This window comes from Neisseria sp. (assembly GCF_030527965.1).
Classification (GTDB): Bacteria; Pseudomonadota; Gammaproteobacteria; order Burkholderiales; family Neisseriaceae; genus Neisseria.
The window spans coordinates 1-55,177 of record NZ_JAUMZU010000014.1; the positions used below are offsets into that span (position 1 = coordinate 1).

A 55,177-nucleotide genomic window follows, 5' to 3' on the forward strand; every position below is an offset into this window, starting at 1 on the left:
ATTTTAAAACAATTAGTAAAGCATGATTTGTCCTAGTTATCTAGGACAGCCCCTTCATTTTTAGTCCCCTATAAAATTCTTTATTTTACACGATTGCAATTAATGCCTGTCTGAATTTTCAGACAGGCTTTTAAGTAAGTGGTCTGTTATTTTATGATTTTTCTCAAAAGACGGGGCGCTTGTGCAAGAAGCTATTTAAAGCAAGGTTAAAAATAAAAAACCGCCGCAGAATAAAATCTGCGGCGGTTTTGGCATTACTGGTTAAATGAATCTCAAACCAGTTTGCCGTGGCATTGCTTGTATTTCAGGCCGCTGCCGCAGGGGCAGGGTTCGTTGCGGTGAACCACCAAGCCGCGTTCGGCCAAGGCCTCGGGGCTGTAATCGGTGGTGTCGTTCGGGTTGAATGCTTCGGCGGTTAATTCGGAAGTGGATTCGCCCAAAACGCTTTGCATGGCCGGCGCTTCTGCATGAATCTGGTGCATGCCGGAGGCTTCGGGCGCATGAGGCTCGGTTTCGGAAATAATATCTTCGTTTTGCTCGATCTGAACCGAAATCAACAGGGAAGCAACGCTGTATTTGATGGCCTGCCACAAATTTTGAAACATATCGAATGCTTCGCGTTTGTATTCTTGTTTGGGGTTTTTCTGGGCATAGCCGCGCAGATGAATGCCTTGGCGCAGATAATCCATCGCCGCCAGATGGTCGCGCCATTGGGCGTCAATCACTTGCAGCAATACATTGCGTTCAAAACCTTGCATCGGCTGCTCGCCGACCATTTCGGTTTTTTCGGCATATTCTTTTTCAATCTGGCTAATCAAACGGTCTTTAACATCGTCGTTTTCCAGCGTATTGTCGGCTTTCAGCCAGCCTTGAATATCGGCATGGGTGCGGAATTCGGTGGCAAGGCGGGTTTCCAGCTCGGGGATGTCCCATTGCTCTTCCATGCTTTGCGGCGGCATATATTGGTCGACCAAGCCGCCGATCACTTCTTCGCGGATGTCTTTCGAGGTTTGTGCCAATTCGCGATTGGTCAGAATTTCGTTGCGCTGTTTGTAAATGACTTTGCGCTGCTCGTTGGCGACGTCGTCGTATTCGAGAATCTGTTTCCGCATATCGAAGTTGCGGCCTTCCACTTTGCGCTGGGCGCCTTCTATCTGGCGGGTCAATAGGCCGTGTTCGATGGCAACGCCGCGCTCAGGCGCGAGGCGGTTCAGAATGGCGGCGGCGCGATCTAGGGCAAACAAGCGCAGCAGCGGATCTTCAAAGGAGAGGTAAAAACGGCTGGAGCCCGGGTCTCCTTGACGACCGGAGCGGCCGCGCAGCTGGTTGTCGATGCGGCGGCTTTCATGGCGCTCGGTGCCGATGATGTGCAGGCCGCCGGCTTCTAAAACGCGTTGGTTATCGGCTTCCCAGCTTTCTTCGAGTGCTTTGATTCTTGCTTCTTTTTCTTCTTCGGAAAGGGTTTCGTCGGCACGGATGGCATCGCTCTGATGCTTGACGTTGCCGCCCAATACGATATCGGTACCGCGGCCCGCCATGTTGGTGGCAACGGTAATCATGCCGGGCTTGCCCGCTTGTGCCACAATCAGTGCCTCGCGCTGGTGCTCTTTGGCATTCAGCACGTTGTGCGATAGGCCGACTTGGTTAAGCAGGTGAGATACCAGCTCGGAGTTTTCAATGGTAGTGGTGCCGACTAATACCGGCTGGCCTCTTTCGTGGCAGGCTTGAATATCTTTGATAACGGCTTCGTATTTTTCTTCGGCACTGCGGAAAATCTGGTCGTTGTAGTCTTTACGCTGAATGGGCCGGTTGGTCGGGATAATGACGGTTTCCAAGCCGTAAATGCTTTGGAATTCATAGGCTTCTGTATCGGCCGTGCCGGTCATGCCGGAGAGTTTGTCGTAAAGGCGGAAATAGTTTTGGAAGGTGATGGAAGCCAGCGTTTGGTTTTCGCGCTTGATTTCCACGCCTTCTTTGGCTTCTACCGCTTGGTGCAAGCCGTCGGACCAGCGGCGGCCATCCATCAGGCGGCCGGTGTGTTCGTCGACAATCACGATTTCGCCGTCTTTAATAACGTAATGCTGGTCGAGGTGGAACAGACTGTGGGCGCGCAGCGCGGCCATCAAGTGGTGCATCAGGGCAATGCTGGAAGGGGAATACAGCGATGTGCCTTCTTTGAGCAAGCCCATTTCTGAGAGAATGTGCTCTGCTTTTTCATGGCCGCTTTCGCTCAGTAAAACGGAATGACCTTTTTCATCAACCCAATAGTCGCCTTCGCCTTCTTCGGTTTCTTGGCGGGTTAAGAGGGTGGGAATTTGGTTCATCACATGGTAAAGCTGCACGTTATCATCGGCTTGGCCGGAAATAATCAGCGGGGTGCGCGCTTCGTCGATTAAGATGGAATCGACTTCGTCGACCACGGCGAAATTTAATTCGCGCTGCACTTTATCATATTGGTCGACCACCATATTGTCGCGCAGATAGTCAAAACCGAATTCGTTGTTGGTGCCGTAAGTGATGTCGGCACCATAGGCGTCTTGGCGGAAAAATTGCTCCATGTTGCTGACAATCACGCCGACTTTGAGGCCGAGGAAGTTGTAGAGCGGCTCCATTGTGGCGGCATCGCGGCTGGCCAGATAATCGTTCACGGTAACGACATGCACGCCTTTGCCGGATAAGGCGTTGAGATAAACGGGCAGCGTGCCGACCAATGTTTTGCCTTCGCCGGTACGCATTTCGGCGATTTTGCCGTAATGCAGCACCATGCCGCCGATAAGCTGTACGTCGAAGTGGCGCATGCCGAGAATGCGGCGGCTGGCTTCGCGGCATACGGCGAAGGCTTCTACTAAAATATCGTCGAGCGTGGCGCCTTCAGACAGGCGTTGTTTGAATTCGGCCGTTTTGGCTTGCAGTTCTTCATTGGAGAGTACCTGTATTTGCGGCTCAAGCGCATTGATTTTGGCAACGGATTTTCGGTATTGTTTTAACAGGCGGTCGTTGCGGCTGCCAAATACTTTTTTGGCTAGGTTGGTAAGCATGATTTAATTCTGAGCCTTTCTGGATAATGAAAGAAAGCCGTTGGTGCGCAGCAGCTGTTTTGACTGTGTTTTCGGGTAGGTGCAGACGCTGTTCCGGCTCTTTGGCAGTAACGCGGTATTTTAACACACGCTATATCATTAAAGTTATAATGCAGAGTGAAATGGCGTTTATTTAGACAATTTCAAGTATTTTAACCAATATGGATTTAGAACGTATCAGCCGGCGCGACAGTCAATTGGGCGGCTTGTTGTTGCAAGCGAAGCAATGGCGGCTGCTCGACGGCGAGATTAAGAAAATTCTGCCAGCCAATCTGCGGCTACATTGCCAGGTTGCTTGTGTGGATGCGGAAGGCTGCCTGATTATTCTGGCGGCCAATAATATGGCGCAAAGCCGCTTGAAAATGATAGCGCCCGGTTTGCTGGCGCAATTTCATGCAATTAATAGTCAGATTTCGAGTGTTCGAGTTAAACCGGCGCCCAAGCCTGCGGCGGCGGCAAAAACCAATACGTTGCGCTTGAGCAACGCAGCGTTGGAAGCCTTGGAAGATTCTGCGCGGCGGGTTGAGCATCATTTTGATTTGTCGCAAGCTTTGCGGCATTTGGTAGATAAATACCGGTAGTCTGTTTGATGGATCATGTGATTTTAAAATAAGATTGCGACATCGCCGTTGGCTTTGTGTGGCGCATGATTTCGGCCCGAGGGCGTTTGGTTTTGCCGGCGATTGTGAGAGATATAGATAAAGATTAAGCTGTACCTGTATTTTGACTATATAAAGGAAATTCAATGAAAACTTATCTAGCGTTGCTTTCCGCAACTATTCTGGCTTTGAGCGCTTGCTCGCAAGAGACTGCCCAACCGGCCGGCCATGATTCGGCTGCTTCGGCTCCGGCTGAAGGTGGTGCTTCTGCTGCTTCGTCGCCTGCTCCGGTTGCGGAAAAAGTGGATCCGGCGAGTGTTCCTGCCGAGTGTAGCGTGGTGGTGGAAACCGGCGATCAAATGAAATACAGCACGAATGAAATCAAGGTGAAAAAATCTTGTGAAGCGTTTAAGGTTACCTTGAAACACACCGGTTCCATGCCTTCGACCAGCATGGGGCATAATCTGGTTATCTCGAAAGCCGACGATGCTTCCGGCATCGCCAGCGAGGGTACCGGTGCCGGCCCGGACGGCGGTTATCTGAATCCGGAAAATCCTGCAATTGTGGCTCATACCGATTTGGTTGGCGGCGGTCAGGAAAGCAGCGTGGCTTTTAAAACCAGCCGGTTGGATCCGAACGCAAGCTATAAATTCTTCTGCACGTTCCCTGCGCATTTTGCTTCTATGCAGGGTGATGTAAAACTGGTGGATTAATTTCGCCATTAGTTTGATTAAATAAAAATGCCTGTCTGAATAATGTTTTCAGACAGGCATTTTATATGCCGGAGCGGCTATGTTATGATTTTTGCTTGATAAACCGTCGTGTCGGCAATCATATGTTTGATGAAAGCCACTTCGACTTAATGCCTGTCTGAAAAAAATAATATGAAACTCATCCAAATAAACCGTTACCCCGTAAAATCAATGGGTGGCAATACGCTTGATGAATCGCTGGTTAAGCCGCAGGGCTTGCCGCAAGACAGAGAATGGCTGGTTGCTTCGCCTTCCGGTGCGATGATGACTGCGCGAAAATTCCCGCAAATGCTGCTCTGGCAAACCGAAGCGACGCCCGATGCGTTAAAGCTGACCGCGCCTGACGGCAGTTGCCGTACGGTTCACATCAGCGAGATGACCCAAGAATCCGATGCAACCGTATGGCGCGATTCTTTTCCGGCCTGTTACGGCAGCAGTGCTACCGACGCTTGGCTAAGCGAGCAACTCGGCATCGAAGCGCGCTTGTATTGGCTTGGCAAACAAAGTAGGCGGGTGTTGGCGCATACGCAAACGCCGTTGTCGTTTGCCGATGGCGCGCCGTTTCTATTGGCAAACACGGCCTCTCTGGCTGATTTGAATGCTAATCTTGACGAGCCTGTGGAAATCGAACGTTTTCGCGCCAATCTGATTGTGGCGGGCACAGAGGCTTATGAAGAAGAAAAGTGGAAGCGTATCCGCATCGGTGAAGTGGAGTTTGAAAATTTCAAACCGTGCGTACGTTGCGTTATGACGACGGTAGATTTGAAAACCGGTAAAAAACATCCGCAGCAAGAGCCGTTGTCTACGCTGGCGGTATTCAGAAAAGCGATTTTCGGCGTGAATTTGGTTGCTTTGAACGAAGGTTCGGTCAAGTTGGGCGATAAGGTGAGCGTTTTATCGTGGCAATAGGCCTGTTGTGCTCGCTTTGAAATCGTGCTTGGGAAATTTGCTACAATAATCTAACCGCTTTACTTTGATGCTTGTCTGAAAATATGTCTGATGTTTCGCAGCCAACTTTTGCCCGCCGTTTGATTGGTTGGCAGAAAAAACACGGTCGCCACCATTTGCCTTGGCAAACGCGCAACCCTTATTGCGTTTGGCTTTCTGAAATCATGCTTCAGCAAACGCAAGTGGTTACCGTGTTGGAATATTATCCGCGTTTTATTGCCGCGTTTCCCGACGTTGCGCGCTTGGCCGCGGCGAAGCAGGACGAAGTGTTAGGGCTTTGGGCCGGTCTGGGTTATTACAGTCGTGCCCGCAATCTGCATAAAGCTGCCAAACAGGTTGTGGAAACTTTCGATGGCCGCTTCCCTGAAACGCGGCAAGAGTTGGAAACACTCTGTGGTGTAGGCAGAAGCACGGCGGCGGCCATCGCCGCATTTGCGTTTCATCGGCGCGAAACGATTTTGGACGGCAACGTCAAACGCGTGCTGTGCCGTGTATTCGCACGAGCAGGCAATCCTGCCGAAAAATCATTTGAACAAACCTTGTGGGCGCTGGCCGAAAGCCTGTTGCCTGCAAATGCCGAAGAGATGCCTGCCTACACTCAAGGGCTGATGGATTTGGGCGCGCTGGTTTGTAAGCGCAGCAAGCCTTTGTGCGGCGAATGCCCGATGGAAAACGTCTGTTTGGCTAAAGCGGAAGGCCGTATTGATGAGTTGCCGCAGAAGAAAGCGGCGGTCAAAGTCAAAACGCAAACGCTTTATTGGTTGGTGCTACGTAACCGGCAAGGTGCAATTGTGTTGCAAAAGCGCCCGCAAAAAGGCATTTGGGCCGGGCTTTATTGCGTGCCGTGCTTTGAAAGTTTGCAGGAAATGTATGATTTTGCCGCGAAGTGCGGCCTATCTGCGGAAGGCTTGCAGGAACAAGCAGCGTTGAATTGGCGCCTGACCCACCGTTTGCTGGAAATCATTCCGTTTGAAGGGCAATGCCTGTCTGAAAAAAATGAATGCCTTTCAGACAGGCATTGGGTTGACGCGGAAAATCTTCGGCAATACGGCTTGCCCAAGCCGCTACAAGAATTTTTAAATCAGGCGCAAGCTTGTTTGTTTTAAGGAAAAAGAATGCCGGTTAACCATTACGAAAATTTTCCCGTCGGTTCGCTGGCCATGCCCCGCCGCTTGCGCAAACCGATTCACGCTATCTATGCGTTTGCACGAACTGCCGATGATATTGCCGATGAAGGCGATGTGCCCGACGAACAACGGCTGAGGGATTTGGCTGCGCTGAAGGAAGAGCTGGATGTTATCGCCGCAGGGCAAATGCCTAAGAGCGTCATCATGCAGCGCTTGCAACAGCAAGCCATCGAGCCTTTCCGCCTGCCGCTCCAGCCTTTTTACGATTTGCTTTCCGCTTTCGGGCAGGATGTCGAAAAAAAACGCTATCGCAATTTTGCCGAACTGGTGGATTATTGCCGCCGGTCTGCCAACCCGGTAGGGCACTTGATGCTTTATCTTTATGGCGAAACCGACCGCCGTAGCTTTGCGCAGAGCGACGGTATCTGCACGGCTTTGCAACTGATTAATTTCTGGCAGGATGTTGCGGTGGATTGGCAGAAAGGGCGCGTTTACATTCCGCAGGAAGATTTGGAGAAGTTCGGCGTGAGCGAGGCGCAGATTGCGCAAGGCAAAGCGGATTTTGCTTTTCAGCGCTTGCTGGCCTATGAAACAGAGCGCGCCCACAAAATGCTGGTGGCCGGTTCGCCGCTGGGGAAAACGTTGAAAGGCCGTATTGGTTTTGAATTGCGCATGATTATTTTAGGCGGCCAACAAATTCTTAAAAAATTAGACGCAAACCATTACGACGTATTTCACCATCGCCCGACATTAGATTGGCGGGACTGGTGGATAATTATCAAAAGGGCGGTATTAAAGAAATAATAGATTATGCGGTCTGATATTATTTAATATAAATAATTTGGCATCCGTTTGTCTGAAAAAAGACACGTTTGATTTTGAGACGGCGCAAATTTTAGCGTTTTCTTCACAAAACTTGTTAGTTTGTATGCATGATAAAGTGATTTTAGTTAAAATTATACTATCTGATTTTAATAAGCCAAACGACTAAATAAATATAAACGAAAATAATACAGGAAAACGATTCATGAAAGACCAACAGGAATTACCCGACAGCTTGGTGCTGGCCGTCATTATCGTGCTGATTCTGGGAACCATCAGTTATTTTATCTACGGGCAATGGCAGGTTATCGAAGAAATGCAGCATTCCGCCAATGAAGTCAGCGCCAAACAGGTGGCCGAGAAAATGGAGAAAGAGCGTGCGGAATTGAGGGCGGTATCCGATGGAAAGAAAACATTGGAAGATCTTGATAAAGAGCATGCGGCCAGTGAAGAAGCCGGTAAGAAAAGCGGTTCGGTTTCTCTTAAAAGCTTATGGTCGAAAGATGCGAAAGCCGCATCTAAATAATTGGCCTTCTATATCGAAAACATAATCTATGCCTGTCTGAATTGTTTCAGACAGGCATTTTTTCCTTTAAAATAACGCCGATTTTTTTGATTTATTGAAAAGTAGAATAATGAATTTATACCAAACCGTCGCCCGGGAAGCGGAAGCGGCATTTCAGGCGGCAGGCATCGGTAGTAGTCCGGTGGTGTTGCAGCACGCTAAAAACGCTGAATTCGGCGATTTTCAGATTAACGGCGTTATGGGTGCGGCTAAACAAGCCAAACAAAATCCGCGCGAGCTGGCGCAGAAAGTGGCCGATGCACTGGCGGGCAATGCTATTGTCGAGCAGGCGGAGGTAGCCGGCCCCGGTTTTATCAATTTGCGTTTGAGCGCCAGTTTTTTGGAACAGTGCCTTGTTGAGGCTTTATCCGACAGCCGTTTGGGCGTGGCCGAAACGGCCGCTAAAAAAAACGTAGTGATTGATTATTCTTCGCCCAATCTGGCGAAGGAAATGCATGTGGGTCATTTGCGCTCTAGTATTATCGGCGACAGCATTGCCCGTATTCTCGGTTTTCTGGGCCATCATGTGATTCGGCAAAATCATGTCGGCGATTGGGGTACGCAGTTTGGCATGCTGGTGGCTTATATGGTTGAGCAACAGAAAGATGATGCGGCATTCGAGCTGTCGGATTTAGAGCAGTTTTACCGTAGTGCGAAAATCCGTTTTGACGAAGATGCGGCCTTTGCCGACACCGCCCGCGATTATGTGGTGAAACTGCAAGGCGGTGATGAAAACGTATTGGCCTTATGGCGGCAGTTTGTCGATATTTCTTTGAAGCATGCGCAAAACGTTTACGACCGGCTGGGTTTGCTGCTCACTCCGGAGGATATAGCAGGCGAGTCGATTTATAACGCCGATTTGCACAATGTGGTCAACGAGCTGGCCGCTAAAGGCTTGGCGGTGGACGATGACGGCGCCAAAGTGGTATTTCTGGATGAATTTAAAAACCAAGACGGCGAAGCGGCGGCTTTTATCGTGCAGAAACAAGGCGGCGGCTTTTTATATGCCACGACTGATTTGGCTTGCGTGCGTTATCGGGTCAACCAGCTGCATGCCGATCGTTTGTTATATGTGGTTGATACGCGGCAGAAGCTGCATTTCGAGCAATTGTTTACCGCTTCGCGCAAAGCCGGTTGGTTGCCTGAGCAGGTAAAGGCCGAGTTTATTGGTTTTGGCACGATGATGGGTAAAGACGGCAAGCCGTTTAAAACCCGTAGCGGCGATACGGTCAAGCTGGTGGATTTGTTGGATGAAGCCGAGGAGCGGGCCACTGCGCTGGTGCGGAATAAAAACGAAGGTTTAAATGAAGAAGAGGCTGCGCGCATCGGCCGTTGTGTTGGCATCGGTGCGGTGAAATATGCCGATTTGAGTAAAAACCGCACCAGCGATTATGTATTCGATTGGGATAATATGCTCAGCTTTGAAGGCAATACCGCGCCTTATTTGCAATATGCTTATACGCGGGTGCAAAGCGTGTTCCGCAAAGCCGGGGCATGGGATAAAGCAGGTCGGCCTGTATTGGCCGAACCGCTGGAAAAACAGCTTGCGGTGGAATTGCTGAAATTTGAAGACGTATTGAACAATGCGGCGGAGGCTTCCTCTCCTCATTATCTGGCCGCTTATCTTTTCCAAGTGGCAACGCTGTTCAGCCGGTTTTACGAAGCCTGCCCGATTTTGAAAGCGGAGGGCGTAGTGCGCAACACGCGCTTGAAGCTGGCCGAGATGACCGGTAAAACGTTACAACAAGGTTTGGCGCTATTGGGGATTGAAACGCTTGAAGTGATGTAAGTGGCCAGCCGATTTGATAAAAGCCTGTCTGAATTTTTCAGACAGGCTTTTTAGTTTAATGCCGCATCAGTTGGAGGGATTGGAAGACCTGTTGGCTGCGCGCTTGCAATTCCGCATAATCGAGCCATCCGGCAGAAACGAACAGACTAAGCAAGAGTAAGCAAAGCAAAAATAGGGCGATCGAATAGCAAATATAACCGAGCAAGACTTTCAGACCGTTGGCTCGCCCGAGGTGCATCAATCCGGCGGCTTGCGCCCAAAAACACCAAATTTGCCAGAATACGGCGAGCTCGGACAACTTGGGGAAATAAATCGCGATAAAAGCCGGTATCAGTAATGCCTCGCTAACGAGGATAAAGCCCAGCAAAGATTGTTTGGGCATACCGTAATAGTGCAAGACCATTCTCATCACTCGCTCGAGCAGCAGCCATTTAAAAATCACGAAAACGAGCGAGAAAGCCATAGCGGCATAACTGCGCCCGAACAAAGGCGCATAAGCCGCAGCGTTTTGCAGGCCGAGTAAGAGCAGTATGCCGATAACGGCGGGCGGCGAGTAGCGGTATGTTACGGCCGGTTTGAAACGCAAAAGCAAGGTGTCGCGTGCGTCGGCAACAAGTTTGAGCAGCATAAGGCGAGTGGTTCAATAATCAGGAGACGCGAATATACCGTAAAGCCACGATAAATCATAGCGTCTGAGCTTAATCGGGCAAATGCCTGTCTGAAATTTTTCAGACAGGCATGGTTTTTATGGCTTTGCCGCTATCAAACCTAACAGATTTAATTTAATGATGATTGTTGAGAAACGACATGCACACGGCGGCGGCAGTGGTCGAAAGTAAAGTGTATTGCAGCGGTTTTTCCAATATGGAATGCGTTACGTTGGCGTAATAGTAAAAAGGAACCAGTGCCGAGAGCAGCAGACCGAGGCGGCGGGCGTAATCGGTTCCCATCCGGATTCCGGCCCGTTCATCATCCCACCAGTCGCCCAAACGGGCGATGCTGCTGAGCGCAAGCATAAAGCAGATGCTCATATAAATGCCCACCGGCTTGGATTCGGGCGGTACCGAGCGCATGGTAAGCCAAGTTAAGGCCAAAGCAAACAGAGCCGCCGAGCTGACGGCGGTTTGCAATAGATGGCCTATCGGCAGCGTTCCGGCGGGGATTTCGAGGGTCGATTTCAAACGCCAGAATAGCGGCGACGAGGTAAGCATGATGGCTGTTTGCCTGCGTTTGTCGTCGGGGCAATGGTAAAGGAAGAAATTAATCAACGGCTGTTGACCAAGGCGGTATTCCGCCTGTCGGATACCATTTTGCATCAAAACAATGCCTCTTGAGTCAATCAGGTAATACGCATCGGGTAAGTCTTCTTCCTCTGGAAGCGAACCGGCCTGATACATTTGCATCATGCAGGCAGGCACTTTGAATTTGCGCGCAATTTTGGCATTCAGGGTGCGGATGGTTTGCAGAGTTTGTTCCGGCGTCATGGCATTAATAGCAGGAGTTTAAACGGTTTGATCGTGCAACTGAGCCGCATGCAAGGTGTTTTCAAGCAGCGTGGCGATGGTCATCGGGCCGACACCTCCCGGAACGGGCGTAATCATGGAGGCGCGTTCGCGCGCCTTGTCAAACTCCACATCGCCGCACAGGCTGCCGTCAGCCAAGCGGTTGATGCCCACATCAATCACTACTGCGCCGGGTTTAATCCATTCGCCTTTAACAAAGTCGGGTTTGCCCACACCAACCACAACAATATCGGCCGCCGCTACTTCTTCCGCCAGATTTTGCGTGGCGCTGTGGCAAATGGTTACCGTTGCGCGCGCCAGTAATAATTCGAGCGCCTGCGGGCGCCCGACGATATTGGATGCGCCTACCACCACGGCTTTTTTGCCAACGACGTCCACGCCGTATGTTTCCAGCAAAGTCATCACACCTTTGGGCGTGCAAGGGCGCATCAGTGGCATTTTCACAACCAAACGGCCGACGTTGTAAGGATGAAAACCATCCACGTCTTTATGAGGCAGAATGCGCTCTAGCACGGCTTGGCTGTTGATTTGAGGCGGCAGCGGGAGCTGAACCAGAATGCCGTCAACTTTCTGATCGGCATTTAATCGGTCGACCAAAGCCAGCAATTCCGCTTCAGAGGTGTTTTCCGGCAATTCGTATGACAATGATTCGAACCCCACTTTTTCGCAGGCCAGCTTTTTATTGCGTACATATACTGCACTGGCCGGATCGTTGCCGACCAAAACCACGGCCAAACAAGGTGTTTTCAAACCCTGAGCGTGGCGATGAGCGGTTTGTTCGGCCAACAAGGCGAGGCGTTGTTGGGAAACTTCTTTACCATTAATCAATTGTGCAGTCATGATGCGGAAATATCCTGTTTTGAGTGGGGCTGAAATAGAGAACGGCGTTATTGTCGCATTTTTCGCCGTGTTTTTCATCTTATATTTCCTGTAAAGATCAAAAGAAAAAGGAAAGCATTTCGGTATATATATGTGAAAACCAATGTATTTGAATGATTTAATTTTTATTAAAAACAAAAACTTGATTGAATGTAAAAGCCTGTCTGAAATGTTTTCAGACAGGCTTTAAACTTGCTCTAAACAATACGCTGAAGCCAATTAGCTTTGCCTTCTTGCTCTGGGCTTGGGTAAGCATAAAGATAGGATGAACGCAGCAAACGCACCGCATAATCCGGCCAACAGGCCTTGTTTGAAACTGAGTTCGTAAATCAGCCAGCCGTTTAATATGGCGGTTACCAATCCCGTTGCAGTTGTAATGACCGTGCCGATTGTGCTGCGTTTCAGACCGAGAATAAACAAAACCGCCCAAGTCAGCACTGAAGGCAAAAAGCCGAAGCGCCAGCCCATTAAGATTAGCCCCAGCAGGATTTGAGGGTGGTCGGCCGCTCTTACGTCGGGGTTGAAGGATAGGGCGATGATAATCGGGATGATGCCGATCATGCCGCCGATAAGGGTAAACATACCGAGAAGCCACCAGTAGCGGCTTTCTGTTTTTCTGTATTCCATTCCAATTAATTCCATAATTTTTCCGATTTGTGCTTGGTTATCATTGTTTGGGTTAGGCTTTGAGCCCTTTTCTCTGAAGGTTGATTATAACAAGTTTTTAATAAAATTTACATAATGGCAAGGAAAAAATTTGACGGGAAACAGATCGGGAATCGTCTTTTTCATCATGTTAAATAATTTGTTTTTTAAGCGGTTTTTTTTATTGATAAGAGGTAGTGAAATGTAAGTTTTTAGTGTTTGGAGTAGAATGAATAGGATAAAAATAGGTGTTGGATTTAACATACTGACATGAAAATTATGGGCTCATAATAAAAGAAGAGCGGAGGAACGGTTTTATTTTTTGATGTGAGGTTTATGAGATTGCAGAGAGAGGGCTTCGGCATTTGGGCTTTCTTTATAGAGAGAGAAATCAGCTTGGACAGCCTGACAAAAATGCCTGTCTGAATGTTTCAGACAGGCATTTTAAATTTAACGCTTTATGCTTGTTTTATGGGTTTGTCGGATACCAAGATGCCGTCTTCATCACAATAAACGTAATCGCCGGGGTGGAAGGTTACGCCGCCGAATGAGACGGGCACATCAGTTTCGCCTTCGCCGTTTTTGGCGCTTTTGCGCGGGTTGGTGCCTAATGCTTTGACGCCGAAATCCATCAGGCCGATGGCGTCGCTATCGCGGATGGCGCCGAAAATTACTGCGCCGGCCCAGCCGTTGGCGGCGCCTGCACCGGCAATCATGTCGCCCATCAGGGCGCTGGCGAGAGAGCCGTTGCCGTCGACGACGAGTACTTCGCCGTCGGATGAGCTGTTCATCAGTTGTTTGACCAAGCCGTTGTCACGTTCGCATTTAACGGTGCGAACTCGGCCGCAGAAGCGGGTGCGTCTGCCGAATAGGCGGAACTGGGTTTCGCATGAAGGGGTGTCGGGCGCGACGTCGATAAGATCGGCGGTGCTGAATTCTTGGTCCATAATGTTTCTCCTTGTGATTATCGGTTTGTCTGAATGCCTGTCTGAAAAGCGTTTTCAGACAGGCATTCTGCTTTGTAAACACAGCAGACTGATAAGTTTCAGACAGGCTCTGGGTATGAAAATCGGGCTTATTCTTTTGCTAAAAGCCACTGAACGTAACGGCTGACCCCTTCGTTAACGTCGAAAAACGAAGCGTCGTAACCGACTTCGCGCAAACTGGTAATGTCGGCTTCGGTAAAGCTTTGGTATTTGCCTTTCAAATCGTCGGGGAAGGGAATGTAGCGGATAAGCTCTTCTTTAACCAATTCTTGCAGCGATAAGGCCTCTTGGCCTTCAGCGATGCGGCAGGCGTTGACGGTTGCGGCCGCCAAATCGTTGAATTGTTGGCTGCGGCCGGTTCCGAGGTTGAAAATGCCGGAAAGTTCGGGGTGGTCGAAGAAAAACAGGTTGACCTTAACAACGTCTTCCACGCTCACGAAATCGCGGCTTTGTTCGCCGTCGCCATAGCCGTCGTAGCCGCCGAATAAATTAACGTAGCCGTTTTGGCGGTATTGGTTGAAGTGATGGAAAGCAACCGAAGCCATGCGGCCTTTGTGTTGCTCGCGTGAGCCGTAGACGTTGAAATAGCGGAAACCGGCCACTTGGGCGTTTAAGCCGGCAGCCATGCGGCGGCGTACGACTTGGTCGAACAGGAATTTGGAATAGCCGTAAACATTGAGCGGTTTTTCTAATTCGCGCTCTTCCTTGAAAATTTCACCTTTGCCGTAAACGGCGGCGCTTGAGGCGTAAAGATAGGGAATACGTTCGTCTTGGCACCAATCCAGCAAATCAAGGCTGTATTGGTAATTGTTGTCCATCATGTAAAGACCGTTGTGCTCCGTGGTGTCGGAGCAGGCGCCGTCGTGGAATACGGCTTCTATGTCGCGAAAAGGCAGGACGTGTTCGCGCACTTGGCGGATAAATTCATGTTTATCAAGATAATGGGAGATTTCACAGTCGGCCAGATTGGTGAATTTTTCGCCGCGGGTCAGGTTGTCTACGGCAATGATGTCGGTAATGCCGCGTTCGTTAAGTGCTTTGACGATGTTGCTGCCGATGAAGCCGGCGGCGCCGGTAACGATGATGGTCATACGGGTTTCCTTGTGGGGCGGGGTGATGATCCGCTCGGTAGTCATGCGAGCTATTATATAGCAAACGGGCGGTATCCTTCTAGGATGCCGCCCGTGTGTGATGGGAATGCTTGCCTGAAAAGGTGTTCAGACAGGCATGATGGCGTTTAGCGGAATAGGCGGTCGAACCAGCCGCGTTTGCGTTCGATTTCCTGATTGCCGGTGTGATAAGGGCCGGCGGTGAAAATGGTTTTTCCGTTGTGGAATTCGCGCAGCCACATATCGCCGAATGATTCGCCTGCGCCGCGCGCATAAAAATGGATGTCGGGAAAAGCTTCGGCGATATGGGTCAGCAGGGCGATAAGTTGGTCGGAAGTCATGCCGGTGAAGCCGTAGGAAAACGGCTCGTCGACGGAAGCACCGAAATCGTGCATGGTATTGGGGTCGAAGCCGTGTCTTGCCAGCCATTCGGCTACAATTGGTTCGAATTTTTCCGGCGAAAAGTCGCCTTCTTGATATTGACTGTCGTCCCAAGTAAATTCCAGACGGGTACGATAATATTTCGTCATGTTGCTTAAACTTTCTACATCAAATTTCAAAACATTCGTTATTTATATGGCATTATAACGCGTCGGCCAACTCATCAAAAGAGCAAACTGCCGTGCCCAGTTTGCCGACCACGATGCCGGCGGCAATATTGGCCATCTGCATGGCTTCGGGTAAATCGAGCCCGGCGGCCAGCCCCAAGCCCATGCCGGCGATAACGGTGTCGCCGGCGCCGGAAACGTCGTAGACCTCGCGTGCTTGCGTGGGCTGGTGGTGCGGTTCGCCTTCACGAAAGAGCGTCATGCCTTCTTCGCTGCGGGTTAGCAGCAAGGCCTGCAAGCCGAGGTGGCGTCGCAATTGTTCGGCTTTTTCGGTAAGCTCGGTTTCGTTTTTCCACGATCCGGTCACTTCTTTCAATTCGGCACGGTTCGGCGTGAGCAGGGTAGCGCCGGCGTATTTTTCGTAGTCGTCGCCTTTCGGGTCGATTAATACGGGCTTGCCGGCTTCGCGCGCCCAGTCGATAAAATCGGTAACGTGCAAAAGCCCGCCTTTGCCGTAGTCCGACAAAATAACCAAGTCGTATTGCGGCAGGAGTGCGCGATATTGTGTTTTCACTTGGGCGAGCACTTCGTGGTGCGGGTTATCTTCGAAATCGAGCCTGATGAGTTGTTGATTGCGGGCAACCACGCGCAATTTGACGGTGGTGGCGATGGATGCGTCGCGCTGGAAATCCGTTGTTACGCCCCATTTTTGCATCAAGGCCTCCAAGCTGTCGGCCGCTTCGTCATCGCCGGTTACCGACAAAAGGGCGGCTTGGCCGCCGAGCGAGGCGATATTGCGGGCGACGTTGGCTGCGCCGCCGGCACGTTGGTCGGTTTTGTCGATTTTGGCGACTGGAACCGGCGCTTCGGGGGAAATGCGCGATACGTCGCCGAACCAATAGCGGTCGAGCATCACGTCGCCCACAACCAATACGCGTGCGGCAGACAGGCGGCTTCTGAGGGTTTCTGCATAGAGAGTCATGGTTTTCCTTCCGTTTTCAGACAGGCATTATGTTAATGCGTTGATTTGGCGTAATACGGCTGCCGGATCGTCTGCCTTGGTAATCGGCCGACCCATAACCAGATAGCTGGAACCGGCATCCAGCGCTTGTTTGGGCGTCATGATGCGGCGTTGGTCGTCGTTGTTGCCGGCAATGTCGAGGCGGATGCCGGGGGTAACCAATACAAATTCGGAGCCGAGTGCGGCACGTAGCGCGGCGGCCTCGTGGGCGGAGCAGACAACGCCGTCTAATCCTGAGCTTTGCGCCAGCTTTGCCCAACGCAGCACCAGTGTTTCTATTGGTGCATCGAACCCGATTTCGGCCAAATCAGCCTGCGCCATGCTGGTCAGCACGGTAACGCCGATAAGCAACGGGCGGTGTGCCGAGCCGGCGACGGCTTCGGCTGCGGCCTCCATCATGCGTCTGCCGCCCGAAACGTGCATGTCGACCATCCATACGCCCATTTCGGCAGCCACTTTGCAGGCTTGTGCTACTGTGTTGGGAATGTCGTGGTATTTTAAGTCGAGAAACAGTTTGAAGCCTTGGCTGATTAATGATTCGGCCAAACTTCTGCCAGTGGCGGTAAACAATTCTTTGCCGATTTTGAGCTGGCACAGGCTGGGATCAAGCCGGCGGACGAAGGCCAGCGTTTCTTGACTATTGGGAAAATCAAGCGCCACGATGACGGGCCGGTCTGGCGAGGGGGCGGAAAAGTCGGTAACAAGCGGGTTCATAAGGTTTCCAGAGTAATCAAAATGTTCAGACAGGCATTTGGTCGAATTTTTCGGGGTGCGCGGCAATGTAATCGGCGGCAGTGGCTCTGTCGTTTTCGGCGCAATCGTAATAGGCGGCATCCAACTCTTCAAAGTCGGGAAATTGCCGGCGCAGGTCGTCCGGATTCGCGCCTTCGCTGCTCAGGCGCTCGATTTCGCTGCCGTGCTTTTGATAAAGCGCTTTGGCCTGTTCGAGAATTTTCGGAGTAGGCTTGATTTTCCAACGGCGCAGGCTGTCGGCCAGCGGATTGAGCAATACATATTCGCCGTAGCCCGAAGCGATGAGTTGGACAAAGCCGCCTTCTTCCACTTGGCTGTCGAGGTAAACGTAGGCCATCAACGTGTGTTGCTCGTCGGTCAGTAGGTCGGCGGCGCTATCGCCGAGGGTTTCCAAACAGGCAAAGTAGGTGTCGGCCAGCGTGTAGAGGAATTGTTGCGGCGTATCGTAGGATTGCGGGTTTAAATCGGGTTTCATCATTGGGCGTTAAAAAAGTTTTCAGACAGGCTTGAAGCCTGTCTGAAAGGTCAGACTTCGATTTTGTTGGGCGTGAAGGTTTCCCATTTGTTGCAAGCGGGGCAGTGCCAGAAATAAGCCTGAGACTTAAAATGGCAGTTGCGGCAGCGGTACATCCAGTTTTTTTGCAGCTGGCGCCCGATAACGCCGCGTATCATGTCGGCATCGGTTTTCAAGGCCGGGTTCAGACTGCTGATTTGCAGGCCGAGCAAACGGTATACGCCGTTTAAATCGGGCTTGCGGCGTACGATTTCAACAGCGGTTTCGTTGGCGGTTTTTTCGCCTTTGAGCAGCAGCAATTTGTCGTAAATCACGTTAATCAGGTCGATTTGCGGAAATGCCTCGGTGTAGCCGATTAATACGTTCAATCCTTCTTCCGGTTTGCCGAGCGCGTCGTAAGCGTCGTAGAGGCGTTCGCCGACCATGCTCAGATAGGCGTGGTTTTGTTTCTCAATGGCGGTGTAGGCGTCGATGGCGGCGCGGTAGTTGCCTTGCTTGAATTCAATGTCGCCTAAAATCATGTTGGCGCGGGTACATTTGGAATTGGCTTCCAGAGCGGTTTGGGTGTATTGGCGGGCACTTTCAAAATCGGATTTGAACAAGGCTGCTTGTGCCATTTCGCAATAAAACTGCGCGATTTCAAACTGGTAGGTTAATTCGTCGTGGCTGAGCAGTTTGGCCATATTGATGGCTTTTTCCCAGTCGCGGTCTTGTTGATAGATGTTCAGCAGTACTTCGCGTGCTTCTTTCGCCATATTGCCTGTCTGCAATTCGAGAAAAATCTGCTCGGCGCGGTCGACCAGCCCTGCGCTTTGGTAATCTTGCCCCAGTTCAAACAAAACTCGCGCACGTTTTCCACCTACGGTATCCGGCGATTGGATTAAGGCTTTGTGCATGGCGACGGCTTTGTCGTTTTCACCGCGAATGCGGTAGAGTTTGCCTAGCGTCAGGCTTAAGTCGTAAGAGTCGGCAGGGCGCAGCTCCACTACTTCGGCCAGATTGCGTGCGGCTTTGCTGGTGTTGCGGTCAACCAGTGCGTCCAAGCTTTTGTAAAAACCGGCCGGCACGCTTTTGGCATGGCGCAGTACGGTTTTCATGTCTATACGGGCGGCAAACCAGCCCATGGCGAAAAAGACCGGCAGCAAAACAATCGGTATCAGCCAAATCCAAGTTTCTGTTTCCATTTATTTAACCGCTGCTTTCTCCGCTTTGGCCGGTACGGTTGCCGGTGAGGGCTGGTGGGTGGGCGTGTTTAAATCTTGGGCACTCATGCGGGCTGTTTTTTCCACTTCGCGACGCAGCCGGTTGTTTTCGCTGCGCAGGCGCAACAGGCGGCCGAACATGGCGAAAACGCCGAAGATGGCGCCGATAAGAAACGCACCGAACAATACGGCAATCAGCGGCAAATTAATCTGTTCGGTCGGCAGGTAGAAGAACGGTACGGTTTGCAGATTGCTGATGGCTAGAATCAGAAAAACAAGAAGAATCAGAATTTTAATAAGCAGATAAACAAATTTCATCAAGTACTCCGAGTATAAGGTTGGTGCTTTTTGCCGTTAGTTTAAACGATTTAAGGGTTTCATACGACCTTTAACGCCTTTTCTTGCCATACACAAGCGCATACTTATGTCGTACAATAACCGCCATAAAACCAAATGATAAGGAAGCAAACCATGAGCGAAAACCGCGAGCCTGTTATTATCACGCCACATGATCTGCCGCTGCACTGTTCGGGCCCGAAACATGAAACTTGGAACGGCCATCCGCGCGTGTTCCTGCCGATTCAATCCAACGGTACGGTGGAATGCCCTTATTGCGGCACAGTGTATCGGCTTGAGGGTGAAATCAAAGGCCATCACTAAATTTTTCCAATCTAATCGAAAACAGATAATGCCTGTCTGAAAACGTTTTCAGACAGGCATTCGGGTATGTTGGTTGCCGGCATACCGTAAGGCTTTCTGACCCACCGCCATGTCTAAAAAAATCCTGATTATTTCGCCCAGCTGGATAGGCGACTGTGTGATGACGCAGCCGCTTTACCGCCGCTTGCACACGCTTTATCCCGGTTGCGTGATTGATGTGTTTGCACCCAAATGGTCGATGGCCGTATTCGAACGCATGCCTGAAGTGAACCGCGTGATTGAGAATCCTTTCGGGCACGGAGCATTGCGCTTGAAAGAGCGCTGGCGCAGTGGCAGAGCATTGGGAAAGCAAGGCTATGATCAAGTTATCGTATTGCCAGGCTCGCTCAAGTCGGCCCTGATTGCCGCGGCCAGCGGCATCAGACAACGTACCGGTTATGTAGGCGAATCGCGCTATTTTCTGCTCAACGATATCCGAAAACTCGATAAAGACCGCCTGCCTTTGATGGTTGATCGCTATACCGCGCTGGCGTATCCCTCGCAACAAGCGTTTAACGGTCATTCCGACAATCCGCGTTTTCATATTGATGCGGCCAGCCAGCAAACCGCCTTGGCCAAGCATCATCTGGATACCGGCAAGCCGATTATCGCGTTTTGCCCCGGCGCCGAATACGGCCCTGCCAAACGCTGGCCCCCCGCTCATTTTGCCGAGTTGGCTTGCCGTTATGCCGAGGCAGGCTGGCAAATCTGGATTTTCGGCTCGCAGAAAGATTTCGAAATTGCCGAAGAAATCAATACGCTTGCCGGAGGGTTCTGCACTAATCTTTGCGGCAAAACCAGCTTGTCGGAAGCCATTGATCTGCTTGCCTGCGCCGATACGGTTGTGTGCAACGACAGCGGATTGATGCACCTTGCCGCCGCACTTGGGCGCAAATTGATGGCCATATACGGTTCATCGAGCCCCGACCATACGCCGCCTTTGAGCGAACAAGCGAAAATCATCAGCCTGCATCTTGAATGTTCTCCCTGTTTCAAACGCGAATGTCCGCTCGGGCATACTGATTGTTTGAATAAACTGACGCCTCAAATGGTGTGGGATAAAGCGCATGAATCCTGAAGGCGGCGGGCTGATTGAAATCAGTTGATTATTTATTTGGGTTTAAACATCAATCGGATTCCCGTTGGCAAGTGAGGGAATGAATGTTGAGAAACCCGCTTGCATAGAATGCCTGTCTGAAAACATATTCAGACAGGCATTGTTTATTCCTTTGTTGTCTGAATCGAATAAAGTTGTAAGCCGATTTCATTTTCAATGAACGACGGTGCATTGCTTGTCCGTGCCGTTGGCAGCGGAAAAAAAGGCGCTATCGTCGCATACGCTGCTGCTCGACTCACAAACAATGATTTGATGAGCCTCGTTGATTTTCACAACCCGCGATTCCTGCGTTTTATCCAGTGCAACAGCTTTAAGGGTAAACTTTTCAGTATTGGCGCCTCGGGCGTTGCCTTGAGGCTTGATGCAAAAATGGTGGGTGGCGCTAACGGGCAGTTCGGGCCATGTGGTGGAAGTTTGTTTGAACGAGCGATGTTGGGTGTAAAACTGCGCCATAAAGCGGGCGTTGCCGATTAAAATGCCTTGTGCTTCTTTCAGCCTGGCATTGTTGATGTAGCTTGTGTAGGCAGGATAGGCAAGCAGCGCGAGTATGCAGAATACGGCAAGTGTGACAAGCATTTCGGCCAGCGTGAAGCCGGAAGAGAGCAATTTGCTTTGCATAACGGTAATCCGATTATGTGAATATAATAATCTTGTTTATAGTTTTGTAAAGCAGTATGCGGAATCAAAGGTTGCTTGTCAAAATATTTATTGCACTTGGCAGTTATCTTGGGCTTCAGACGTGCAAATGACCAAGATATTGCTGTCGTCGACTCGCAGAACGCGCTCTTCACCGGAATTGGTCGCCGATTTGGGCAATGCGAGTAAGGTAAAACTATCGGCACTCGGAGAGCCATCGGCAAATTTAATCTCGAAATAGTTATTATCGTTTTTCAGATTGTTAAAGCCGATAAACGAATGGTTTTGAATATAGAAGCGTTCAAGCTGCTGCGCATTGTAGAGCAAATCGGCGCGCGCATTTTCTATTCTTGTATCATGAACGTATTTGATGTAAGACGGATAGGCGATGGTGGCGAGAATGCCTAAGATTAAAACAACAATCAGCATTTCTGCCAATGTAAAGCCGTTTTGTTGGTCGGTGATTTTCATAATGTTTTAATTTGTAATGTAATTGTGTTTTTCATTTAAGAAAAAGCATGTTGGAAATGCCTTTTCTTTGCCCGTTTGCATGATATTGGAAAATATGGAGAATTATATCGTTATTCTTGGTCTAACAGGTGTGAAATCAGACTGCCGGATGAAAATATTTGTTTTGGTTTTGGTTTTGGGCTGTTTTTTATAGGTTAAGCAATTGTTTTGTTATGGAAATTGATTAAAGCAGGTTGTGTTGTGTAAAGCCGGAGAAAGATTCTGTTGAGAAAACAGGGTATTGTTGAGAAAAAAGGCTTTTCATGCTTGGCGGGTAAGGTGGCATACAGTAAACTTCGCTGCGATTTTAAACATACAACAGAGTATTTTTAATTATGAAAAAAACCATCAAATGGGTTGTTATTCCGGTTGCGCTGGCTGTAGCGGCTTATGCCGGATGGACTTACCTGAAACCTCAGGATAAGCCTATTTTTATTACGGAAGCAGTTAAACGCGGCACTCTCAGCCAAACGGTGTCGGCAACGGGTGAATTGACATCTTCCTCCTTGGTAGAAGTCGGTTCTCAGGCGACAGGGCAGATTAAAAAGCTGTATGTCAAACTGGGGCAGCAAGTTAAAAAAGGCGATTTGATTGCCGAAATCGATTCCACTTCGCAAAAAAACGAGCTGAACACGCTGAAAGCAAAACTAGATACATTCAAAGCGCAATTGGCGTCGGCCAAAATCGCTTTGAATTCGGCAGAGAAAAAGTATAAACGCGAAAAAGCGCTCTGGGCGGAAAATGCTACTTCTAAAGAAGATTTGGAAAGTGCGCAAGATGCGTTGGCCGAGGCGAAAGCCAAAATGACAGAGCTGAGCTCGTCTATTCGGCAGACTCAGATTTCCATCAATACGGCCGAAGCCGATTTGGGCTATACGCGTATTGTCGCGCCCATGAACGGCACGGTGGTGGCTTTGCCTGTTGAAGAAGGGCAAACCATCAATGCGGCACAAAGCTCGCCGACGATTATCCAGCTGGCCGATTTGAGCACGATGCTGAATAAGATGCAAATTGCGGAAGGCGATATCACTAAAGTAAAAAAAGGTCAGAAAATTCAATTTACGATTCTTTCCGAGCCGGATACGCCGATTGACACAACGCTTGAAAGCATTGATCCGGCGCAAACTACGTTATCAAACAGCAATAGCACAACCACCAGCACGGATAACAGTGAAAGTGCGATTTACTACTACGCGCGCGCATTGGTGCCCAATCCGGACGGCAAGCTTTCCATCGGTATGACGACGCAGAACACGGTTTTCATTACCAGCGCTCAGAATGTGCTGACCGTGCCGGCGTTGACCGTGAAAAAACGTAACGGCAAGTCATACGTGCAAGTGGTGGGTGCCGATGGCAATGCTCAAGAAAAAGAAATTCAGACAGGCTTGAAAGACAGCGTTGCGATTGAAGTGAAATCCGGCCTGAAAGAAGGCGATAAAGTGGTGGTGTCTGAAGTCAGTGCCGCAGAGCAGGAGAATCCTGATAATAACCGCCGCGGCGGCCCGCCGATGTAAGGCGGGGGCGGAGAGTTCCAATGAGTTTGATTGAATGTAAAAACATTAACCGCTATTTCGGTTCCGGCGCCAATCAGGTGCATGTGTTGAGGGATGTGAATCTGAAAATCGAAAAAGGCGATTTCGTGGCGATTATCGGCCAATCCGGCTCGGGTAAATCAACTTTGATGAACATCTTGGGATGTTTGGATACACCAAGCTCCGGCTCTTATATGGTCGACGGCACGGAAACGGCCAAAATGAGTGCGGACGATTTAGCCGGCCTGCGGCGCAAGCGATTCGGCTTTATTTTTCAACGCTATAATTTGCTGAGCGCTTTGAATGCGCGGGATAACGTGGCACTGCCTTCGGTTTATGCCGGAACGCCGCACAAAGTGCGCAATCAGCGCGCCGATGCGTTACTGCAACGTTTGGGCTTGGATGGCAAAGAAGACAATAAACCGAGCGAACTGTCGGGCGGGCAGCAGCAGCGGGTGAGTATCGCGCGCGCGCTGATGAACGGCGGCGAGATTATTCTGGCCGACGAACCAACCGGGGCGCTGGATTCGAAGAGCGGCGAGAATGTGATGGAAATCATCCGCCAGCTTCATCAAGAAGGCCATACGGTTATCATGGTAACGCATGATCCCAATATCGCTATGCAGGCTAACCGCGTGATTGAAATCAAAGACGGCTGCATTATTTCAGACGAAAGCAAAAACAGCGACATTCCGCCGAGCCAGATTGAGAGCGTTCCCGAGAACAGCTCGTGGCTGTTTCGGAAAGATCAGTTTATCGAATCTTTTAAGATGTCGATACAGGCTATCGTGGCGCATAAAATGCGTTCTTTGCTGACCATGCTCGGCATTATTATCGGGATTGCTTCGGTGGTTTCGGTGGTGGCTTTGGGCCGAGGGTCGCAAGAAAAGATTTTGGAAGACATCAGCGCTTTGGGTACCAATACAATCAGTATTTTCCCGGGCAAGGGCTTCGGCGACCGTTTCAGCGGAAAAATCAAAACGCTGACGGTTAACGATGCCGAGGTTATCGGCAAGCAGAGTTACGTGTCGAGCGTGACGCCGAGGATTTCTGCCAACAGCACGCTGACTTATCGCAACACTGATTTGACCGCAGAGCTTTACGGCGTGGGCGAACAGTATTTTGACGTTCGCGGCTTTGAGCTCGATAAAGGGCGGCTGTTTGATAAGGATGACGTTAAAGACAATGCTCAGGTTGTGGTGATTGACCAAAACATCAAGAAAAAATTGTTCGGCGACGGTGAAGATCCGCTGGGTAAAACGATTTTGTTTAAAAAACGGCCTCTGATCATTATCGGCATCGTGAAAGAGCAGAAAAATTCATTTGGCGATTCCGACAGTTTGATGATGTGGTCGCCCTATACGACGGTAATGAATCAGATTACGGGTGAGAAATACATCAGCTCCCTTATCGTTAAAATCAGCGACAGCGCCAGCTCGCAGGCTGCGGAGAAGGGCCTGACGGAATTACTGATTTCGCGCCACGGTACGGAAGACTTTTTTATGAACAACAGCGACAGCATCAAGCAAACGATCGAAAGTACGGTAGGCACGATGACGCTTTTGATTTCCAGCATCGCTTTGATTTCGCTGGTGGTCGGCGGTATCGGCGTGATGAATATCATGCTGGTGTCGGTAACCGAGCGTACAAAAGAAATCGGCGTGCGCATGGCCATCGGCGCGCGGCAGGGCAATATTTTGCAACAGTTTTTGATTGAGGCGATTTTAATCTGCTTAATCGGCGGTTTGGCCGGCATTGTTCTTTCCGGTTTTATCAGCTTGGTGTTCAATCATTTTGTTGCCGATTTTGCGATGTCTTTCTCCACTATGTCGATTATCGGCGCGGTAGCTTGTTCAACCGCTATCGGTGTGATATTCGGTTACATTCCGGCCAACCGTGCTTCCAAACTTAACCCAATTGATGCGTTGGCACATGACTAACGTCTTTTTCAGACAGGCATCGGCTGCAATATGAAGCCTGTCTGAAAGCATCCAGCTCATCTGTCATGGATAAATCAATGAAACACAATAAATCTTTTCAGACAGGCATCAGCCTGATTGCCGTGCTTATCCTCAGCGCTTGCGCTTCCAACAATCTCGCGCGTTCCGGCCTGACGGTGGAATCCTCCGGCAGCGTTGTTTCTTCTGAGGAAACGGCTGCCCGTTACCAGATTAACCCCGAATGGTGGACCGTATACCAGAATGAAGGTCTGAACACGCTGATGACGCAGGCATTAGCTAACAACACCGATTTGAAAAAAGCGGCGGTTAACGTTAACAAAGCACTTTATCAGGCCAAACTTTCCGGTGCGGCCGAGTTGCCCACTTTAAACGGTTCGCTGGAAGGTAGCACGCGTAAAAACCTGAAAACCGGCGGCAGCCGGACGGATTCTTTCGGCAGTCAGGCCGGATTGAGTTATGAGATTGATTTGTGGCGGAAATTGCAGGCGCAAACCGATGCCAAAGTCAGCGAATACCAAGCAACCCGTTATGATTTGGCTTCCGCCAAGCTTTCGCTTATCAACAGTGTGGCCGATGCCTACTTCAATATCGCCTACCTTAACGAGGCCATCCGGTTGACTGAAGCCACCTTGAAACGCTATGAGGAAATCGACCGGATTGCGCGGGTGCAATACCGCGAGGGCAAAGTTTCTTCGGCCAATCCGCGCCAGAGCGAGCAAACGTTGCTTTCCACCCGCAACAATTTAATCAATCTCAAGCGCACCCGTGATACGCAAGAGCAAACTTTACGCAACCTGCTTAATCTGAGGCCGAACGAAGCCATCGGTGCCGCACCGGATGCTTATCGTTTGAGCAATCCGATTGAAGTCGATTTGAATGTGCCGATTGCCACGCTGGCCAACCGCCCCGATTTGCGTGCGGCAGAGGCGCGCTTGCAGGCCGCAGTCAGCAATGTGGAAGCGCAGAAGCGCAGCTGGTATCCGAGCGTTACCTTGGGCGCCACTTTAAGCACGTCTTCCGACAAAGCGAAAACCATGTTTAACGTGCCGTTTCTGGCCGGAAACGTGGCCGTAAACTTGCCTTTCCTCGATTGGAAAACTCTGAAATGGCAAAATAAAACCACTCAAGCCGAATTTGACGGCGCCCGTTTGGATTTCGAAACCGCCCTAACCACCGCGCTAAACGAAGTGAACACGTATTATCTGGAATACGGTCAGGCCAAACAATCTTTGGTTAATACCAGCCAGAAATACGAATTGGATAAGAAAAACAGCCGCTATTACCAAGTTCGCTATCAGCATGGCCGAAACGAGCTGAAAGATTGGCTGGAGGCGCTCAATACCGAATACACCTCGGCGCAAGATGTGCTGAACCAGCGTTACGAAGTATTGAAATACGAAAACCTGATATTCAAAGCCATGGCCGGGCGTTACAGCACTAAATAAGCCGTATAAAAACGTCGATGCCTGTCTGAAAAAAGGTTTCAGACAGGCATTTCTTTATTTTTGAGTATCTTTGAAGGATTTCAGCGTTTGTCAAAACTCCAGCGCGGTTTGCATAAAAGCAGATGCCACAGGGTCAGCATCCAATAAACACAGGCTTTATCCCATGCTTTGTTGGGCTTGCGGCCAAAGGCAAAAGCCGCGGCCAGCGTTTGCACCAGAGCATTGACCAAGGTGCGCAACAGCGTGCCGGCAAACAATAAGGCAACCGCTGCGATGCCGTAGTGTTTTCGGAAATATTTGTAACGGGATTCCTGAAATTGAACGCGCGCGCCGACCGGGCGCTTGTTGGCGCTTTCGCCCTGCATGTGCATCAAATGGGCTTGCGGCTGGTAAACGATGCGTCCGCCGGCTTGAACGATGCGGCGGCAGAAATCGGTTTCTTCAAAGAAAAAGAAAAAACGCTGGTCGAAAAACTGCCCGTTTTGCCCGAAGCCTAAAGCGCGCAGTTTTTCGATGTCCACCGCCATGCAGGGGCCGACGATGCTCTTGACCAGCGAAGGCGCCTGTTGGTCGTAATGCAGAAAACGCCGCGCGATGCTGCGGTTGGTTAGCTCGGTGAACAGAGTTGGTTCGGGCACCACGGCGGCTTGCAGCGAGCCGTCGGGGCGGTGCAATTCGGGGCAGGCGAGGGCGGCGTCGTATTGTTTAAGCGCATCTATCAGCAAAGCGGGCACATCGTTTTTAAATTCGATATCCGTGTTTAATATCAGCGCATAGCGGCTTTGTGCTGCATTCAGCCCGGCATTCACGGCAGCGGCGAAGCCGGCGTTGTAACCCATTTCAATCAGCTCGGCTTGCGGCAGGCGGCTGCGGATTTGCGCGCAGGAATCATCGGCCGAACCGTTGTCGACTACGCAGATGCGGTAGGGCAGGCTGGTTTGCTCCAGCGTGCGTGCGGCGGCAAACAATAAATCAGCGGAATTCCAGTTGATAAAAATCAGGTCGACCTGTTCCATGTTTTATCCTTATGCGATAGCGCTTTCAAGGTGGCGCATTATACCGAAGAACGACAGGGCTTCGGTTGGCGGATGATGCGGATTAGAGACAAAAACCATCGGCCGCTTGGTTCGAGGCAAGGTTGAAACGGTTTTTCAGACAGGCATCATGCCATGATAAGATACACTTGCATATTCAAAATGCCTGTCTGAAACCTAACTTTACCGCAAAAGATGATGAAAACTTTAGCCCTTATTCCCCACTACAATCATCCCGACACGGTCGCGCAAGTGGTTGCCGCCATGCGTAGATTCGGCTTGGATGTGTTGGTGGTTGACGACGGCTCGCGTGCCGACTGCAAACCGATACTGGAAACATTGGCGCAAGAAACCGGCGTGCATGTATTGTACCGGCCGGTTAACGGCGGCAAAGGGGCAGCGGTAAAGGCCGGGCTGAAATATGCGGAAGAGCATGGCTACACTCATTTTTTGCAGGTCGACGCCGATGCGCAGCATCATCTGGAAGACACGGAGAAACTGTTGGAAATGGCGGCGCAACACCCCGAAGCGGTTATCTGCGGTTGGCCGCAATACGGCAGCGACGCGCCCAAGGCCAGATTGTATGGCCGGAAAATCACCGATTTTTGGAATTGGGTGCATACGTTTTCACACGATATTAAAGACGGCATGTGCGGCTTTCGCCTCTATCCGCTGGCGCCCGTGTTGGCCGTTATTCGGGAAGAACATGTTGGTGATCGTATGGATTTCGATACCGAAATTTTGATTCGTCTTTATTGGCGCGGCGTGAAGCTGCAATGGGTGAAAACCCCGATAAAATACGAAAGCGGCGGCGTATCGCATTTCAGAGCGTTTGACGATAATCTGCTCATCAGTAAAATGCACGCCAGACTTTTTTGTGAGATGGTTTACCGTCGTTTAACACAGAAAAAATAGAGGCCTGTCTGAAAACCATGACTCCTGCTCAGAACCCTACCCATTGGGCTGCACAAAACGAACGCGGCAGCCGCCTGTTTCTCGCCCTCACCACGCTGATGGTGCGTTATCTGCCCGCTTTTCTGATGAATCCGTGCATCAGGATAGTTGTGCTGTATTTCTACCTGACGGCTTCCGAGCAGCGGAAAAACATATTGCAATACCAACAAAGACTGAAAGCGACGTTTCCTGATGTTCAGCTACCGAGCCGCTTAGGCGTGTTTCGGCAATTTGTGGCGTTCGGCGAAGCCGTGTGCGACCGCTTTGCCGTCTGGCAGCGCAAAATTCGCTACGAGCATTTGGTCGTAGACGACCCGGACGGCGTTTCCGCATTGGTCGGCGACCGCAGCCTGCGCGGGCAGATTTTCGTTTGTTCGCATGTAGGCAATGTGGAAGTGTGCCGTGCTTTGGTGTCGCACCACAAAGGCTTCAAGCTCAACGTGTTGGTGCACAGCCGCCACGCTCAAGCGTTTAACGAAGCCTTGGGCAAGGCAGGTGCGGATAAAATCCAGTTGATTCAAGTAACTGATTTAGATGCTTCGTTTATGATGGAGTTAAACAAACGTATCGATGCCGGGGAATGGCTGGCGATTGCGGCCGACAGAGTGCCGGTGCGCGGTGAAAAAACCGTTCCCGTATCGTTTTTGGGTGCTCAGGCAGAGATGCCGCAAGGCGCGTGGTTGTTGGCCGGGCTGCTGAAAACCCGCGTGCATACGCTGTTTTGCATCAAGCAAAACGGGCGCTATCATTTGAAATTACGTCATTTTTTAGACAGCACCGATTGGAAACGGGGCGAACGCAATGCCGCCGTGTCTGAAGCTGCCCAGCGGTTTGCCGACAGATTGGCGCAGGAATGCCGGCAAAATCCCTTGCAATGGTTTAACTTTTACAATTTTTGGAAAGAAAAATAACATAATGGCGAAACATGCTTACTGCTACCACAGCCTTGAAATAGAAGTGCCATTTTTTGATGTCGATGCCATGCACATTGTGTGGCACGGTCATTATGTGAAATATCTTGAAGTGGCGCGTTGCGCGTTTTTGAGCACAATCGGTTATGATTACAACGAGATGGGGCGGCAGGGCTTCAGCTGGCCGATTGTGCAGATGAACTTGAAATATGTGCGCCCGGCGCTTTTCGGACAGAAAATCCGAGTTGATTTGGCCGTGGTGGAAATCGAAAGCTGCCTGCGCATCGATTACACGATTGTTGATGTTTCAAGCGGAGAAAAGCTGACCAGAGCAAGCACCACTCAGGTGGCGGTATCGCTGGAAAACGGCGAAATGCAGTTTCAAACCCCCGATAGTTGGCTTGCCGCCGTGAAAACGCATCCGACCTTTAAGCCTGTCTGAAAAGAGCATAACGGCTGTTTGTTGTTTAACCGAAATGAAGATTCGATTTGGAGTTGAAGTGATGAGAAAATTGATTTTTTCAACCGTATTAACCCTTGCCAGCCCGCTGATTTGGGCCTTTTCCTCCGCCGAGTTAGCGCAGACTCTGCAAAAGCCGGAAAACGTGCAAGGTGCGTTTACCCAGCAGCGCTATCTCAAATCGCTGACCAAACCGATGACGACGCACGGCCAATTCGTTTTGATGCCGAAGCGCGGCTTGTTATGGCACATGCAAAAGCCGTTTGAAAACCGTTTGCGTGTTCGTGCCGACGGTATCATGCAGTGGAATGGCAATGCTTGGTCGGCCGTCAACGCAAGCAAACTGAGCGGGCAAAGCCAGCAAATCCGCCTCTTTTTGGATTTGCTCGGCGGTAATACGCAAGGTTTGGAAAAACAATTCGCATTGCAACTTTCCGGCAATCAGCAAGCATGGACGCTGCGCCTGAATCCGAAAACTCTTGTGATGAAACAGATTTTCAATCAAATTGAAATCAGTGGCGATAACGTGGTGCGGCGCATCGAATTAAACGAAAAGCAGGGCGACCGAACCGTTATGCAGTTTAACCAGATCCAAACGGGCAAAGCGCTGGATGCTTTTGCGAAACAGGCTTTATAGCACGCCTATTCTGCAATACCGCCAGAATGGTGTGGCATAATCGAATGACACGGCGTTTCATAATAGCAGAAATGCCTGTCTGAAATTCCGGCATTTTCTTGCATTAATGCGAAAAATGCCGCATTTTGTTAAAATTTGCTATGTGATATTTATCCGTGCAAAAAAGGGGAAAGTTTGAAAAACGTTTTACTGGTGTATTACTCGCAAACCGGCCAGCTGCAAACGCTGGCGGAGCAATTTGCCGCACCTTTGCAGGAGGCCGGGGTAAACGTGGAAATGCTGGTTTTGCGCCCGCAGTCGCCTTATCCGTTTCCTTGGCCGTTTTGGCGTTTTTTCAATACTTTTCCTGAAACGGCACACTTGCAGCCGATGCCGATTGAGCCGCCTCGGTTTTCGCAGACGCATTATGATGCCGTGGTGCTGGCTTATACCGTATGGTTCTTATCGCCCGCCCAACCGGTAACGGCTTTTTTGCAACATCCTGCCGCCAAGGCGGTTTTGCGCGATACGCCGGTAATTACTTTAATCGGTTGCCGCAATATGTGGCTGATGGCACAAGAAGCGGTTAAAGGCCTGTTGGCCGAAGCAGGTGCCCGTTTGGTAGGTAATATCGTTAAAATCGACGCGTGCAGCAGTGCGGCCAGTTTTATTACCACGCCGGCTTGGCTGCTGAGCGGCAAGAAACAGTTTTTCCGGTGCTTGCCGGCGGCGGGTATAGAAGCTGGCGAGTTGGCCGACGGTGCGCGTTTCGGCAAGCGTTTGGCTGAGGTTTTGCAACAAAATCATCCGCTAGACGAAACGCTGTTTCACGGCATGCGGGCGGTAAAAGTGAATGAACAGCTGATTTTCAGTGAAAAAGCGGCGAAGCGCAGCTTCTTGCTATGGGGTGCCATGCTGATGGCGGCAGGGCGAATCTCGCCGTTGTTAAGACGCTTCGGGTTGGCGTTTTATGTGGTGTTTCTGATTGGCATGATATTGACCGTCGTGCCCGTCAGCGCTTTGGTAAAGCGTTTGCTTGCACCGTGGCTGCGCAGCAGTATTGAGCGGGAAAAGGCTTATTTCAGCAGGCCTTCGGGTGAATAGGGCAGATGCCTGCCTGAAAAATAAATTGATATGATGAGAAGAAAAACGGGGCAACCGACTCGATGAAACCAGATACATTATTGTCCGATGTTTACATCAATCGCGTGGCGGCTTTTTTGCCGAATGAGCCGGTATCGAATGACGACATGGAAGCTGTGCTCGGTATGGTGGGAGACGTGCCTTCGCGGGTGCGTAAAATGATTTTGCGTTCCAACGGCATTCAAAACCGCTATTATGCCATCGATCCGCAAACCCGCAGGGCAACCCATAACAGCACCGAGCTGGCCGCAGAGGCGGTCAGGGCTTTATTCGGGCAGGGTGTGGCGCCGCAAGAAATCGGTTGTCTGACTTACGGTACTTCATATCCCGACCAAATTATGCCGGGGCAGGGCGTGATGTTGCACGGTTTACTGGAAAACGCGCCTGCTTGGGAAGTGGTTACGACCGCCGGCGTTTGCGCGGCCGGCATGGCGGCGATGAAATATGCTTATCAGGCCGTGCGCACCGGAGAGCATCAACATGCGGTTTCTTCTGCATCAGAAGCGGCCTCGGCGATTATGCGCGGCGAAGTATTTCACAGCGAAGTGGCGCAGAAGGTGCTGGATGATGCCAGACCGGAAATCGGCTTTGAAAAAGATTTTCTGCGCTGGATGCTTTCCGACGGCGCGGGTGCGGCTTATTTGAGCCACCGGCCGAACGACAAAGGCATTAGTTTCCGTATCTGTTTTATCGATTTGGTTTCTTATGCCCACGAAATGCCTGTCTGCATGTATGCGGGCGCGGAAATCAAAGCGGGCGTGTTTACCAGCTTTAAGGCGCTGGGCGCGGATTATTGCGAGGCCAACAGCGTTATGGCTGTGAAACAAGATGTGAAGCTGCTCAATGAAAACATCGTGCGCTGCACGGTGGAGAAGCCTTTGGCGCGCATTATGGAAAAATACGGCTTGAACGCGGCCGAAATCGATTGGTTTTTACCGCATTATTCATCTGCGTTTTTCCGCGACAAGGTGGCCGAAGGCCTGAACAATGCGGGTTTGCCGATTGCGCCGGAAAAATGGTTTACCAATCTGCCGAGTAAGGGCAATACCGGTTCAGCTTCGATTTATATTATTTTGGAAGAATTCATGCGTACCTTCCCGCTCGAAAACGGGCAGAAGGTATTGTGTTTTATCCCCGAGAGCGGGCGCTTTTCCGCTTGTTTCATGTTGTTGGAAGTTGTTAAGGTTTAGGCTATGCAAATAGAAGATATCCCGCAAGACAACAGTAAAACCTATCATGGCCATCAAAAAGTGATTTACGGTACGCGCGATGGTCATTACGAAGCCGCCACCAGCACCGGTTGGCAAGACGAAGCATACGCCACCGAACAGGCGGTTATCGAGCTGGACGAGCAAACCGAGGCGGCGCGGCAGGCTGTGTTGCGAGGAGCGTATTCGCCGCTGTATTACCATATGTACCGTCTGCGTCACGATGAAACCAGTTTGGCTCAGGCGGCCGGTTTGTGGCGCTGGCAAGTGCGCCGTCATTTCCGCCCCGAAGTGTTTGACCGCTTGCCGGCCAAAACGCTGGATAAATATCTGCAGGCGCTGCAAATCGGTATTGAAGAATTACAACGGCCTTTTGCGGCAGCGGATGAATGCCTGTCTGAAAAAAGCGAAGCCGAAAAACCGTAACCGGATTTTAGAAAATATGACTGATTTTACCCACCAACATACCGCGCATTGCGAAAGCGGCGTGATGTCTACGCTGCTGCAATACCACGGTTGCGATTTTAACGAAGCCATGGTGTTCGGGCTGGCGCACGGGCTGACTTTCGTTTATCTGCCCATCGTGAAAATTTCAGGCATGCCGCTGATTTCGTTCAGAATCGCGCCGAGAGGCATTATTCGCAACATTTGCAAGGCGCTTGGCATTCGTTTAAAACTTCAGAAGTTTTCTTCGCCGGAAGCGGGTCAGGCGGCTTTGGATGCTGCTTTGGCGCGGCAGGAATTGGTCGGCCTGCAAACTTCCGTGTTTTGGCTGCCGTATTTCCCGCCGGAAATGCGTTTTCATTTCAATGCCCATAATCTGTTGGTTTATGGGAAAGAGGGTGATGATTATTTAGTTAGCGACCCGGTGTTTGAGTGCGTGCAACGTTGTGCGGCGGAAGATTTGCAACGTGCCCGCTTTGCCAAAGGTGCGTTGGCGGCCAAAGGTTTAATGTATCGTATCGAAGGGAAAGTGCCGGCTTTGAACGCCGCCGAATTGCCTAAATTGATTGAAACTGCTGTGAAAAAAAATGCAAGACAAATGCTCGCGCCGGTGTTTTTTGTGGGTGTGCGCGGCATACGCACGTTGGCAAAAAAAATTGAAGCCCTGCCGACTAGCGGGAAAAGTGCAAAATATCAAAAACTGTATCTTGGCCATATTGTGCGGATGCAGGAGGAAATCGGCACCGGCGGCGCCGGGTTCCGCTATCTTTATGCCTATTTTCTTGAGCAGGCCGCTGCCATCTGCGGCAATGCGACGCTGGAAGCGGCTTCTCGGCAGATGACCGACATCGGTGATCATTGGCGCCAGTTTGCCAGTATGTGCGTCAGACAATGCAAAAAGCCCACAGAGCAGGGCTGTCAGGAGATTGCCCGCTTTTTACGCGGCATTGCCGATGAGGAAGAAACTTTGTGGCGCGGATTGTTGAAAATCTGATGTGTTCCGATTCGGGTTGGGTTGCCCGCTGGAGATTATGGTAGGCCGCATTGATTTTACTATCATGAAGTTCTGCTTGATAAAAAGCCTGTCTGAACGTTTTCAGACAGGCTTTTTGTTTATTCGCGTGTTGTTGCTATGTTTAAATTCGTTGAAACACCAAATCCCATACGCCGTGCCCCAGCCGCTTGCCGCGTGCCTCGAATTTGGTTTCAGGGCGGTAATCCGGTGTGGGTGCATAATCCGGCGCTGTATTTTGCAGCTCGGTAAAACCATTCAGCACGTCGAGCATTTGCACCGCATATTCTTCCCAGTCGGTGGCCAGATGAATGTAGCCGCCTTGTTTCAACTTGGGCAACAGCTTGGCAATAAACGGAGTTTGCACCAAACGGCGTTTGTTATGGCGTTTTTTGTGCCACGGATCGGGGAAGAAAATATGGATGCCGTCTAAAGCGTTATCGGCAAGCATATTCTCCACTACTTCCACCGCGTCGTGCCTCATTACTCTGATATTGCTGATTTTTTCTTCTTCGATTAATTTTAAAATATTGCCGACGCCCGGGCCGTGCACATCGATTGCCAGAAAATCTTTTTCTGGCAGCCGTTTGGCAATTTCCACCGTTGCCACGCCCATGCCGAAGCCGATTTCCAGAATCTTCGGTTGGCTGCGGTTAAAGCATTGGTTCAAGTCGATGATGCTTTCTTGATAATCGATGCCGAATTGCGGCCATAAGGTATCGATAGCCCGCTGCTGCGCCGCCGTCATATGGCCTTGCCGTAAGACAAAGCTGCGGATGGTGCGTTGATGGGTTTCGGGAACCGTGGTTTGGTCGTGCTCCGTTTGCTGGCTCATAAGATTAAAATCGGAAATTGGAAAAGGCCGCATTATATCAAGATAAGCGTATGCCTGTCTGAAAAGCCCGCCCGGCGTTTGACAGATGCTATGATGCCGGATAAGGTAATTGAAAACTGTTGAGGAAGCCTTTGTCATGCCTTCGTTCAAACCTGTGATTGTGACAACCACTGTATCTTCGCCGGAAGAGGCGGAGCGAATTTCTATGCTGTTGTTGGAACAACGGCTTGCTGCGTGTGTGCAGGCTGAAAGTATTCAAAGCAAATATGTCTGGGAAGGAAAAATCTGTGTCGACGAGGAAATCCGGTTAACCATCAAGACCGCGCGCTGCCATTTCGGCGCGATTGAAAAAATCATTTTGCAAAATCATGGTTATGAATGCCCGCAGATTCTGATGATTCCGGTGCACCGCGGTTACAAACCTTATTTGAGATGGCTGAAGCAAGCGGTGGGTTGCTAGCCATGCCTGTCTGAAAACAAAAAAACGGGAAAGTTCTTGAGGGAAGGTGTACAATTCCGCCTCTTAATTTTCTTAACTGAAGAAGGCAGACCATGTTCCGCACCATGCTCGGCGGCAAAATCCACCGCGCCGTCGTTACCGGAGCCGATTTGAATTACGTCGGCAGCATTACCGTTGACCAAGACTTACTTGATGCCGCTGGCATCTGCGTCAATGAAAAAGTTCAAATTGTAAATAATAATAACGGCGAGCGCTTTGAAACGTATACCATTTCCGGCGAACGCGGCAGCGGGGCGATATGCCTTAACGGCGCGGCGGCGCGGCGGGTGCAAAAAGGCGACGTGGTGATTATCATGTCATACGTTATGCTTTCCGAGCCTGAGATTGCCAGCCATGAGCCCAAAGTGGTGTTGGTAGACGAAGCAAACCGAATCCGTGATATTATCCGTTACGAACCGGCAAATACGGTTTTATAAGCCTAAAAATTCCAATGCCTGCCTGATTTTCAGACAGGCATTTGATTGTCAAAACCACCTTATATCGCCGATTTAAGCCCTTTATAGGGCCATTCGGAAACGATTATCTGATTCACAGTTACAATCCAATCTGAAAATTTACCCTGTATTCCTTATTTTTCAGACAGGCATTTAGCTTGTGCCGTCGAATTTCAGAAGCAATGAAACACCCGTCAATCCTCTGCCTCTTTTTCATTCTGCTTGCCAGCTGCCAAAGCCTGCCGCCGTTGGAAAATCGCAGCAGAAGCCGTTACATCGAAGCGCCGCATGCCGCCCGCGTCTACAACACACTGCATAAAAAAAACCGACCGGAGCAAACCCGCAAAGCCGACCTATCCGGCATCTATCTGCTTAACGACCCGCATGATGCCTTTGTTGCCCGCGCTACCCTTATCCAATCGGCTGAGCAAGCGCTTGATATTCAATACTATATCTGGCATAACGACGTTTCCGGCCGATTGCTGATGCAGATGGTAAAAGATGCGGCCAACCGCGGCGTGCGGGTACGCATCTTGCTTGACGACAACAATACCCGCGGCATGGACGATATTCTTGTCGCACTCGACCGCCATCCCAATATCGAAATCCGCCTATTCAACCCGTTTACCAGCCGAAGCATGCGCAGTCTCGGCTATCTTTACGACTTTCCCCGTCTCAACCGCCGCATGCATAACAAAACGCTGACCGCCGATAATAAAGCCACCATTCTCGGCGGCCGCAATATCGGCGATGAATACTTCAATATTGCCAACGATGTCGGTTTCGCCGATTTGGATATTCTGGCTACCGGCAGCGTGGTCAACGATGTTTCCAGTGATTTCGACCGTTATTGGGCCAGCGAATCCAGCTATCCGCTTGCCAGCATTGTAAAACACGCCTATCCCGAAAACGGCCGTGCTGCGCTCGACCGCGTCAGCGAAAAAGACCGCGAATTGCGCGAGGCTTATCGAAACACCCTGAAAACCTCGCGCCTCTACCAGGCGATTTCCAGCAAAAATATTCCGTGGATTTACGCGCCCACCCAATACATCAGCGACGACCCGGCCAAAGGCTTGGACAGAAGCAAAAACAAGCCGTTGATTATCGAAAAAATCGATGAAGCTCTTGGCACGCCGGAAAAAGAGCTTTACATCGTTTCGCCTTATTTCGTGCCCACCAAAGAAGGCGTGGAAGCTTTGACGGAATTGCGGCAGAATCAAATCGGCATTACCGTATTGACCAATTCTTTGCAAGCAACCGACGTTGCCGCGGTGCATTCGGGCTATGCCCGTTACCGTAAAAAGCTGCTTCAGGCAGGCATTAAGTTATACGAACTCAAAGCCACCCATTCCGTGCCCAAAATTACCGACAAAGGCTTGGTCGGCAGCTCTTCCAGCTTGCACGCCAAAATTTTTATTGTCGATCGCGAGCGCGTTTTTATCGGTTCGTTTAATTTCGACCCTCGTTCGGCCCGCCTCAACACCGAAATGGGCGTCGTTATCGAAGATGCCAAACTGGCCGAGCGGATGCAGAAAACGCTGGATGACAGCGCTCCGCGTCAGGCCTATCAGGTTACGCTTGGGTCCGACAACCGCTTGCGATGGCAAGACCCGGAAAACAATCTTGTCAGCAAGCACGAACCCACTGCCAAATTCTGGAAACGTTTGATTTCCAATTTGTTTTCAATCATGCCGATTGAGCGTTTGCTGTAAGGTTTTCAGACAGGCATTCAATCAATCGAATGCCTGTCTGAAAACCGCATGAAAAAACCGCCGAAATGTTATCCGGCGGTTTTTAGCTTCATTGTTAAATGGCAACTTCTTCTTTCAACGCGTTCTTTTTAAATTTCAAAACAACTTTTTCATTTTTCGGATGCCAGTCTATCCGCACAAAGCCGCCGTCGGCCAATTGACCGAACAACAATTCGTCGGCCAGTGCGCTGCGGATTTTATCCTGAATCAGACGGTGCATCGGCCGTGCGCCCATTTGCGGATCGAAGCCTTTTTCCGCCAGATATTGGCGCAAGGCCGGCGTGAATTCAGCTTCCACTTTCTTATCCAGTAGCTGTTTTTCCAATTGCAATAAAAATTTATCCACGACCCGGATAATAACCGGTTCGCTGAGCGGAGCAAACGGAATCACCGCATCCAAACGGTTGCGGAACTCGGGCGTAAACGTTTTGCTGATGGCTGCCATTTCATCGCCGCGCTCGCGTTTGTTGGTGAAGCCTAAGGTCGGCTTGCTTAAGTTTTCCGCCCCCGCATTGGTGGTCATAATGATAACCACATTGCGGAAATCGGCACTTTTACCGTTATTGTCGGTCAGCTTGCCATAATCCATCACTTGCAACAGCACATTGAAAATATCGGGATGCACTTTTTCGATTTCGTCCAGCAGCAACACGCAATAAGGGTGTTTGTTAACCGCTTCGGTCAATAAGCCGCCTTGCTCGAATCCGACATAGCCGGGTGGCGAGCCGATTAGTCGGGAAACGGCGTGGCTTTCCATATATTCGGACATATCAAAGCGTTGCAATGGTACGCCGAGAGAAAAAGCAAGCTGCTTGGCCACTTCGGTTTTGCCCACGCCGGTTGGCCCGGAAAATAAGAAGCTGCCGATGGGTTTGTCGGGATGCCCCAAGCCGGAGCGCGACATTTTCACGGCGACCACCAAGGCGTCGATCGCATTATCTTGACCGAATACCATGTTTTTGAGATCACGCCCTAAAGATTTCAGCACCTGCCGGTCGTCGTGCGAAACGGTTTTTTCAGGAATCCGGGCCACTTTGGCGATAACCGCTTCAATCTGGGCTTTGCCAATTACCTTTTTTTGCTTCGATTTCGGCAGAATTCGTTGCGCCGCACCGGCTTCGTCGACCACATCAATGGCTTTATCCGGTAGAAAACGTTCGTTGATATAACGCGCCGATAGCTCAGCAGCCGCCTCCAGCGCTCCTTGGGTGTAGCGCACTTGGTGAAAATCTTCAAACATCGGTTTGAGCCCGCGCAGAATCTGAACCGTTTCGTCTATGCTCGGTTCGACGATGTCGATTTTTTGGAAACGTCGGCTGAGAGCGTGGTCTTTGTCGAAAATAGTGCGGTATTCATCGTAAGTTGTTGCACCGATGCAGCGTAAGCGGCCTTTGGCCAGCGCAGGTTTCAGTAAATTGGAAGCGTCCATCGTACTGCCCGACGTACTGCCCGCACCGATAATGGTATGGATTTCATCTACAAACAAAATGGCATTCGGAATCAAAGCCAATGCCCGCAATACCGCTTTAACGCGCGATTCGAAATCGCCGCGGTATTTTGTGCCGGCGAGCAAAGCGCCCATATCCAATGCAAACACAACCGCACCTTGCAGCGTTTCCGGAACGTGCCCGTTCACAATCTGATAGGCCAAGCCTTCTGCCAATGCGGTTTTTCCAACGCCGGCCTCGCCCACCAGAATCGGATTGTTTTTACGGCGGCGGCATAACACTTGCACCAGCCGCTCCATTTCCTGTTTGCGGCCGATTAGCGGATCAACGCGCCCTGCCAGCACTTCGGCATTCAGGTTGACGGTATAGCTGCCCAACGCATCCTTATTTTTTTCTTCCAATCCGACATCTTCACCCGCCGAATGTTCGTTATTGGTGTTCTGATTGTCATCCGAGCGCTCTTCGCCGTGAGCCAGATAGCTGAGAATCTCATAGCGCCCCACCGATTGCAGATTCAGAAAATAAACTGCCGGGCATTCTTTTTCACTCATCAAGGCAACGAGCATATCAACCGGGCTGACCTCTTGTTTGTCGGCCGATTGGGCATGCACAATCGCCCGTTGCAATACGCGCAGAAAACCGATGGTAGGCTGGGTTTCTACGCTGTCCAACATGTTTTTCGGCAAAATCGGTGTGTTTTCGACAATCGAATTCATCAGCTGGCTGCCCAACAGCTGGTTGTCTACGCCTAAGAATTTGAGCAAATCGTGCACGTCGTCCGATTGCTCGATGAGAATCAGCAGCAAATGTTCCAAGCTGATCAATTCATAGCCACGGGCTCGTGCGTCTGCATAAATGTATTGCAAAATACGTTCTAGTTCAGCCGAAATCATTTACATCTCCTCTACGCTGCATTTGAGCGGAAAACCTTCCTGTTTGGCTCGCTCCATTACTTGATGTTGTTTGGTATACGCTATATCGCGCGTGTAAACCCCGCACAACCCTTTGCCTTCATGATGTACCAGCAACATGACCGCCATTGCACGCTCGTGCGGCAGGGCGAACACCTCGCGCAATACCGCCACCACGAAATCCATTGAGGTGTAATCATCGTTTAAAAGATAGACACCGTATTTCTTAGGTGGTTTGGTTTGTGCGTGATGGTTTAGCGTGGCACTGTCAGTATCGTGGCTGATTTTTGAGCTCATATATTGGTAGTTTCTGTTGTATTTTTTCCTATTTTAATAAATTTTTAGCTTTTTCCCAAACATTACTTGACGCTTTTACCCCAATAAAGGTAAAAAGAACACCAAGCAGAGCTTGGCATCATAAAAATAATTGCTTTGGAGAGATCAATGGCTTTTAGTTTTACAGCGTTGCCTGATTTTGCTTTTATTTGTTAATTTTTTGTTATAGGAAGTAGTATTAATGGCAACCGGTACTGTAAAATGGTTTAACGACGCTAAAGGTTTTGGTTTTATCACGCCTGACGAGGGCGGCGAAGATTTGTTCGCTCATTTCTCTGCCATCAACATGGATGGTTTCAAAACGTTGAAAGAAGGTCAAAAAGTTTCTTTCGACGTAACCTCTGGCCCGAAAGGCAAACAAGCGGCTAATATCCAAGCTGCTTAATTGATATTGGGTCGGATTCTTCCTACTCAAGTGCTGTGGCAGGTTTTTTCGTAAAACCTGCCATTAATTTATTAAAATTCCTAATAAGATTGGCCAAGCCATGAACACTTACGAAAACGCACTTAAACAATTAGACGAGCTGATTGACCATATGCGCAGCGGTAACGCCGATTGCGCCGAAGCGGAAGAGCAGGATCAGAAGGCGTTGCGTTTTAAAACGCTCAAACGCGTTCTTTCGCCGAATGATCAGGCGACCATTGATAAAATTGCCGCTTATTATGAAAAACACATTCGCCGGTAAGCCCGATATTCCCGCCGGCATCTATCGCCATTACAAAGGTAATCTTTACGAGGTGCAAGCACTGGCGCGCCATTCGGAAACGGAAGAATGGCTGGTTGTTTACCGCGCATTGTATGGTGAGTACGGATTATGGGTTCGGCCTGCCGAGATGTTTGTGGAAAAGGTAGTACATCAAGGCCAGGCCGTGCCGCGCTTTGTGCTGGTTCAGGCAATCTGATTTTTCAGACAGGCATGGGTATTGTGCCCTATGCTACAATGCTCGTCTGAATGATTTTTATGATTTGTTAAAGAGCATCATGAGTATTGCCAATAATAGAAAAGCGTTTCACGATTATTTTATCGAAGATCAGATTGAAGCCGGTTTGGTGCTTGACGGTTGGGAAGTCAAGGCGATTCGGGCCGGTCGTGTGCAGCTGAAAGAGAGTTATATTCACTGGAAAAAAGATGCGTTCTATCTGGTTGGTTGCCATATTACCGCATTGCCTACGGCATCAACGCATGTTAAACCCGATCCGGTGCGCCAGCGTAAATTGCTCTTGAAACAATCTGAAATCAATAAATTAATCGGCAAAACCGAGCGGGCAGGCTATACCATCGTGCCGCTCAATCTACATTATCATCGCGGCTACGTTAAAATCGATATCGGCTTGGCCAGAGGTAAAAAGCAACATGATAAGCGCCAAAGTATGAAAGAAGCCGATTGGAAACGTGAAAAACAGCGTTTGTTGAAAAACGAGCGCTAGCCATCAACGCTACGATACCTTTAGCCTGTGGTGTGCCGTTATCGTGTTAGCTATTGGTAAAAACAGGCAATTTGCCGCTTTCTCTCTTTTCAGACAGGCATCATGCCTCGATAATACCGCCGCAATTCCGAATCATTTCTGCTACTAAGGAGTGCCGCATGTCCCGCCCGTCTCTCGTTCTGCCTTTGTTTCTGATTATCGCCGGCGCGGTTTGGTTTCTGAAATCAACCGATATTCTTCCCGCTACCGCTACTTTGGTTGCCGCTGCGTTAGTAATTGCCGGTATTGCCGTTTTGGTTATGGACGGCATCAATAAGCAATCTATTGTGGCCGGGCCGCTGTTGGTCTATATCGGTGCCGCCGTTTATTTGAGAAGCCAATATTTTATCGGCCAATCGCCGCTGGTTGCGTTGGGTATGGTCATTCTGGGCTGCCTGCTTTTGCTCTCTCGCAGCAATATGATTCCTTACAAGCAAGAAAAAAGCCAATAAGCATTATTTGTTAATCTATTGAATAAGCCTGTCTGAAAGCGATTCAGACAGGCTTATTTCATGGTAAAATTCTCGCCCCGATTTCCCCCTCTATTTCCCATCATGAACCAAGACAAAATTCTTATTCTTGATTTCGGTTCGCAAGTGACTCAGCTTATCGCCCGTCGTGTGCGTGAGGCTCATGTGTATTGCGAGCTGCATTCTTATGACATGCCGTTGGCCGATATCAAAGCGTTTAATCCTAAAGCCATTATCCTTTCAGGCGGCCCCAATTCGGTGTATGCGTCGGATTATCAGGCTGATGTCGGTATTTTTGATTTGGGCGTTCCGATTCTGGGCATTTGCTACGGTATGCAGTTTATGGCGCACCATCTCGGCGGCGCCGTTTCTCCCGGTGATCAGCGTGAATTCGGTTATGCGCAGGTGAAAACCATCGATTGCGAGCTGACTCGTGATATTCACGACGGACAGGCCAATACGCTGGACGTTTGGATGAGCCATGGCGATAAGGTTTCCAAACTGCCGGAAGGTTTTGTGGTGATCGGCGATACGCCGAGCTGCCCGGTAGCCATGATGGAGCATGCCGAAAAGCAATTTTACGGTATACAGTTTCATCCGGAAGTAACCCACACGAAACAAGGGCGTGCGTTGTTAAATCGTTTTGTGCTTGATATTGCCGGCGCCAAACCCAGCTGGACCATGCCTAACTACATCGACGAAGCGGTAAGCAAAATTCGTGAGCAAGTCGGTAGCGACGAAGTGATTCTGGGTTTGTCGGGCGGGGTGGATTCTTCCGTTGCGGCGGCGCTCATCCATCGTGCGATTGGCGACCAGCTGACTTGCGTGTTTGTCGACCACGGCCTGTTGCGGTTGAATGAAGGCGAGATGGTGATGGATATGTTTGCCCGTAACTTGGGTGTGAATGTTATTCATGTTAACGCTGCAGCCGATTTTATGGATAAGCTGGCAGGGGTAACTGACCCTGAGCAAAAGCGCAAAATTATCGGCGCCGAATTTGTAGAAGTGTTTCAGCGGGAAGCGGGTAAACGGAGCAATGCAAAATGGCTGGCGCAAGGCACGATTTATCCCGATGTAATCGAAAGTGCCGGTGCCAAAACTAAAAAAGCCCATGCCATCAAGAGCCACCATAATGTCGGCGGCTTGCCTGAAACGTTGAATCTGAAATTGCTCGAGCCGTTGCGCGATTTGTTTAAAGACGAAGTGCGCGAATTAGGTGTGGCACTCGGTTTGCCGCGCGAAATGGTTTACCGCCATCCGTTCCCCGGTCCGGGCTTGGGCGTGCGTATTTTGGGCGAAGTGAAAGCAGAATATGCCGATTTGCTGCGTCGTGCCGATGATATTTTCATTCAGGAATTACGCAATGCCACCGATGAAAACGGCGTTTCGTGGTATGACCTGACCAGCCAGGCTTTTGCGGTATTTTTGCCGGTGAAGTCGGTGGGTGTTATGGGTGATGGCCGCACTTATGAGTATGTTGCCGCGCTGCGTGCCGTGGTTACCAGCGATTTTATGACCGCGCACTGGGCGGAGCTGCCTTATTCGCTGTTGGGCAAAGTATCCAACCGCATTATCAACGAAGTGCGGGGCATCAACCGCGTGGTTTATGATGTGAGCGGCAAACCGCCTGCAACGATTGAGTGGGAATAAGCCGGCGCTCGCATAAATCTAAAATGCCTGTCTGAATTTATTCAGACAGGCATTTGTTATTACTGCTTAGTTGTTTGTTTTATTGTCGCGCAAATCAACTAAACGGGTGCCGGCGAGGAAGTCGTAAAGAAATTGGCGTTCGGTATTGAGGTAGGCAAAGCCCCACGGCAATATCCACCAGAGGATGGCGGCGATGAAGGTGGTTCGGGGCGGCAGGCCGAGACGGTGGAGCGCGGCATAGGCCAAAAGCGGAATGAAGATGATGAATACGCAGACCCAGATGAAGCGCAAGCGCAACCGGGAGAGATGGGGGCGCCTGCCTTCAGGGTCGGTCAGGCCGATGCGCCAAGTGCGCATCGGCAGGGTTTGGCCTTGTTTGAGCCAATTGAGTTTGAAATAAAACCACCAGCCGCCCAGCAGAATCAGGCTGACGGCTATTTGGGAAAGCAGGATGGACACGGGATTAAGCAGCAACGAGGCAATGCCGGCTGGTAAACAGAGCACGGCGGTTACGGCGGCGGCAAGCAGACCTTCATAGAGCAGGGCGGCGAAGCGACGTTTGAGCGGGGCGGCGGGTAGGGGCGGCATGGTTTTACGGATTAAGACGGTTGGGAAAAATGCTGTTCGGCAGTACGGAGCACGAGCGGCAGCATATCGGTTTGGTAAGGGTCGATGACGGTATCGGCGCAGAGTTTGCGCAGCCAAGTGAGCTGGCGTTTGGCCAACTGGCGGGTGGCGGCAATACCGCGTTCGACAAAGGTATCGTAATCGCTTCGGCCGGCTAGATAATCCCATGCCTGTCTGTAACCGACGCAACGCATGGCCGGCGTGTCGGGGTTTAGCGTAGGGTAGGCAGTTTGCAGGGCTTGCACCTCATTAAGAAAGCCCTGCTCAAGCATGGTATGAAAGCGCTTGGCAATCTGGTGATGTAGCTGCTTGCGGTCGGCCGGAAACAGGGCAACGGTATGCAAATCCAGCGGCATTGAGTAAGCGGCTTGGTCGGCAAAATGTTCGCTCAGGGGTTTGCCGGTAATCAGCCATACTTCCAGCGCGCGTTCGATACGTTGCGCGTCGGCCGGTTGCAGGCGCAGGGCGGTGGCGGGGTCGGCTTGTTGCAGGCGGCGGTATAGGTGTGCCAAACCGTATTGCTGCTTTTCGGCTTGCAATTGGGCGCGGATGTTTTCATCGGCTTCGGGTAAGTCATTCAGGCCGTTGGTTAGCGCTTGGTAATACATCATGGTGCCGCCGACAATCAGCGGCAGTTTGCCGCGTGCTTGGATTTCGGCGCACAGGCGGGTGCAATCGGTTACAAAATTGGCGGCGCTATAGCTTTGCAGCGGCGAAATGATGTCGATTAAATGGTGCGGCGCGGCTGCGCGTTCGGTGGCGGAAGGTTTGGCGGTGCCGATATCCATGCCGCGGTAGACCAGCGCGGAATCGATGCTGATGATTTCAAGCGGCAGGTATGCGGCCAACTGCAGGGCGAGGCCGGTTTTGCCGCTGGCGGTGGGGCCGAGCAGGGCGATGGCTTTGGGCTTCATAAGGTTTTCAGACAGGCATTGTGCATTATTGGCCTCGTAAGAACAGGGCGTCCAGCTCTTTCAGGGTCAGTTTGACCCAAGTGGGGCGGCCGTGGTTGCATTGGTTGCTGCGCGGGGTGTTTTCCATGTCGCGCAATAAGGCGTTCATTTCGGGCAGAGTCAGCCGGCGGCCGGCGCGGATGGAACCGTGGCAGGCCATGGTGGAAAGAATCTGATTTTCGCGGGCTTCGATGGCTTGCGAGGAGCCTACCTGGGCAAATTCGCGCAACATGTCGCGGGCGAGTTCGGCAACGTCGGATTTGCCCAGCATTTGCGGCACGCTGCGCACGGCTATGGTGTTGCCACCCATCGCGGAAAGCACCAGTCCGAAATCGGCCAGTGCGTCGCCGTGGTCGGCGAGCGCGGCCATTTCTTCGTGGCTGGCGGTAAAGGTTACCGGAATCAGCAGCGATTGCCCGGGCAGTTTGCCGTTTTGTTCGCGCAGGGCTTTCATTTTTTCGTAGTTCACACGTTCGGCAGCGGCATGCATGTCGATGAGCAACAGGCTGTCTTCGGCTTGGGCAAGGATATAGATGCCGAGCAACTGGGCAATGGCAAAGCCGAGAGGCGGTAGCTCGGTTGCGGAGGTTTGCCCGGAAAGCCTGTCTGAATCGTTTTCAGGTAGGCTTTCTGCGCTCGGCGAAGATACGCCGAGATGGCTTTCCAGCTCGCTCAGTTCGGCATCTGCATCAGGTGTTTTGCGGTAAAGTTCGGCATAGGTTTCCATAGCAGCGCGGCTTTCGCGCAGGCTTAAATGCCGTTGTTGCGGGGCACGTGCGGGGGTGTATGAAACCGGTGCGGTTTTGGTGCCGGCCGGTTCGGGTGCGGGCCGAGGGCGCTCTTGCTGCGGTATTTCCAGCATGTCGTGCAGAATATGGCCTGCATTGGCAACGCTTTCGGTTTGGTCGGCACGGGTGGCGGCCAAGGTTTTGTTGAGCGTGTGGAAGATGAGCTGATGTATGGCCTGACTGTCTCGGAAGCGGACTTCGGTTTTGGTGGGGTGGACGTTGACGTCGACCATTTCTGGCGGCAAATCGAGAAACAGTACGAATGCGGGGGTAAGCGCGTTATGCAATACGTCGCGATAGGCTTGTTTGACGGCATGGAGCATAACTTTGTCGCGCACGAAGCGGCGGTTGACGAAACAATATTGTTTGTCGGCTTTGCCTTTGGCGAAGGTCGGCTTTGCAATTATGCCGTGCAGGCGGACGAGGCCTTCTCCGCTGTCGACGGACAAGGCGGCCGCTTGGAAATCTTCGCCTAAAATGGCGCCCACGCGCTCCGGCATGCTTTGCGGTGGCAGCTTGAAAATGGTTTTGCCATTGTGTTTTAAGGTAAAACCGGTTTCCGGATAAGCCAGCGCCAGCCGTTCGACTGCGTTGGCGCAATGGGCGTATTCTGTGTTTTCCGATTTGAGAAATTTGCGGCGGGCGGGCGTGTTGAAAAACAAATCGGCCACTTCGACCGTGGTACCGACCGGATGGGCGGCTGCGCCGCTGCGTTCCAGCTTGCCGTCGACGGCACGGATTTCGGCGGCATGGGCGGCTTCGGCCTGACGGCTGGTCAGGGTGAGGCGGGAAACGGATGCGATGCTGGCCAGCCCTTCGCCGCGAAAACCCATGCTGGCAACGTGTTCCAAATCGTTTAACGTGGCGATTTTGCTGGTGGCATGACGGTGCAGCGCGAGCTGGATGTCGTCGGCGTGGATGCCGCTGCCGTTGTCGGTAACGCGAATCAGCCTGATGCCGCCGGCAGCCAGCTCGACTTGAATGTCGGTGGCGCCTGCGTCTATGCTGTTTTCAATGATTTCTTTGAGTGCGTTGGCCGGTCGTTCCACCACTTCGCCGGCGGCGATTTGGTTGATAAGGTGGTCGGGCAGGGCGGCGATGCGTTTCATGGGCTTGCGGGCTCGGGCGGTTTTCAGACAGGCATGATTATAGACCTTTATCGTTGCTTTGGCTTGGGGCAGCAGACGGGCGTATTCACACGGTGCCTCGGCTCGACCTATAATGCGTTTTTATTTTAACAGCGGAACCAGCGATGAATCATCAGTTGCTCGGGTTGTATTTTCTGCCGGCCGGCGTGTTTTTAATGTGTGCAGCGGCTTTGTGGCAGATGTATGTGGTGGTGTCGGAAATTTATACGTTGAACCGTTTTACCAGTGATAAGCAGCGGCTCGGCGCGGCATTGGCGATGTTTTTCAGCTTTTCTTTGGCGATTTATTTTTTGTGTCCCAACGCGCGTAAAAAAGGGCTGGTGTTTTTGCTGTTGGGTTTGGTTGGCGCCGTGCTGTATCTCTTGGCCAGACTATGGTTGCCGTGGAAAAACGGTTGAAATGATTTGGTAAAAGTCATGCCTGTCTGAAAGAGGTTTCAGACAGGCATGGCTGATTTTTTACTTGAAATATCTGCAAACGGGTTTATATTGTTAGCACGGCCTGCCTTTTGCAGGCAATATACTAAGGAAAGGAAAAACAATGAAACGCAAATATGAATCCCAAAAAGAAGCCCTGTTGCAGGAAATCCGTTCGGTTTTGAACGATGCCGAGGCGCTTTATGATCAAGGCGTGGAGCGCGGCGCAGAAGAAACCAAGGCGTTGAAAGAAAAGCTGCAAAACAAACTTGAGCGCGCGCAAAGCCGATTGAGTGATTTTGAAGAACGTGCTTATCAGGAAGCCCGTTATCGTGCCAACCAAGTTGACGATTACGTTAATGAAAAACCTTATTATGCGATTGGTTTCGCTGCATTGGCAGGCTTGGTGGCGGGTATTTTGCTGAACCGTCGTTAAACGGGAGGGAGCGCTGCCAAGGTTCGAAAAGTTTGATCGGAACTTTGCGGCGTTTCTTTTCATCCAAACCGTCGCCGATTTTGCCGGCGGTTTTCCGTTTTGTCTGAAAGGTTCGGCCTATGGGCATCAAACAAGAAATTACCGGGTTTAAGAATATCATAACGCAGGGCGCAGATTTGCTATTGCTGCGCCTGCGCATTCTGCATCTTGACGTGGGCACTCAGGCGGCAGGGCTGCTGAAAATTTTGGCTCTGATGGCCGTTGCCGCCATATTCTGCCTGATTGCGTTGGTTGCCGTGTTGTTTGGGTTGAATACCATACTGTCGCCGGTTGCCAAAATCTGGGTGTTCTTCGGCACCGCCGTTTTCATGGCCTTAGCGGCCGTTTGCCTGCTTTGGCAGATTCCGCGCGTTTGGCGCATAGGCAGCAAAGGCGTAGGCCAAACTTTGCAAGATATGCGGGAGGATTTGGCGCATTTAAGCGGAAAAGCCCGACAAAATAAAGGAGAGGAACATGTCTAGCCGAGAATCGGCCGAAGCACGAGAACTTCTGCTGCTGCAATGCAAACTGGCCCGTTTGAAAATAGACTTGGAAAGACGCAAGCTGGCGCAGCGGCGCAAGCAAGAATCGGATAATCCGGTTGCCCATCTTCTCGAACTTACCGATAGATTGCCGAACCGCTCTTTATGGAAAACCGTGCTTTTACCCGCCCAATGGAAACACCGTGCGTTTTGGGGCGCGGCTTTGCTGATTTTTGAATACTGGCGCAAGCGACGCTGAAGCATGTTTATTGTGCTTAACTAAAAAAGCCTGTCTGAAAATGTTCAGACAGGCTTTTGGGGTTAGGCGGCAGGACTAAGCTTTTTTAGCAGCGTATTTTGCACGGATGATTTCGATAACGGCCGGCAGAATGGAAATGACGATAATGGCGCCGAGTACCAAACCCAGATTGTTTTTAACAGCCGGAATATTAGCGAAGAAATAACCTGCATAAGAAAATAAAACAACCCACAATACGCCGCCGATGATGTTGTAACGGATAAATTTGCCGTAAGTCATGTGCGCCATTCCGGCCACGAAAGGAGCGAAAGTGCGCACAATCGGCACGAAGCGGGCAATGATAATGGTTTTACCGCCGTATTTTTCATAAAACGCATGGGTTTTATCCAGATAGGCACGTTTGAAAATTTTGGAATCTGGGTTGGAAAACAGCTTTTCACCGAAATATTTGCCAATCATAAAATTGGCCGCATCGCCTAAAATCGCAGCGGCCAGCAGCAGCAGCACCATCAGGTGGATGTTCATTTCGCCTAGTGCGGCAATTCCGCCGGCGGCAAACAATAAAGAATCGCCCGGCAGAAAAGGCGTTACCACCAGACCGGTTTCGCAGAAGATAATCAGAAAAAGAATCGCATAAATCCACGGGCCGTAATTTGCAGACAAGTCTTGCAAATGCTGGTCGATGTGCAGGATAAAATCAATAACGGTGGCAATCACTATATATATTCTCTTGAAAACGTTTATTAAAATTGATAAAAGAGCGCATTGTAAGTTCAAATCGGCCGCTTTGCCAAATCTTCCCGATAAACGCGGGCGCTTGCGGCTATTCGTTGAAACAACGTACAATTCCGTGTCATTTCACCATTTTCGGGTCGCAGCGTGAACCAGCTTATTTTTGATTTTGCCAGCCATGAATACCCCGGGTTCGACGAGTTTCTGGGTGTTGCCAATAGCGAGCTGGTTCATGTGCTGAAAGAGCAGGAAAACCAGTTTCTTTACGTTTGGGGCAGCGAAGGCTCGGGCAAAAGCCATTTGTTGCGCGCTTGGGCCGACAAAGCCGCCCGAAGCGGTGCCCGCGCCCTTTATATTGACGCGCGCAAACAGCCTCTAACGCAAACCGCTTATGAAGCGGATTATCTTGCGGTAGACCAAATCGAATGTCTTGATGCTGAAGAGCAGTCGCTGTTGTTTGCCATATTCAACCAATATCGCAACAGCAAGCAGGGTAGTTTGTTGCTGAGTGCCGATGTGAAACCGCAGCATTTGTGCATACGCGAAGATTTACGCACCCGCATGGCCTACTGCTTGGTTTATGAAGTGAAACCTTTGAGCGACGAAGAGAAAATCAGCGCGCTCACCAGCATCGCACGCACGCGCCGCATTCCTGTCGACTCTGCCGTATTCCATTATCTGCTGCTGCATTGGAAGCGGGATTTGGGCAGTCTGATGAACATGCTGGATGCGTTAGATCATTATTCCCTCACCATGAAAAAGCGGATTACCGTGCCGCTTTTGCGCCAACTTTTACAACAACAGGAAACCGAATGAAAAACCTTGCCATTTTTGATTTAGACAATACGCTGATTAATACCGATTCCGATCATTCTTGGCCGCAATATCTGATTAAAAAAGGCGTGGTGGATGAAGAAAAGACGAAAAAGCAGAATGACAAGTTTTACCATGATTATCAAAACGGCTGCCTGAATATCGATGAATTTTTAAAATTCCATCTCGAGCCGTTAAGCCGGTTTGGCATGGATGAATTGGCGCAGATGCACCGAGAATTTGTAGCGGAATTTATCGCGCCGCATATTTCTATGATGGCCAAAATGCTGGTGCAGAGCCACCGCAATGCAGGCGATGAGCTACTGGTTATTTCCTCTACCAATGAGTTCATCATTACCCCGATTTGCCACCTTTTTGGCATTAACAATATCATCGGTACGCAATTGGAAATCGGTGCCGATGGCCGTTATACGGGAAATTATGTCGGTACGCCGAGTTTGAAGGAAGGCAAAATCACCCGTTTGAACGAATGGCTGGCTGCGCGCGGCGAAACCTTGGCAAGCTACGGTAAAACTTATTTTTACAGCGATTCTAAAAACGATTTGCCCCTGTTGCGTATTGTGAGCGATCCTGTGGCGGTTAATCCTGATGAAACTTTGGTTAAAGAAGCGGCAGAAAAAGGTTGGCCGATTTTGAACTTCAAATAATCAGGCCGCAACAGGCTTCTGCATCGCATCTGCCGGCTGACTGATTTGCGCGCTGTTGGGTGTTTTGTTTGGGTGGCAAAGTTTGGCTATACTCTCTCTAAATTCGGAAAATCAAACCTGAGGCCTGTCTGAAAAATGAAATCCCGCCATTTCTACACTGCTTTTATCTTACTTTCCTGCATTTTTCTCGCCTATTTCATGTTGGCGAAAAATTGGTTGAAAACTGATTTTACTGCGTTATTGCCGCAGGAAGAGCGGCCGGATGTGGTCTTGCAGGCCGCGCAAACGGCCAATGAAGCGCAGTTGAATGAGCAGGTGGTGTTGCTGGCGGGCAGCACAGATGCGGAAAAAGCGTTTCAGACAGCTTCCGAAATCGCAAAGCTGTGGCGGCAAAGCAAAGTGTTTGCCGAAGTGAATAGCAGTATCGAGCCGGATTTGAATCAAGTGCGCGCCGATGTGCAGCATTTGGGCTTGGCCGTGCTGCCGCCCGAGCAGCGGCAGGCTTTGTTTGAGCAGCCGAAGCATTATTTTCAAGAACGTGCGGAAGCGGTTGTCAATCCGTTTGCCGCGCCGTCTCCATTAACGTTGGAACAGGATTGGCTGGGATTCGGCCGCTTTGTTACCGAGCGCGCCCGTCCGCAAAGCAAATTACAGTGGAATGCTGACAACGGCATGTTGTTTACCGAAGACGAACAAGGCAAAACTTGGGTTTGGCTGCGCGGCAAAATGCCCGCGGGTAATAATTTTGCCAAGGGCAGCGAAGGCCTTTTGCCTTTGTTGCAGCAAAGTAAGGAATTGGCGGCTAAAAACGGCGTGGATACGCTGAACGCCGGCGGGGCGGTGTTTGCTGCGGTTTCGAAAGCGGATGCCGAGCGGGAAAGCAAATTGATGAGCATAGCGGGGTTGCTGCTGACCTTTGCCTTGTTGCTGTGGGTGTTTCGCAGTGCGCGTGTTTTCTGGCTGGCCTTACCGCTGGCTGCCGGTATGTTGGTTGGTTTGGCCGCGGTTTTGCTGGTGTTCGGCGAAGTGCATATTTTAACGATTGTGATCGGCACGAGCTTGGTGGGTATGCTGGTTGATTTTCCGTTGCATTGGCTGACGCCGTCGCAGTTTGGCGCGCAGGGCCGCAGACTGACCGATTGGCAGCCCGAATCGGCGATGCGGCAGGTGTTACCGACGTTTGCCGTGAGTTTGCTGATTACGGTGGCCGGTTATGCGTTTCTTTGGTTTACGCCGTTGCCGATATTAAGGCAGACGGCCGTATTCTCAGGGTGTGCCCTTTTGGGGGCGTTTGGTGCCACGGTTTTGTGGCTGCCGCCGTTATTTGCCGGCTATCGGGTGCGAAGCGTGTCGTTTGCCGGATGGATGGTGCGGCTTGCCGGTTTGTCCGGCCGTATTAAAGCGCGTTTGCATCGTAGGGGTTGGTGGATTGTCGGCGGGATTTTTTTAGCCGTGGGTTTGTGGCGCAGCGATTGGCGCGACGATGTGCGTCAATGGGTCAATTTATCGTCTGAAATGTTGGCTCAGGTGCAACAAATCGGCCAACTTTCCGGTATGGATTTCAGCGGTCAATATCTGGTTGTGGAAGCGGCGAGTGAGGATGCGTTATTGCAGAAAAGCGCTGAAGTCAATCGGGTTTTACGCCCTTTGATTGCTCAGGGTAAATTGGCCGGCACGCAATCGTTAGATCAATGGCTGCTGCCGACGACAGAGCAGCAAAAACTGCATAACCGCTTGCACGAGCTGGCTAAGTTGCCTGAATCGTGGCAGCCGATGCGCGCAATCGGAGTGCCGCGGGAAACCATGCGTAATGCGCTGAATCATGCGGCTGAAATGCCGGTGCTGACTTTGGCTGAGGGTATTAGGCCTGCTTTGGCCGAAGCGTGGCGGCCTTTGTATCTGGGGCAGGTGGCGCCCGGTCGGTTTGCGGCCGTGATGCGGTTAAACGGTATGAAAGATGCGCCCGCGGTTCAGACAGGCATTCAAGGGCTGGCCGGCGTGCATTGGGCGGATAGTCGCAGTCATCTGAACATGTTGTTTCATCAAACCCGTAATCAGGCCGCATGGTTGAAGCTGGCCTCGTATACTTTGGCGTGGCTGTTGTTGTGGCGGATTTTTGGCGTTAGGCAAGGGATTAAAGTGCTGGCAGTGCCCTTACTGGCCGCGGTGGGAACGGTGGCGGTTTTGGGCTGGTGCGGCATTCCCGTCAGTTTGTTTGCCATGTTCGGTTTGTTGTTGGTTTCAGCCATCGGGGTTGACTATGCGGTTTATGCGGTGGCCGCCAAGCATAGCGCTCCCGCACGGCTCGGCGGCATGTTGCTGGCGGCGCTGACAACGGGCATTTCTTTTGTGCTGCTCGGTATGAGCAGCACGCCGGCGGTTGCGGCCTTTGGTTTGACGGTTACTGTGGGCGTGTTGTTGAACTTATGGTTGGCGGCTTGGTTGCTGGAAGAGCATGACCCTGTTGGTTGAGGCGGTTATGCCTGTCTGAAAAATAACTGCTTGTAATAAAAGAGCGTGTCGGGTAATAAAACGATATAATTCAAATTTTTCCGTATTTGAGTGTTTCAAAAATGTCTGTTTCCTTGGTTGCACGCATTGAATCGATTTTGCCGCAAACCCAATGCCGTGAGTGTGGTTATGAGGGTTGCAAACCGTATGCCCAAGCATTGGCTCAGGGCGGGGCGGCGGTTAATTTGTGTGCGCCCGGCGGAAATGAGGTCATGCTTGATATTGCGGCTTTGCTTGAGCGACCTGCCAAGGTACCGGAAAAAAATCAGCCCAAAGCATTGGCGTGGATAGACGAGGCGGCGTGCATCGGTTGCACGGCCTGCATCCGAGCCTGCCCTGTCGATGCGATTATGGGTGCGGCTAAGCAAATGCATACCGTCATCGCTACCGAATGCACGGGCTGCGGCTTGTGCGTGGCCCCCTGTCCTGTCGATTGCATTGATATGCAGCCGGTTGACGCCGATTATTTACCACAGGCGGGATATTCGGCGCAAACTCTTGAGCCGCGTTTTGCGGCGGCGGCTCATGCCAAAGCGCGTTATGAGTGGCATCAGGCACGTAAAATCCGTGATGCAGCCGAACGCAAAGCGTATTTGGCAGAGAAAGAGGCTCATGCCAAAGCGCGCATGAGCAATAAGTCAGTCGAATCCGCTGTGCCAGCCGCACCGAAAGCAACTTTCAATCCGGCCGATTTAATCGCCCAAGCAATGGCTCGCGCCCAAGTGCAGCAAACCCGCCGTGTTGTCCCGTCTAATCGAGAAGCTTTTAAAGAACAGCAAATTAAAGAGGCGCAGGAAAAAGCCGCTTATCGTCGTGCGTTGCGCGATGTGAAATATGGTGATGAAGAGACGAAAAATGCCGCCATAGAATACTTGCGCGCGCATAAAGCGGCACAAGAAGCGAAGATGCAAGATGCGCAGCAAGGCTGAGCCGAATGCCTG

The 55,177-nt window shown here is 50.8% G+C and carries 60 protein-coding genes; 37 read left to right on the plus strand and 23 right to left on the minus strand.

Features of this window, described 5'->3' with window-relative positions; genetic code table 11:
* Positions 1-272: 272 nt before the first annotated feature.
* Positions 273-3,038 (minus strand): preprotein translocase subunit SecA, encoded by a 2,766-nt coding sequence (gene secA, locus Q4A84_RS07325; RefSeq protein ID WP_303088280.1) that lies wholly within the window; start codon positions 3,036-3,038, stop codon positions 273-275.
* A 200-nt stretch (positions 3,039-3,238) separates the two neighbouring features.
* Here secA and Q4A84_RS07330 point away from each other — a divergent pair, with 200 nt between their 5' ends.
* From Q4A84_RS07330 to argS, 7 genes are all read left to right on the plus strand, one after another.
* The gene (locus Q4A84_RS07330) at positions 3,239-3,658 is read left to right on the plus strand and encodes a DciA family protein (protein WP_303088281.1); all 420 of its coding nucleotides are present in this window, start codon (positions 3,239-3,241) and stop codon (positions 3,656-3,658) included.
* Between the two features lie 164 nt (positions 3,659-3,822).
* Positions 3,823-4,389 carry an azurin gene (gene azu / locus Q4A84_RS07335; RefSeq protein WP_303088282.1) on the plus strand — a complete coding sequence of 189 codons (567 nt, stop codon included), beginning with the start codon at positions 3,823-3,825 and terminating at the stop codon, positions 4,387-4,389.
* 171 nt (positions 4,390-4,560) lie between these two features.
* On the plus strand, positions 4,561-5,337 hold the full coding sequence (locus Q4A84_RS07340; RefSeq protein WP_303088283.1) for an MOSC domain-containing protein: 777 nt from the start codon (positions 4,561-4,563) through the stop codon (positions 5,335-5,337).
* Between the two features lie 83 nt (positions 5,338-5,420).
* Entirely contained in the window at positions 5,421-6,482 is a 1,062-nt protein-coding gene (mutY, locus tag Q4A84_RS07345; RefSeq protein WP_303088284.1) for an A/G-specific adenine glycosylase, read from the plus strand.
* A gap of 9 nt (positions 6,483-6,491) precedes the next feature.
* Positions 6,492-7,307, plus strand: a complete 816-nt coding sequence (gene hpnC / locus Q4A84_RS07350; protein ID WP_303088285.1) for a squalene synthase HpnC — start codon at positions 6,492-6,494, stop codon at positions 7,305-7,307.
* A gap of 223 nt (positions 7,308-7,530) precedes the next feature.
* Positions 7,531-7,851 (plus strand): hypothetical protein, encoded by a 321-nt coding sequence (locus Q4A84_RS07355; RefSeq protein ID WP_303088286.1) that lies wholly within the window; start codon positions 7,531-7,533, stop codon positions 7,849-7,851.
* A 109-nt stretch (positions 7,852-7,960) separates the two neighbouring features.
* Positions 7,961-9,679 (plus strand): arginine--tRNA ligase, encoded by a 1,719-nt coding sequence (gene argS, locus Q4A84_RS07360; protein WP_303088287.1) that lies wholly within the window; start codon positions 7,961-7,963, stop codon positions 9,677-9,679.
* 55 nt (positions 9,680-9,734) lie between these two features.
* On the opposite strand, the gene Q4A84_RS07365 is transcribed toward argS, so the two are convergent.
* From Q4A84_RS07365 to Q4A84_RS07420, 12 genes are all read right to left on the minus strand, one after another.
* On the minus strand, positions 9,735-10,307 hold the full coding sequence (locus Q4A84_RS07365; protein ID WP_303088288.1) for a hypothetical protein: 573 nt from the start codon (positions 10,305-10,307) through the stop codon (positions 9,735-9,737).
* Between the two features lie 154 nt (positions 10,308-10,461).
* Positions 10,462-11,163 (minus strand): hypothetical protein, encoded by a 702-nt coding sequence (locus tag Q4A84_RS07370; RefSeq protein ID WP_303088289.1) that lies wholly within the window; start codon positions 11,161-11,163, stop codon positions 10,462-10,464.
* Positions 11,164-11,181: 18 nt separating this feature from the next.
* Positions 11,182-12,042 carry a bifunctional methylenetetrahydrofolate dehydrogenase/methenyltetrahydrofolate cyclohydrolase FolD gene (gene folD, locus Q4A84_RS07375; protein WP_303088359.1) on the minus strand — a complete coding sequence of 287 codons (861 nt, stop codon included), beginning with the start codon at positions 12,040-12,042 and terminating at the stop codon, positions 11,182-11,184.
* 258 nt (positions 12,043-12,300) lie between these two features.
* On the minus strand, positions 12,301-12,723 hold the full coding sequence (locus Q4A84_RS07380; RefSeq protein ID WP_303088290.1) for a hypothetical protein: 423 nt from the start codon (positions 12,721-12,723) through the stop codon (positions 12,301-12,303).
* A gap of 461 nt (positions 12,724-13,184) precedes the next feature.
* Complete coding sequence (gene rraA / locus Q4A84_RS07385; RefSeq protein ID WP_303088291.1) at positions 13,185-13,673, minus strand: ribonuclease E activity regulator RraA; 489 nt, start codon at positions 13,671-13,673, stop codon at positions 13,185-13,187.
* A gap of 128 nt (positions 13,674-13,801) precedes the next feature.
* Positions 13,802-14,803, minus strand: coding sequence for an ADP-glyceromanno-heptose 6-epimerase (gene rfaD / locus Q4A84_RS07390; protein ID WP_303088292.1), 1,002 nt, complete (start codon positions 14,801-14,803; stop codon positions 13,802-13,804).
* A gap of 146 nt (positions 14,804-14,949) precedes the next feature.
* Positions 14,950-15,351, minus strand: a complete 402-nt coding sequence (locus Q4A84_RS07395; protein WP_303088293.1) for a hypothetical protein — start codon at positions 15,349-15,351, stop codon at positions 14,950-14,952.
* A gap of 52 nt (positions 15,352-15,403) precedes the next feature.
* Positions 15,404-16,351 (minus strand): D-glycero-beta-D-manno-heptose-7-phosphate kinase, encoded by a 948-nt coding sequence (rfaE1, locus tag Q4A84_RS07400; RefSeq protein ID WP_303088294.1) that lies wholly within the window; start codon positions 16,349-16,351, stop codon positions 15,404-15,406.
* 27 nt (positions 16,352-16,378) lie between these two features.
* Positions 16,379-17,104 (minus strand): orotidine-5'-phosphate decarboxylase, encoded by a 726-nt coding sequence (gene pyrF, locus Q4A84_RS07405; RefSeq protein ID WP_303088295.1) that lies wholly within the window; start codon positions 17,102-17,104, stop codon positions 16,379-16,381.
* Positions 17,105-17,129: 25 nt separating this feature from the next.
* Complete coding sequence (locus Q4A84_RS07410) at positions 17,130-17,618, minus strand: DMP19 family protein (protein ID WP_303088296.1); 489 nt, start codon at positions 17,616-17,618, stop codon at positions 17,130-17,132.
* Positions 17,619-17,668: 50 nt separating this feature from the next.
* Complete coding sequence (gene lapB / locus Q4A84_RS07415) at positions 17,669-18,841, minus strand: lipopolysaccharide assembly protein LapB (RefSeq protein ID WP_303088297.1); 1,173 nt, start codon at positions 18,839-18,841, stop codon at positions 17,669-17,671.
* Positions 18,842-19,177, minus strand: a complete 336-nt coding sequence (locus Q4A84_RS07420) for a lipopolysaccharide assembly LapA domain-containing protein (RefSeq protein ID WP_303088298.1) — start codon at positions 19,175-19,177, stop codon at positions 18,842-18,844. It lies immediately after the preceding gene.
* A gap of 153 nt (positions 19,178-19,330) precedes the next feature.
* On the opposite strand from Q4A84_RS07420, the gene Q4A84_RS07425 reads away from it, so the two are divergent.
* Both Q4A84_RS07425 and waaF read left to right on the plus strand, forming a co-directional pair.
* Positions 19,331-19,519, plus strand: coding sequence for a zinc-finger domain-containing protein (locus Q4A84_RS07425; RefSeq protein ID WP_303088299.1), 189 nt, complete (start codon positions 19,331-19,333; stop codon positions 19,517-19,519).
* Between the two features lie 109 nt (positions 19,520-19,628).
* Positions 19,629-20,636 (plus strand): lipopolysaccharide heptosyltransferase II, encoded by a 1,008-nt coding sequence (gene waaF, locus Q4A84_RS07430; RefSeq protein ID WP_303088300.1) that lies wholly within the window; start codon positions 19,629-19,631, stop codon positions 20,634-20,636.
* Between the two features lie 192 nt (positions 20,637-20,828).
* Here the strand turns inward: waaF and Q4A84_RS07435 are convergent, their stop codons facing one another.
* Entirely contained in the window at positions 20,829-21,293 is a 465-nt protein-coding gene (locus Q4A84_RS07435; RefSeq protein ID WP_303088301.1) for a type IV pilin protein, read from the minus strand.
* A gap of 87 nt (positions 21,294-21,380) precedes the next feature.
* Complete coding sequence (locus tag Q4A84_RS07440; protein ID WP_303088302.1) at positions 21,381-21,782, minus strand: type IV pilin protein; 402 nt, start codon at positions 21,780-21,782, stop codon at positions 21,381-21,383.
* A gap of 374 nt (positions 21,783-22,156) precedes the next feature.
* Here Q4A84_RS07440 and Q4A84_RS07445 point away from each other — a divergent pair, with 374 nt between their 5' ends.
* The 3 genes from Q4A84_RS07445 to Q4A84_RS07455 all read left to right on the plus strand — a co-directional run bounded on the left by Q4A84_RS07445 (position 22,157) and on the right by Q4A84_RS07455 (position 26,759).
* The gene (locus Q4A84_RS07445) at positions 22,157-23,335 is read left to right on the plus strand and encodes an efflux RND transporter periplasmic adaptor subunit (RefSeq protein ID WP_303088303.1); all 1,179 of its coding nucleotides are present in this window, start codon (positions 22,157-22,159) and stop codon (positions 23,333-23,335) included.
* 20 nt (positions 23,336-23,355) lie between these two features.
* On the plus strand, positions 23,356-25,293 hold the full coding sequence (locus tag Q4A84_RS07450) for a MacB family efflux pump subunit (RefSeq protein ID WP_303088304.1): 1,938 nt from the start codon (positions 23,356-23,358) through the stop codon (positions 25,291-25,293).
* A 77-nt stretch (positions 25,294-25,370) separates the two neighbouring features.
* A complete protein-coding gene (locus Q4A84_RS07455) occupies positions 25,371-26,759 on the plus strand; it encodes a TolC family protein (RefSeq protein ID WP_303088305.1) in 1,389 nt (462 codons plus the stop codon).
* Positions 26,760-26,839: 80 nt separating this feature from the next.
* Here the strand turns inward: Q4A84_RS07455 and Q4A84_RS07460 are convergent, their stop codons facing one another.
* Positions 26,840-27,775, minus strand: a complete 936-nt coding sequence (locus tag Q4A84_RS07460; RefSeq protein WP_303088306.1) for a glycosyltransferase family 2 protein — start codon at positions 27,773-27,775, stop codon at positions 26,840-26,842.
* Positions 27,776-27,991: 216 nt separating this feature from the next.
* Here Q4A84_RS07460 and Q4A84_RS07465 point away from each other — a divergent pair, with 216 nt between their 5' ends.
* From Q4A84_RS07465 to Q4A84_RS07500, 8 genes are all read left to right on the plus strand, one after another.
* Positions 27,992-28,708 (plus strand): glycosyltransferase family 2 protein, encoded by a 717-nt coding sequence (locus Q4A84_RS07465; RefSeq protein WP_303088360.1) that lies wholly within the window; start codon positions 27,992-27,994, stop codon positions 28,706-28,708.
* Positions 28,709-28,725: 17 nt separating this feature from the next.
* The gene (locus tag Q4A84_RS07470) at positions 28,726-29,658 is read left to right on the plus strand and encodes a glycosyl transferase family 2 (protein WP_303088307.1); all 933 of its coding nucleotides are present in this window, start codon (positions 28,726-28,728) and stop codon (positions 29,656-29,658) included.
* Positions 29,659-29,662: 4 nt separating this feature from the next.
* A complete protein-coding gene (locus Q4A84_RS07475) occupies positions 29,663-30,100 on the plus strand; it encodes a thioesterase family protein (RefSeq protein WP_303088308.1) in 438 nt (145 codons plus the stop codon).
* Between the two features lie 61 nt (positions 30,101-30,161).
* A complete protein-coding gene (locus tag Q4A84_RS07480) occupies positions 30,162-30,755 on the plus strand; it encodes an outer membrane lipoprotein carrier protein LolA (RefSeq protein ID WP_303088309.1) in 594 nt (197 codons plus the stop codon).
* 174 nt (positions 30,756-30,929) lie between these two features.
* On the plus strand, positions 30,930-31,838 hold the full coding sequence (locus Q4A84_RS07485; protein ID WP_303088310.1) for a dialkylrecorsinol condensing enzyme: 909 nt from the start codon (positions 30,930-30,932) through the stop codon (positions 31,836-31,838).
* Between the two features lie 62 nt (positions 31,839-31,900).
* Positions 31,901-33,067, plus strand: a complete 1,167-nt coding sequence (locus Q4A84_RS07490) for a beta-ketoacyl-ACP synthase III (protein WP_303088311.1) — start codon at positions 31,901-31,903, stop codon at positions 33,065-33,067.
* A 3-nt stretch (positions 33,068-33,070) separates the two neighbouring features.
* Positions 33,071-33,511 carry a hypothetical protein gene (locus Q4A84_RS07495; protein ID WP_303088312.1) on the plus strand — a complete coding sequence of 147 codons (441 nt, stop codon included), beginning with the start codon at positions 33,071-33,073 and terminating at the stop codon, positions 33,509-33,511.
* Positions 33,512-33,527: 16 nt separating this feature from the next.
* A complete protein-coding gene (locus tag Q4A84_RS07500; protein ID WP_303088313.1) occupies positions 33,528-34,523 on the plus strand; it encodes a BtrH N-terminal domain-containing protein in 996 nt (331 codons plus the stop codon).
* Positions 34,524-34,665: 142 nt separating this feature from the next.
* Here Q4A84_RS07500 and trmB read toward each other — a convergent pair whose 3' ends face one another.
* Positions 34,666-35,376 (minus strand): tRNA (guanosine(46)-N7)-methyltransferase TrmB, encoded by a 711-nt coding sequence (trmB, locus tag Q4A84_RS07505; RefSeq protein ID WP_303088314.1) that lies wholly within the window; start codon positions 35,374-35,376, stop codon positions 34,666-34,668.
* Positions 35,377-35,512: 136 nt separating this feature from the next.
* On the opposite strand from trmB, the gene cutA reads away from it, so the two are divergent.
* The 3 genes from cutA (at position 35,513) to Q4A84_RS07520 (ending at position 38,042) form a co-directional block, all read left to right on the plus strand.
* Positions 35,513-35,836 (plus strand): divalent-cation tolerance protein CutA, encoded by a 324-nt coding sequence (gene cutA, locus Q4A84_RS07510; protein WP_303088361.1) that lies wholly within the window; start codon positions 35,513-35,515, stop codon positions 35,834-35,836.
* A gap of 92 nt (positions 35,837-35,928) precedes the next feature.
* Positions 35,929-36,312 carry an aspartate 1-decarboxylase gene (gene panD / locus Q4A84_RS07515; RefSeq protein WP_303088315.1) on the plus strand — a complete coding sequence of 128 codons (384 nt, stop codon included), beginning with the start codon at positions 35,929-35,931 and terminating at the stop codon, positions 36,310-36,312.
* Positions 36,313-36,512: 200 nt separating this feature from the next.
* Positions 36,513-38,042 (plus strand): phospholipase D family protein, encoded by a 1,530-nt coding sequence (locus Q4A84_RS07520; RefSeq protein WP_303088316.1) that lies wholly within the window; start codon positions 36,513-36,515, stop codon positions 38,040-38,042.
* Between the two features lie 94 nt (positions 38,043-38,136).
* Here the strand turns inward: Q4A84_RS07520 and clpA are convergent, their stop codons facing one another.
* A complete protein-coding gene (gene clpA, locus Q4A84_RS07525; protein WP_303088317.1) occupies positions 38,137-40,422 on the minus strand; it encodes an ATP-dependent Clp protease ATP-binding subunit ClpA in 2,286 nt (761 codons plus the stop codon).
* On the minus strand, positions 40,423-40,737 hold the full coding sequence (gene clpS, locus Q4A84_RS07530; protein WP_303088318.1) for an ATP-dependent Clp protease adapter ClpS: 315 nt from the start codon (positions 40,735-40,737) through the stop codon (positions 40,423-40,425). It abuts the gene before it with no gap.
* Between the two features lie 220 nt (positions 40,738-40,957).
* Here clpS and Q4A84_RS07535 point away from each other — a divergent pair, with 220 nt between their 5' ends.
* The 6 genes from Q4A84_RS07535 (at position 40,958) to guaA (ending at position 44,364) form a co-directional block, all read left to right on the plus strand.
* The gene (locus Q4A84_RS07535) at positions 40,958-41,161 is read left to right on the plus strand and encodes a cold-shock protein (protein WP_009116645.1); all 204 of its coding nucleotides are present in this window, start codon (positions 40,958-40,960) and stop codon (positions 41,159-41,161) included.
* Positions 41,162-41,261: 100 nt separating this feature from the next.
* A complete protein-coding gene (locus tag Q4A84_RS07540; RefSeq protein WP_303088319.1) occupies positions 41,262-41,462 on the plus strand; it encodes a hypothetical protein in 201 nt (66 codons plus the stop codon).
* On the plus strand, positions 41,440-41,679 hold the full coding sequence (locus Q4A84_RS07545; RefSeq protein ID WP_303088320.1) for a DUF1653 domain-containing protein: 240 nt from the start codon (positions 41,440-41,442) through the stop codon (positions 41,677-41,679). The genes Q4A84_RS07540 and Q4A84_RS07545 overlap by 23 nt, the downstream gene beginning before the upstream one ends.
* Before the next feature lie 79 nt (positions 41,680-41,758).
* Positions 41,759-42,205, plus strand: coding sequence for an SsrA-binding protein SmpB (smpB, locus tag Q4A84_RS07550; protein ID WP_303088321.1), 447 nt, complete (start codon positions 41,759-41,761; stop codon positions 42,203-42,205).
* 158 nt (positions 42,206-42,363) lie between these two features.
* Positions 42,364-42,696: a hypothetical protein gene (locus tag Q4A84_RS07555; protein ID WP_303088322.1), complete on the plus strand. Its 333-nt coding sequence runs from the start codon at positions 42,364-42,366 to the stop codon at positions 42,694-42,696.
* Positions 42,697-42,798: 102 nt separating this feature from the next.
* Positions 42,799-44,364, plus strand: coding sequence for a glutamine-hydrolyzing GMP synthase (guaA, locus tag Q4A84_RS07560; RefSeq protein WP_303088362.1), 1,566 nt, complete (start codon positions 42,799-42,801; stop codon positions 44,362-44,364).
* 66 nt (positions 44,365-44,430) lie between these two features.
* Here guaA and Q4A84_RS07565 read toward each other — a convergent pair whose 3' ends face one another.
* From Q4A84_RS07565 to mutL, 3 genes are read right to left on the minus strand one after another with little or no spacing between them, the layout of a single operon-like run.
* On the minus strand, positions 44,431-44,952 hold the full coding sequence (locus tag Q4A84_RS07565) for an RDD family protein (protein ID WP_303088323.1): 522 nt from the start codon (positions 44,950-44,952) through the stop codon (positions 44,431-44,433).
* Between the two features lie 11 nt (positions 44,953-44,963).
* Positions 44,964-45,905, minus strand: a complete 942-nt coding sequence (miaA, locus tag Q4A84_RS07570; RefSeq protein ID WP_303088324.1) for a tRNA (adenosine(37)-N6)-dimethylallyltransferase MiaA — start codon at positions 45,903-45,905, stop codon at positions 44,964-44,966.
* 25 nt (positions 45,906-45,930) lie between these two features.
* A complete protein-coding gene (gene mutL, locus Q4A84_RS07575; RefSeq protein ID WP_303088325.1) occupies positions 45,931-47,841 on the minus strand; it encodes a DNA mismatch repair endonuclease MutL in 1,911 nt (636 codons plus the stop codon).
* A gap of 143 nt (positions 47,842-47,984) precedes the next feature.
* Here mutL and Q4A84_RS07580 point away from each other — a divergent pair, with 143 nt between their 5' ends.
* The 4 genes from Q4A84_RS07580 (at position 47,985) to Q4A84_RS07595 (ending at position 49,512) form a co-directional block, all read left to right on the plus strand.
* Positions 47,985-48,278: a hypothetical protein gene (locus Q4A84_RS07580; RefSeq protein WP_303088326.1), complete on the plus strand. Its 294-nt coding sequence runs from the start codon at positions 47,985-47,987 to the stop codon at positions 48,276-48,278.
* 142 nt (positions 48,279-48,420) lie between these two features.
* The gene (locus tag Q4A84_RS07585; RefSeq protein WP_303088327.1) at positions 48,421-48,732 is read left to right on the plus strand and encodes a YqjD family protein; all 312 of its coding nucleotides are present in this window, start codon (positions 48,421-48,423) and stop codon (positions 48,730-48,732) included.
* 119 nt (positions 48,733-48,851) lie between these two features.
* Positions 48,852-49,253, plus strand: a complete 402-nt coding sequence (locus Q4A84_RS07590) for a phage holin family protein (protein WP_303088328.1) — start codon at positions 48,852-48,854, stop codon at positions 49,251-49,253.
* Positions 49,246-49,512, plus strand: coding sequence for a hypothetical protein (locus Q4A84_RS07595; protein WP_303088329.1), 267 nt, complete (start codon positions 49,246-49,248; stop codon positions 49,510-49,512). Before Q4A84_RS07590 ends, Q4A84_RS07595 begins: the two co-directional genes overlap by 8 nt.
* Positions 49,513-49,587: 75 nt before the next feature.
* On the opposite strand, the gene Q4A84_RS07600 is transcribed toward Q4A84_RS07595, so the two are convergent.
* Positions 49,588-50,229: a DedA family protein gene (locus Q4A84_RS07600; protein WP_303088330.1), complete on the minus strand. Its 642-nt coding sequence runs from the start codon at positions 50,227-50,229 to the stop codon at positions 49,588-49,590.
* Positions 50,230-50,391: 162 nt separating this feature from the next.
* Between Q4A84_RS07600 and hda the strand changes: the two genes are divergently transcribed.
* From hda to Q4A84_RS07620, 4 genes are all read left to right on the plus strand, one after another.
* Positions 50,392-51,060: a DnaA regulatory inactivator Hda gene (gene hda, locus Q4A84_RS07605; RefSeq protein ID WP_303088331.1), complete on the plus strand. Its 669-nt coding sequence runs from the start codon at positions 50,392-50,394 to the stop codon at positions 51,058-51,060.
* Positions 51,057-51,725, plus strand: coding sequence for an HAD family phosphatase (locus tag Q4A84_RS07610; protein ID WP_303088332.1), 669 nt, complete (start codon positions 51,057-51,059; stop codon positions 51,723-51,725). Before hda ends, Q4A84_RS07610 begins: the two co-directional genes overlap by 4 nt.
* A gap of 135 nt (positions 51,726-51,860) precedes the next feature.
* Entirely contained in the window at positions 51,861-54,197 is a 2,337-nt protein-coding gene (locus Q4A84_RS07615; RefSeq protein ID WP_303088333.1) for an MMPL family transporter, read from the plus strand.
* 101 nt (positions 54,198-54,298) lie between these two features.
* Positions 54,299-55,165, plus strand: coding sequence for an RnfABCDGE type electron transport complex subunit B (locus tag Q4A84_RS07620; protein WP_303088334.1), 867 nt, complete (start codon positions 54,299-54,301; stop codon positions 55,163-55,165).
* Positions 55,166-55,177 lie beyond the last annotated feature (12 nt).

What these genes read in the sequence shown, in the direction of transcription:
- Q4A84_RS07455 (WP_303088305.1), top strand. Translation starts at nt 25,371, where the DNA reads ATGAAACACAATAAATCTTTTCAGACAGGCATCAGCCTGATTGCCGTG.
- Q4A84_RS07520 (WP_303088316.1), top strand. Translation starts at nt 36,513, where the DNA reads ATGAAACACCCGTCAATCCTCTGCCTCTTTTTCATTCTGCTTGCCAGC.
- Q4A84_RS07595 (WP_303088329.1), top strand. Translation starts at nt 49,246, where the DNA reads ATGTCTAGCCGAGAATCGGCCGAAGCACGAGAACTTCTGCTGCTGCAA.
- Q4A84_RS07535 (WP_009116645.1), top strand. Translation starts at nt 40,958, where the DNA reads ATGGCAACCGGTACTGTAAAATGGTTTAACGACGCTAAAGGTTTTGGT.
- secA (WP_303088280.1), bottom strand. Translation starts at nt 3,038, where the DNA reads ATGCTTACCAACCTAGCCAAAAAAGTATTTGGCAGCCGCAACGACCGC.
- Q4A84_RS07330 (WP_303088281.1), top strand. Translation starts at nt 3,239, where the DNA reads ATGGATTTAGAACGTATCAGCCGGCGCGACAGTCAATTGGGCGGCTTG.
- smpB (WP_303088321.1), top strand. Translation starts at nt 41,759, where the DNA reads ATGAGTATTGCCAATAATAGAAAAGCGTTTCACGATTATTTTATCGAA.
- Q4A84_RS07380 (WP_303088290.1), bottom strand. Translation starts at nt 12,723, where the DNA reads ATGGAATTAATTGGAATGGAATACAGAAAAACAGAAAGCCGCTACTGG.
- mutL (WP_303088325.1), bottom strand. Translation starts at nt 47,841, where the DNA reads ATGAAACGCATCGCCGCCCTGCCCGACCACCTTATCAACCAAATCGCC.
- folD (WP_303088359.1), bottom strand. Translation starts at nt 12,042, where the DNA reads ATGACTGCACAATTGATTAATGGTAAAGAAGTTTCCCAACAACGCCTC.
- Q4A84_RS07420 (WP_303088298.1), bottom strand. Translation starts at nt 19,177, where the DNA reads ATGAAATTTGTTTATCTGCTTATTAAAATTCTGATTCTTCTTGTTTTT.
- panD (WP_303088315.1), top strand. Translation starts at nt 35,929, where the DNA reads ATGTTCCGCACCATGCTCGGCGGCAAAATCCACCGCGCCGTCGTTACC.
- waaF (WP_303088300.1), top strand. Translation starts at nt 19,629, where the DNA reads ATGTCTAAAAAAATCCTGATTATTTCGCCCAGCTGGATAGGCGACTGT.
- Q4A84_RS07445 (WP_303088303.1), top strand. Translation starts at nt 22,157, where the DNA reads ATGAAAAAAACCATCAAATGGGTTGTTATTCCGGTTGCGCTGGCTGTA.
- argS (WP_303088287.1), top strand. Translation starts at nt 7,961, where the DNA reads ATGAATTTATACCAAACCGTCGCCCGGGAAGCGGAAGCGGCATTTCAG.
- Q4A84_RS07340 (WP_303088283.1), top strand. Translation starts at nt 4,561, where the DNA reads ATGAAACTCATCCAAATAAACCGTTACCCCGTAAAATCAATGGGTGGC.
- Q4A84_RS07495 (WP_303088312.1), top strand. Translation starts at nt 33,071, where the DNA reads ATGCAAATAGAAGATATCCCGCAAGACAACAGTAAAACCTATCATGGC.
- Q4A84_RS07610 (WP_303088332.1), top strand. Translation starts at nt 51,057, where the DNA reads ATGAAAAACCTTGCCATTTTTGATTTAGACAATACGCTGATTAATACC.
- Q4A84_RS07590 (WP_303088328.1), top strand. Translation starts at nt 48,852, where the DNA reads ATGGGCATCAAACAAGAAATTACCGGGTTTAAGAATATCATAACGCAG.
- rraA (WP_303088291.1), bottom strand. Translation starts at nt 13,673, where the DNA reads ATGGACCAAGAATTCAGCACCGCCGATCTTATCGACGTCGCGCCCGAC.
- azu (WP_303088282.1), top strand. Translation starts at nt 3,823, where the DNA reads ATGAAAACTTATCTAGCGTTGCTTTCCGCAACTATTCTGGCTTTGAGC.
- Q4A84_RS07470 (WP_303088307.1), top strand. Translation starts at nt 28,726, where the DNA reads ATGACTCCTGCTCAGAACCCTACCCATTGGGCTGCACAAAACGAACGC.
- cutA (WP_303088361.1), top strand. Translation starts at nt 35,513, where the DNA reads ATGCCTTCGTTCAAACCTGTGATTGTGACAACCACTGTATCTTCGCCG.
- hpnC (WP_303088285.1), top strand. Translation starts at nt 6,492, where the DNA reads ATGCCGGTTAACCATTACGAAAATTTTCCCGTCGGTTCGCTGGCCATG.
- Q4A84_RS07565 (WP_303088323.1), bottom strand. Translation starts at nt 44,952, where the DNA reads ATGCCGCCCCTACCCGCCGCCCCGCTCAAACGTCGCTTCGCCGCCCTG.
- rfaE1 (WP_303088294.1), bottom strand. Translation starts at nt 16,351, where the DNA reads ATGACTCTCTATGCAGAAACCCTCAGAAGCCGCCTGTCTGCCGCACGC.
- rfaD (WP_303088292.1), bottom strand. Translation starts at nt 14,803, where the DNA reads ATGACCATCATCGTTACCGGCGCCGCCGGCTTCATCGGCAGCAACATC.
- pyrF (WP_303088295.1), bottom strand. Translation starts at nt 17,104, where the DNA reads ATGAACCCGCTTGTTACCGACTTTTCCGCCCCCTCGCCAGACCGGCCC.
- miaA (WP_303088324.1), bottom strand. Translation starts at nt 45,905, where the DNA reads ATGAAGCCCAAAGCCATCGCCCTGCTCGGCCCCACCGCCAGCGGCAAA.
- Q4A84_RS07395 (WP_303088293.1), bottom strand. Translation starts at nt 15,351, where the DNA reads ATGACGAAATATTATCGTACCCGTCTGGAATTTACTTGGGACGACAGT.
- Q4A84_RS07435 (WP_303088301.1), bottom strand. Translation starts at nt 21,293, where the DNA reads ATGCAAAGCAAATTGCTCTCTTCCGGCTTCACGCTGGCCGAAATGCTT.
- mutY (WP_303088284.1), top strand. Translation starts at nt 5,421, where the DNA reads ATGTCTGATGTTTCGCAGCCAACTTTTGCCCGCCGTTTGATTGGTTGG.
- Q4A84_RS07620 (WP_303088334.1), top strand. Translation starts at nt 54,299, where the DNA reads ATGTCTGTTTCCTTGGTTGCACGCATTGAATCGATTTTGCCGCAAACC.
- Q4A84_RS07490 (WP_303088311.1), top strand. Translation starts at nt 31,901, where the DNA reads ATGAAACCAGATACATTATTGTCCGATGTTTACATCAATCGCGTGGCG.
- Q4A84_RS07540 (WP_303088319.1), top strand. Translation starts at nt 41,262, where the DNA reads ATGAACACTTACGAAAACGCACTTAAACAATTAGACGAGCTGATTGAC.
- trmB (WP_303088314.1), bottom strand. Translation starts at nt 35,376, where the DNA reads ATGAGCCAGCAAACGGAGCACGACCAAACCACGGTTCCCGAAACCCAT.
- Q4A84_RS07440 (WP_303088302.1), bottom strand. Translation starts at nt 21,782, where the DNA reads ATGAAAATCACCGACCAACAAAACGGCTTTACATTGGCAGAAATGCTG.
- Q4A84_RS07475 (WP_303088308.1), top strand. Translation starts at nt 29,663, where the DNA reads ATGGCGAAACATGCTTACTGCTACCACAGCCTTGAAATAGAAGTGCCA.
- Q4A84_RS07545 (WP_303088320.1), top strand. Translation starts at nt 41,440, where the DNA reads ATGAAAAACACATTCGCCGGTAAGCCCGATATTCCCGCCGGCATCTAT.
- Q4A84_RS07480 (WP_303088309.1), top strand. Translation starts at nt 30,162, where the DNA reads ATGAGAAAATTGATTTTTTCAACCGTATTAACCCTTGCCAGCCCGCTG.
- Q4A84_RS07425 (WP_303088299.1), top strand. Translation starts at nt 19,331, where the DNA reads ATGAGCGAAAACCGCGAGCCTGTTATTATCACGCCACATGATCTGCCG.
- clpS (WP_303088318.1), bottom strand. Translation starts at nt 40,737, where the DNA reads ATGAGCTCAAAAATCAGCCACGATACTGACAGTGCCACGCTAAACCAT.
- clpA (WP_303088317.1), bottom strand. Translation starts at nt 40,422, where the DNA reads ATGATTTCGGCTGAACTAGAACGTATTTTGCAATACATTTATGCAGAC.
- Q4A84_RS07555 (WP_303088322.1), top strand. Translation starts at nt 42,364, where the DNA reads ATGTCCCGCCCGTCTCTCGTTCTGCCTTTGTTTCTGATTATCGCCGGC.
- Q4A84_RS07500 (WP_303088313.1), top strand. Translation starts at nt 33,528, where the DNA reads ATGACTGATTTTACCCACCAACATACCGCGCATTGCGAAAGCGGCGTG.
- Q4A84_RS07365 (WP_303088288.1), bottom strand. Translation starts at nt 10,307, where the DNA reads ATGCTGCTCAAACTTGTTGCCGACGCACGCGACACCTTGCTTTTGCGT.
- Q4A84_RS07580 (WP_303088326.1), top strand. Translation starts at nt 47,985, where the DNA reads ATGAATCATCAGTTGCTCGGGTTGTATTTTCTGCCGGCCGGCGTGTTT.
- Q4A84_RS07460 (WP_303088306.1), bottom strand. Translation starts at nt 27,775, where the DNA reads ATGGAACAGGTCGACCTGATTTTTATCAACTGGAATTCCGCTGATTTA.
- Q4A84_RS07615 (WP_303088333.1), top strand. Translation starts at nt 51,861, where the DNA reads ATGAAATCCCGCCATTTCTACACTGCTTTTATCTTACTTTCCTGCATT.
- guaA (WP_303088362.1), top strand. Translation starts at nt 42,799, where the DNA reads ATGAACCAAGACAAAATTCTTATTCTTGATTTCGGTTCGCAAGTGACT.
- lapB (WP_303088297.1), bottom strand. Translation starts at nt 18,841, where the DNA reads ATGGAAACAGAAACTTGGATTTGGCTGATACCGATTGTTTTGCTGCCG.
- Q4A84_RS07355 (WP_303088286.1), top strand. Translation starts at nt 7,531, where the DNA reads ATGAAAGACCAACAGGAATTACCCGACAGCTTGGTGCTGGCCGTCATT.
- Q4A84_RS07465 (WP_303088360.1), top strand. Translation starts at nt 27,992, where the DNA reads ATGAAAACTTTAGCCCTTATTCCCCACTACAATCATCCCGACACGGTC.
- Q4A84_RS07585 (WP_303088327.1), top strand. Translation starts at nt 48,421, where the DNA reads ATGAAACGCAAATATGAATCCCAAAAAGAAGCCCTGTTGCAGGAAATC.
- Q4A84_RS07450 (WP_303088304.1), top strand. Translation starts at nt 23,356, where the DNA reads ATGAGTTTGATTGAATGTAAAAACATTAACCGCTATTTCGGTTCCGGC.
- Q4A84_RS07410 (WP_303088296.1), bottom strand. Translation starts at nt 17,618, where the DNA reads ATGAAACCCGATTTAAACCCGCAATCCTACGATACGCCGCAACAATTC.
- Q4A84_RS07370 (WP_303088289.1), bottom strand. Translation starts at nt 11,163, where the DNA reads ATGACGCCGGAACAAACTCTGCAAACCATCCGCACCCTGAATGCCAAA.